Below are 57671 nucleotides of genomic sequence, written 5' to 3' on the forward strand. Positions count from 1 at the left end.
TTATTTAGATAGGTAAGTAGGTCAATATTGGAATTTTCAATTTTCTGGTCGAAGATGCGTAGGATCTGCATCTGTTTTTCTGCAAATGAGCTATCTGGCTGGATCGAGGAAAACAGTGAGCGATTGACGGGTGTTGGTGTTACTTCACTGTCTGTTTCGAGCAAATTGGTTAATGCATTAAAGTTAATCACGCATTTTGGGCAACAAACCATGCCCTGTGCAACACTGAGTTGTGAAAGGGTCACTTTGTACACAGTTGAACATTTAGGGCAGCGGGTTTGTTTTTCACTCATAATTTATAAAATTCTCAGCTTGTTTTTCGTTTTCCTGAAATGCGGCACCAGTTTTCTTCACGCTTTTCAATTTCTAATATATCAAAAAACTCGGCGTAAACGCTAGAAACATCAGCAACTTGCTCTTCAATTACACCTGCTAGTGCGAACTCTCCCTCATTTTTTAATAAAGTTGAGAATTCAGGCGCAAGTGCCATCAGTGGGGCTGCAAGAATATTGGCAACCAGAATATCAGCCTGTTGAGGTTTGAATTCCTGATCAAACTCTTCAGGCAAGCCGACATAAAGGCGGTCAAGCACGCCATTTAACTCGGCATTCTGTTTGGTTGCGAGTACAGCTTGCGGGTCGATATCGGTTGCATAAACTTTTTTAGCACCTAATAAAAGGGCCGCAACGCCTAAAATACCTGAACCACAACCATAGTCGATGACAACTTTATCTTTAACATCGGTTTTGCCTAACCATTGTAAGCATAAGAAAGTGCTGGCATGGTTACCTGTACCAAAAGCCAGACCTGGATCAAGCTTGATGTTGGTCGCATCGGCTTCAGGTGGTTCTAACCATTCAGGAACAATCCAGAATTTTTCACTGATTTGAATCGGTTCGTAATAATCCATCCAGGCACGTTCCCACACCTGATTTTCAAGGTATTCATGGCGCATCGGCACATCTGGAAGTTGAGCTTTAAGGAAAGTTTCCAAAGCATCTACATCAATCGGGTCATCTTCTTCTTGTTGGTAAATACCTGTAACGATGACTTTATTCCACAAAGGTGTTTCACCTGGTAATGGCTCAAGCAGGGCCTGATCTTCTGCATCATCTAAAGTAACACTCACCGCACCCAATGAAAGAAGCAATGTTTCGGTCAGTTCAACTTGATTTTGATCAACAGTAATATGAATTTGTAGCCAGTTCACAGGAAAACCTAAATAAATGTATTTGTGGGTATTGTAATAGATTAAAACTTATTAAAGGGATTATAAAATAGACAGATTACAATTTTAACAGCAAATATTTGGCGGCATGAGCGCTATTACATTGTTTTTAGATTTTATAGACAAAAAAGAAGGTCATGAAGACCTTCTTTATTCTTGCTGCAATTATGGCGCAGTCTGTTCAACATCAGGAGCAACTGGCGGAGCAGGTGTCGCTGCCGGTGCACTCATCGCAGGCGCAGCTTCCATAGGAGCACTGCTCACTGGACGTGGAGCGGACTGGGTTTCAGAGAGACGACTTTGTGTGTCTACAGCAGCGTTAGAAGCTGGCATAGGTGGCTGGAATGCGAGTTTACCTGCTTCATTAGGTTCACACGAACCGTTGAAAACAACGCCTTTATACGCAAATGAAACTGGGTCACCTTGTTTTTTGCCTTTACAAACCTGTTGATACTTTTTGGCTTGTGGGTCTTGGGTAGCTTTGGTATTCGCCGCATGTGCAGCTACGCTAAAACATAGGCTACAAATAAGAGATGAAAATAAAAGCTTTGTGTTCATATCATTTTCCTAAAGTATTTGTTATGCACTTTTTAGGATAAGAAATTCATCAAATAAAACAGTGGTGTTCGAGTTAATAGTTTAAGTAGCTCTGTTAAGTATAAGATGAAAATGCAACAGAACGTTTCTTTTTGTATGTTTTGTCAGCATAACTGAGGCCTAGAATCAATCAGAATGTTGACGGTTTTTGCCAATTTGCTGCAAAACTCCTATATAATACTCTGTCATTTTTTGAATACATATTTACCACTATGCACTATCCTAAAGTTTACGACGTTATCGTAATTGGTGGCGGTCACGCTGGTACGGAAGCGGCACTTGCTGCGGCACGTATGGGAAGACAAACATTATTGTTGACGCATAATATTGAAACTTTGGGTCAGATGAGCTGTAACCCGGCAATTGGTGGTATTGGTAAATCACATCTGGTCCGTGAGATTGATGCCCTTGGTGGCGCCATGGCGCTTGCGGCGGATAAAGGTGGTATTCAATTCCGTATTCTCAATTCACGTAAGGGCGCTGCCGTTCGCGCAACACGTGCACAGGCAGATCGCGTACGTTATAAAGCTGCAATTCGCGATACGCTGGAAAATCAGGCCAATCTGGACATTTTCCAGCAAGCGGCAGATGACTTAATTGTTGAAGGCGATGCAGTGAAGGGCGTTGTGACCCAGATGGGTATCCGTTTTGATGCCAAAACTGTGGTACTGACAACCGGTACCTTCCTCGGTGGTGTGATCCATGTCGGTTTACAAAACTCGAGTGGCGGCCGTGCAGGAGATCCACCATCAATTGCACTGGCTCATCGTTTACGTGAACTTAAACTTCCTGTGGGACGTTTAAAAACAGGTACACCACCACGTATTGATGCACGCTCAGTTGATTTCTCTGTGATGACGCCACAACCGGGTGATTTTCCATCTCCTGTCATGTCATTTATGGGTGATGCCTCAATGCACCCTGAGCAAGTCAATTGCTATATCACCCATACCAGTGAAAAAACCCACGAAATTATCCGTGGCGGTTTAGACCGTTCACCAATGTATACCGGTGTGATTGAAGGTGTTGGTCCACGTTATTGCCCATCGATTGAAGATAAAATTCATCGTTTTGCTGATAAGGATTCACATCAGGTATTCCTAGAGCCAGAAGGCTTAGATACCCATGAGCTTTATCCAAATGGTATTTCGACTTCATTGCCGTTTGATGTGCAGTTCAATCTGGTACGTTCGATCCGTGGTATGGAAAATGCACATATCCTGCGTCCGGGTTATGCGATTGAATACGATTATTTCAATCCACAAGCCTTGAAATTCACACTTGAAACCAAAGCGATCCAAAACCTGTATTTTGCTGGTCAAATTAACGGTACCACAGGCTATGAAGAGGCGGGAGCACAAGGGTTACTTGCAGGCTTAAATGCTGCGCGCCGTGCTTGGGAACAAGAAGAGTGGACACCAAAACGTGATCAGGCTTACATGGGCGTGTTGGTTGATGACCTGATTACATTAGGCACCAAAGAGCCGTACCGTATGTTTACCTCACGTGCGGAATATCGTTTGATGTTGCGTGAAGACAATGCAGATCAACGTTTAACTACGATTGGTCGTGAGCTGGGTCTGGTGGATGATGAGCGTTGGGCGGCTTATAGCGAAAAAATGGAAGCTGTTGAACGCGAAACCTCTCGTTTACAACATTTGTGGGCTGCACCAAACAACCCAATGGGTAAAAAATTCGTTGAAATGACGGGTGCCGATCTCAGCAAAGAATGTAGTGCGGTTGATTTGTTGAAACGTCCAAATATCAATTTCAGTCAAATTGCGGAATTAACCGGTTCGGAAGTTTCACAGCAAGTCGGTGAGCAAATTGAAATTGCGGTGAAATATGAAGGCTATATCAATCGCCAGCATGAAGATGTGGCGCAATTGAAGCGTCTTGAAGAAACCAAGATTCCTGCTGATTTTGAATATGATGGTATTTCAGGTTTATCACGTGAAATTACCTTGAAGTTGAAGACAGTTCGTCCAGAAACCTTGGCGCAGGCAAGCCGTATTCCAGGTGTAACACCAGCCGCTGTACAATTACTGATGATTACCATCCGTAAAAACAATATGGCCAAGAAGTCAGCCTAAGCTTTCAATTCGACTTGTTCAATTAGACACTAAAAACACCCTTTAACAGAAGGGTGTTTTTTTCTCTGAGTATTTTTACTCTTATCATCATAAATATAGACCTGCTGAGGTGCGGTGAAATGAAAAACTGGATTATTTTATTTATCGCAATTATCGCGGAAGTGATTGCTACATCAGCATTGAAAAGCAGTGAAGGTTTTACCAAGCCGCTCGCTTCAATTGTTGTTGTGCTGGGGTATGTGATTGCATTTTACGGTCTCTCTTTGACGCTTAAAACCATTCCAGTCGGGATTGCCTATGCGATCTGGTCAGGCGTCGGGATTGTTTTAATTACCATAGTAGCCTGGTTCGTGTTTGATCAAAAACTGGATATATGGGGGATTATTGGAATTGCGCTGATTATGAGTGGTGTATTGATCTTGAACCTATTGTCAAAATCCAGTTCGCATTAATTTTTTAACAATAAAAAAACCGAACTGGTTGAGTTCGGTTTAAAATCCTTTGGCTATTTTTATAACATCACTGCAATATTTTACTTTTCATTGTGCTGCTCAATATTTTTTGGGTTGAATCTGGTTATAAGCTTCTATTAGCAGAAAACGTGCTGCTTAATCAACGCCTTGTTCCTTGAATTTGTCATCACCATGACCCATGCATTTCTCATGACTCATTTTTTAAGTAGATTCACTTAAAATTAAGGCCTTAATTTTGGTAGCTTTCTCAAAGTGATTAAGCTGATGCTTCATGATCCACCAGTGAGCAGCTTCCATTAAACGTTCAGGATCATCATTTTTATTGGCAAAGAAAGCATAAAAAGAAAGCCCGACATCACTGCCTTTTTTGGCAATTTTTCATCACAAACTTGAATGATTTTAGCTTGAAGTTCTTTTCTCATTTTTTGTAAAAACAATTGATGCTAGATGGGCTGATTCTAGCACTTTCGAGCTAAGTCTTTATTGAATATTTGGGCAATTTCTCCTGTAGCTATAGTCAGATGGTTCATGTCTTTTTAAGTGTAGAGTAGAGGGATTTTCGTCTGATTTAGGTTGATTAGAGCCTTGGTAATTGTCTAGGTTGTTTAAGAAAACATCTAAAAAATCGAATTGGTAGAAAATATAGTGAAAATGAGAATGATTTTTATTAAAATTGTAATGTTTTATATTTTTTAATTTGTTTTTAATTTTTCGTCTGAATTTTTTGAGAGTTTTATGAGTAATTTTCACTTGGGTGGAAACAGCAAATCTGCTTTTAAGCTGAGTTTGTTAACCGTGATGATGTTGCAAGCGCACTATACATTTGCAGATGAAACAACAACGCCAACGGCAGTGATGCCTACCATTAAAATTGAAGCGATGAGTGAACTTGATCCGATCAAGAGCTATATCGATTATGAGCAGGCAAGTGTAACGCGTAATGGTTTGAAGAAAAAAGATATTCCACAGACCATCGATACGATTGATGTGCAAAAGTACAAAATCTATGGGGCCAATGATCTGAGTGTCATGTTGCAAGGTACGCCAGGTGTAACCACAACTTATGATACACGCGGTGATGGTATTATGATTCGTGGTTTTAGTGCTGACACGAGTGATATTTATCGCAATGGCGTACGAGAGGGCGGGCAGGTACGCCGTAGTACTGCAAACGTTGAACGAATTGAGATCCTAAAAGGTCCTGCTTCTGTACTATATGGACGTGGTGCAGGCGGTGGAGTTGTGAATATGGTGACTAAGTTTGCCAATTTTGACTCTAAAAGTTCTGTGGGCATCTTTGGTGGTTCTTATGACAACATTGGCGGAAACTTAGATATTAATCAGGTTGTGAATGATAATTGGGCGATACGTTTGGTTGGTGAGAAATCTGATACCAATAGTTTCCGTTCAGGTATTGGCACAAAACAATCGATGTTCTCCCCAAGTGTGACCTATCGTAGTGATGATGAAAAGTTGTTATGGACAACGGAATATACCTACGACAAATTAGATCGTACACCTGATCGTGGTCCATCATTTTCAGTATTAAAGCGTTTTCCTGAAAATATTTTAAGAGAGACGGGCTTTGCAACTCCATCGGATTTCATTGTGGATGAATTGCAAACGGTACGTACCGATCTGAAATATGAATTTGCGCCGGACTGGAAATTTCATTGGGCGTTGAGCTATCGCCAAGCCAATCAAGATTTCGATAATTTCTTTGGTGGAAGTTATTGTACTGATGATACGAAAGGATGCAAATCTGGCTATATCAAGCAATCTTATGCCTGGCAAGAAACCATGAATAAGACCACGACAAATACATTTGATATTACGGGCAAATTTAATACGGGTAAATTAGAACACCAGCTCATGGTTGGCGCCGATTGGTCACATGAAGATCGTGAACCTAAACTAGGTAATTATTCAAGTGGAGATAAGGCTGGATTATATTATCAATTAATTAATCCATATAATGTAAAAGATTATCAGACTTCTTTTGATCGTAATCATGGTCGGCCAAAAGCAACCTCTTATACCCATCAAAATAATGACAGCTTGGCATTTTTTGTACAGGATCTAGTCTCTTTAACACCGAAATTAAAAATGATGTTGGGTGCCCGTTATGATCAATATGAAGTAAAAACTCGTGATACTTTAATTGATTCAAAAACCTATGGGCAGTCAGTGACAATGAATGCTGAAACTTTTAGTCCAAATGTGGGCTTTGTCTGGCAGCCAGTTGATAACCAGAGTTTTTATACATCTTATAGTAAAAGCTTTGCGCCATTTGGTGGTAGTGCGGGCGTTTCGCCATTTACCAATGGTACAGTTGATTTGAGAACCGTAAATGCAGAGCCACAATATAATGAGCAGTATGAGATTGGTGTAAAAAGTGATTGGTTTGATGACCGTTTGAATACTCAATTTTCTGTGTTTGATATCCGTAAGAAAAATATTCGTTATCGTCCTGATCCAGATAATCGCCCTTTTGATTATGTCATAGGTGGTGAACATCAGTCTAAAGGAGCTGAATTCAGCTTTATCGGGCGAGTGCTTGATAATGTATTTGTTCGTGGTGGATATGGATATACAGATGCAAAAGTAAAAGATGATAAAGATCCCAAATCTGCCAGTGCTGGTCATTATTTAGCAAATGTTGCGAAAAATACAGGAAACTTGTTTGTTCGCTATCTACCAGTAGAAAATATCTATACTGAGGTTGGTGCGACCTATAATGGGTCTTTCTATACCAATTTATCCAATGCTCCAGATACGAAACTCGATGGCTGGACACGTCTAGACGCTGCGTTGGGTTATAAAGGGGAGCACTGGGGAGCGACCTTCGCGGTAAGTAATCTTACCGATAAAGTTTATTGGAGATCAAATACCATGCCTGGTACGCCACGCAACTTCTTGGTGCGTTTAAATTACCAGTTCTAAATAAGTGGGTTGATTTTCTTTTAAGCATCTCTGTACTAGCAGAGGTGCTTTTTTATTGTCAGTCAATAAAATAGCCATGCAAATAAAGATGTAATCTATATCTATCTTATTGAATTATATAAAATGCTATTGCTTAAATTACGGTAATATTCTAATATCTAACTGTATGAAAAATAAGCAATAAAACTTGAAAATAACTGTATAATTGTGATGTGGTTCTCATTTTTGGTTTTATTATGCTTGTTTGTACCTGGTTTAATACTTTTTTGCTAGTATTAAAGAAAACATTAAAATAGAGATAATAATAATGAAGATTACACTTAGTTTGCTTGTGAGCTTTGCCATTGTCATTTTAGGCTATGTTGCCTATGTCGATGCACAAACCAAAAAGCGCCAAGAGCTCATGAAAATTGTACAGGATGCAGAGCATAGCCTGGATACGATTCAACACGATCCCCGCAACCAACTGTCTTCATATAGGCCAAGTAATTAGTAGGCGTTGATCAGGTATGGGGCTGGTAATGCAGTGGATTACTTGGGATCGTCGATTAAATGGTCTTTTTTTGCTTGGTGATGCGCAAGTTTTAAATAGAATCTGTTAAAATATTTACCACTAAATAAAAAGCTGCATCAAGATATGCGGCTTTTTACGTTTTGATAGCGAAATTAAATTTATACATGTTGTCTATGTAACAAGTACCAAGCTGGCATATAGATTGCTTTCTAGCTTCGAGTACTCTTTTGTGCAAATTCAAAAAAGATTGCCGCACAAGAGTATAGATTTCACGTCCTACGATCTTAGATTTTAACAGGTGCTATGTTATGACAACGCCTAATGCTTCAGCTGGTTTGTTAGAACGCTTATTTAAATTAAGCGATAACAAAACTAACTTTAGAACAGAAGTTTTGGCAGGTGTAACCACATTCTTAACCATGTGCTACATCATTATTGTAAATCCGCTCATTCTTTCTGAAACAGGAATGGATCACGGAGCGGTGTTTGTTGCGACCTGTCTGGCTGCTGCAATCGGCTGTTTGGTCATGGGGATTATTGCGAATTATCCAATCGCACTGGCACCTGGTATGGGCTTGAATGCTTACTTTACCTATTCTGTCTGCTTAGGCATGGGTGTGCCTTGGCAAACAGCACTCGCTGCGGTTTTTGTTTCAGGGATTATTTTCCTTGCGATCAGCTTCTTTAAAATCCGGGAAGCAATTGTCAATGCGATACCTATGTCACTTAAATTTGCCATTGGTGGCGGTATTGGCTTGTTCCTGGCTTTGGTTGCATTAAAGAACTCAGGCATTATTGTTGCCAATCAGGCAACTTTGGTTGGACTGGGTGATATTAAACAGCCAACCGTCTTGCTTGCCTTATTCGGCTTCCTGCTCATTGTGGTGTTGCATCAGTTTAAGGTACGTGGCGCTATCATTATCAGTATCTTGGCGGTGACTGCGATTGCAACCTTAATGGGCTTAAATGAATTTAAGGGCGTGGTTGGCGAGATTCCGTCGATTGCACCGACATTTATGCAAATGGACTTTGAAGGTCTGTTTACAGCCAGTATGGTCGGCGTGATCTTTGTTTTCTTTATTGTCGATTTATTTGATAGTACAGGGACACTGGTAGGGGTTTCACATCGTGCAGGTTTATTGCAAGATGGTAAATTGCCACGTTTGAAAAAAGCTTTATTTGCCGATTCAACTGCGATTGTTGCGGGTGCTGCTTTAGGTACCTCATCAACGACACCTTATATTGAATCTGCGTCAGGTGTAGCTGCAGGTGGTCGTACAGGTTTGACGGCTGTTGTGGTCGCATTCTTGTTTGTAAGCTGTTTATTCCTTGCGCCATTGGCTCAATCTGTACCAGGTTTTGCAACTGCACCTGCTTTATTGTTCATTGGTGTGTTGATGATTCAAGGAATCACCAATATTGACTGGGATGATATTACTGAAGCCGTTCCTGCATTTTTAACCATTGTATTTATGCCATTTGCCTACTCAATTGCTGATGGTATTGCTATGGGCTTTATTAGCTACGCATTGGTGAAATTATTTACAGGTAAAGCGAAAACCGTACCGTATATGGTTTGGATCATCGCAGCACTTTGGGTATTTAAATTTGCTGCTTTTGGCGGCTAATCCAAGATTTATCATTTTTTACATTATTCTTTGCTGCTATTGTTATTCCAGCAAAGAACCCGAAAAGGGTGTCCGTTTGGTAACACCCTTTTTTCTTTAGACGTGGAGTTTATATGAATCAAATCGAGCTGATTCGTGCCTTACCCAAAGCCGAATTGCATGTGCATATTGAAGGGACTTTTGAGCCGGAACTGATGTTTGCAATTGCACAGCGTAATCAGATTCAGATTCCTTATCAATCTGTTGAAGAAGTGAAGCAGGCGTATAACTTTCACAATCTTCAATCTTTTCTAGATATCTACTATGCCGGCGCGAATGTGCTGGTGCATGAGCAGGATTTTTATGATCTTGCCTGGGCATATTTTGAAAAATGTGCTGAAGATCGTGTCGTACATACTGAAATGTTCTTCGATCCGCAAACGCATACCGAGCGTGGCGTGGCGTTTGCAACGGTAATTGCGGGTCTGAAACGAGCTTGTGAAGATGCCAAAGCGAAATTTGGCATTAGCTCTCAATTGATCATGTGCTTCCTACGCCATTTAAGTGAAGAGAAAGCATTTGAAACCCTTGAACAGGCCTTACCTTTCAAAGATGACATTATTGCCATTGGCTTAGATTCAAGTGAGGTGGGACATCCGCCTTCGAAATTTGAGCGTGTTTTTGCCAAAGCACGTGAAGCAGGTTTCTTAATCGTTGCGCATGCAGGTGAAGAAGGTCCACCAGAATATATCTGGGAAGCGCTGGATTTACTTAAAGTCAATCGTATTGACCATGGTGTACGTTCGGAAGAAGATGAACAACTAATGGCGCGTCTGATTGCAGAAAAGATGCCTTTAACCGTTTGCCCCTTAAGTAATTTAAAGCTTTGTGTTGTGAATGATATGGCTGATCACAACATTCGCCGTTTATTGCAGAAAGGCGTTCATGTGACAGTGAACTCAGATGATCCTTCGTACTTCGGTGGCTATATGAATGATAACTTCATTGCCATTCAGCAGGCGCTGGAGCTGAGCAATGAAGAATTAAAGCAGCTTGCGATTAACTCTTTTGAAGCTTCATTTATCTCGGATCAAGAAAAGCAAAAGTGGATTGCTGAAGTCAACATGCTCTAATTGTTTTCGTATAATAAAAAACCGCTTTAAGCGGTTTTTTTATTATCTGGACATTTTATTTTTTAGGCTGGCGTAACATGCTGAGTAGCACATTATCTTTATCCACTACATGATGTTTGATGGCCGCTAAGGCATGACCAGCAACCAATAAGCCTGCAAACCATGAAAGATAAATATGGATGGGTTTAACAATAGCCATCAGATCAGGGTTGTCCTGTACTAAGCGTGGAATTTCGAATAAATACAGAACTGGTGCAGGGTGTCCGGCACTCCAGCTAAATAAACAGCCGGTAATCGGTAAAGCTAATAACATTAAATACAGCAAGAAATGTCCGACATGGGCCAAGCTTTTCATCATGGGTGACATGGTGTCTGGCAGTTGCGGAACGGGGTGGGTGTAGCGCCAGAAAATCCGGATCACCACCAAGAAAATAATAGTCGTGGCAATATTCTTATGTAGGGTGATGACGTCGCCTTTAAAGCTGCCATCGACCTCATAGCTCAGAAAATTACCACTGTAAAAACCAATCAGCCAAGCAGTGATAAAAATTGCAGCCATGAGCCAATGAATAACTTGTGCCGTACGTGTGTAATATTGTGATGAGGTTGACATTGCAACATCCTGGCATTTTTATAAATGGATATTTTAATTCTAATAACTCCTTGTTATTTCTCATACAATGGAAATGTAACGGAGCGTTTTATGCTTAGAACGTTCATACAGAATTTTGCTTAGTTATAATTGTTATATTATGTAAAGTTTGCGCTGAGTCATATCATAAAGCCACTCATTTAGGCACAATACGCCTGCCAAAAATTTAGATACAGGTAAGAAATCATGAAAAAGTTGGTACTTATTGTTGCCCCTGTTGTTTTAGCCCTAACAGGATGTGTAACACCAGATGGCAGCAACTCGGCTGGCGCGACTTCTCAGCAATTGGGTATGGCGGCATTAAAAGTTGCAGTAAATGCGAAATGTATTAATGAGATTAATACCTTACCAGCTTGGAAAACAGCAACACGTGTAATGACTGCTGAACAACGTGAAAATATCCAGACTGAAGTCTGTGGTTGTGTTAGCGAAAAAGCACCAAACAGCGTAACAGCGGTTGAATTAGCGACAGCTGCCATTGATCCTACTGCTCGTGCAACCATTGTGACTCAAGTGGTTTCACAAACTGTAAATGCATGTGTGGCGGAAACCTTTAAAAAAGCAGGTTAATAAGATCAGGCTGAGTCATCAGCCTATTTTTGAGAGAAGTAGTATGACAATTGCGGGTGTAGATGAAGCGGGACGTGGGCCTTTAGTGGGTTCTGTGGTTGCCGCTGCTGTCATTTTAGATCCAAGTAATCCGATTCAAGGTTTAAATGATTCTAAAAAGCTAACAGAGAAGAAGCGCGAAAAATTATTCTTGGAAATTCAGGAAAAGGCATTGGCATGGTCAATTGCTGAAGCAACCCATGCTGAAATTGATGAGTTTAATATTTTACAGGCAACTTTTCTGGCAATGCGTCGTGCGGTAGAAGGCTTGCATACCCAGCCATTAAAAGTGATTGTGGATGGTAATCAGATTCCAAAAGGAATAACGATTGCGTGTGAAGCAATTGTCGGGGGAGATGCAAGTCATGCCGAAATCAGTGCCGCCAGTATTCTGGCCAAGGTCACACGTGATCGCCAGATGCAGGTGCTTGACCAGCAATATCCGGACTATGGCTTTGCCAAACATAAAGGATATCCAACCAAGGCTCATTTTGAAGCGATCGCGGCCCATGGTGTAATTGATCAACACCGCCGCAGTTATGGACCTGTGAAAAAAGCACTAGGTCTATAAACAATTAAAGCGACTATAAATAGTCGCTTTAATTGTTCAGAAAAGAATTCTGCACATTAACGGTTGAAGTTATTATGACGAGGGAACTCGTTATTATCTTCTTCATAAGAATGTTGATAATCTTGATCAAGATGTTGCAGATGCTCATGCATGGCACGTTCATGTTGGATACGTTGGTAAATTTCCTCACGATGCACAGAAACTTCTTTTGGAGCATTTACACCAATACGCACCTGATTGCCTTTTACGCCAAGCACAGTAACACTGACTTGATCCCCAATCATTAATGTTTCTCCGACACGACGGGTCAGAATCAGCATGTTTATCTCCTTGCTAAACGCTTAAACTTGCGACAGGGAATTCATTGTTCGAAAGCACAGCCTAATATACAGAAAATTCTAACAGAAATATGTAAAAAACATTCTTTTTCGTAAGTTCTGTGAGAATCTTCTTAAAAACCTCAGGGCTAATATAACAGAGCCACTATAAAAAAAACTATAGTGGCTCTGTTTTTTTTCTTATTTACTCACAAGTAAATATGTTTAAGCAGCTATTAATTAAGCACGAGCGCTGCTTTCGCCGTGTTCACGGTCTAGGCCGAAAGCTGTATGTAAACAACGAACTGCCAACTCAAGGTAGTTTTCTTCGATGATCACAGAAACCTTAATTTCTGATGTAGAAATCATGAGAATATTAATGCTTTCTTCAGCCAGTGCAGTGAACATTTTGCTCGCTACGCCTGCATGAGAGCGCATACCGACACCCACGATTGAGACTTTTACGATGTCATCACGGGTTACAACTTCACAACCTTCAATGCTATTAGCAGTTTGGTCTAAAATCGCTTTTGCTTTCGCCAAGTCGTTGCGGTTGACCGTGAAAGTGAAATCAGTCGTACCATCTTCTTCAACATTTTGGATGATCATATCCACTTCAATGTTGGCATTACTGATAGGTGACAAGATTTTAGAAGCAATACCTGGCTCGTCAGGAACACCCAAAATGGTTAATTTTGCTTCGTCACGATTAAATGCAATACCTGCAATGATTGGTTGTTCCATGTCGTCTTCTGCCTCAGTCGTAATTAGTGTGCCTACGTTTTGTTTGAAATCTTCATCAAATGCGCCATCATCTTCATTATCAAAGCTTGATAATACGCGTAATGGCACTTGATATTTGCCTGCGAATTCAACAGAGCGAATTTGTAAAACTTTTGAACCTAAAGATGCCATTTCAAGCATTTCTTCAAAAGAGATACGGTCGACTTTTTTCGCTTTTGGCGCTACACGTGGGTCAGTGGTATAAACACCGTCCACATCGGTATAGATCTGGCATTCATCTGCTTTTAATGCGGCTGCAAGTGCCACACCAGAAGTATCAGAACCACCACGGCCCAGCGTTGTGATATTGCCATTGGCATCATAACCCTGAAAGCCAGCAACAACGATTACACGGCCTGCATCTAAGTCGGCCGTCATCACATCAGTATCAATCGATTCAATACGTGCTTTGGTAAACGCGCTATCAGTTTTGATCCCAACCTGACGACCTGTATATGATTTAGCTTCTACACCAATTGAATTCAGTGCCATAGCTAACATGGAAATCGTTACTTGTTCACCCGTTGACACCATTTGATCTAATTCACGTGGGTCAGGGGTGCTGGTAATGGCTTTGGCAAGCGCAAGTAAGCGGTTGGTTTCACCACTCATTGCAGATACGACCACGACCACCTTGTGACCATGATCATGCCAGCGCTTGACACGACGAGCAACATTTAAAATGCGCTCAGGAGTACCCATAGAGGTACCGCCATATTTTTGAACGATTAATGCCATAGTTGTTCCATATAAGCCATGACCCTGAGAGGCATCAGGGTCAGTTACACAAAAGTGAAGTTCTGTTTATTGCTCAAGCCAGGCAGGTAATGCTGCCATCACTTGATCAAACTTCTCGTTAAGTGGCGCGCCACCTTGTGCTAAGTCAGGTTTACCACCACCTTTACCACCCAGCTCTTGAGCCAAGTGTTTGATGATGTCACCTGCTTTTAGAGTTGCAGCATATTGTTTAGCGACAGAGGCGATTAAACTCACTTTATCACCATCAACACCAGCTAAAATAATGACTGCATCTTCCAATTTTGATTTTACGCTGTCATGTAGATTGCGTAATGATTTGGCATCCAAACCTTGTACAGTGGTAATCAAAGTTTGACGACCCGCAATTTCCTTTACTTGATCCAACAGATCAGCCGCCTGGAAGCTGGCTAATTTTTGGTTTAGCTGCTCGATTTGCTTTTGCAGGTTAGACGCGGTTTCGACAATCGCTTCAACTTTTTCAACTGTTTGATCTTTTTGTGCTTTTAACAAGCCATTGATGGTTTGGATATCAGTTTCAGCTTTTTGAACCACTTCAACTGCTTTGGTACCCGTCACGGCTTCAATACGACGAACGCCCGCAGCTACGCCACCTTCAGAAGTGATTTTGAACAAGCCAATATCGCCCGTACGCTTCACGTGAATACCGCCACAAAGTTCGATCGAGAAGTTTTTCTCTTCAATCACTGAACCCATCGACAGTACTCGAACTTCTTCGCCATATTTTTCACCGAACAGCATCATTGCACCTTTGGCTTTTGCTGTGTCGATATCAAGCAGTTCAGTGGTTACCGCAGTATTTGCAATCACTTCTGCATTGACTAAGCGCTCGATCTGTTGCAACTGTTCAAATGAAACAGGTTGATCGTTGGCAAAGTCAAAACGTAAAACATCACTTGCAACCAAAGAACCTTTTTGTTGAACATGCTCACCAAGAATCTGGCGTAAAGCGGCATGAAGAAGGTGAGTCGCTGAGTGGTTACGCGCTGTTGCAGCACGGATGTCGGCTTTCACTGTTGCTTCAACATTTTGAGCTGCTTTTAGGCTACCCATAGTGACGATACCTTGATGGACAAAAGCGCCACCCGATTTTTTGGTATCTTGTACTTCGAAGATACCGGTATCGTTCTTGAAGATACCTGTGTCACCGATCTGACCGCCGCTTTCCGCATAGAAAGGTGTTTGATTTAGAACGATAAGTGCTTCATCACCTTCGTTGATTTCATCAACCTGAACGCCATCTTTGTAGATCGCAACAATTTGACCTTGGCCTTGAGTTGCATCGTAGCCATCAAACTGAGTTTCGCCTTCAACTTTGACAATGCTGTTGTAGTCGACTGCAAATTTACCCGCATCACGTGCGCGTTGACGTTGTGCAGCCATTTCAACTTCGAAGCCAGCTTCATCAATGGTCAGATCACGTTCACGTGCAATATCAGCCGTTAAATCCGTTGGGAAACCGTAAGTGTCATATAGTTTAAATACGGTTTCACCAGCAATCACATTGCCTTTTAGTTGTGCTAATTCACCTTCTAACAACTTTAAGCCTTGCTCAAGTGTCTTCGCGAATTGCTCTTCTTCTTTAAGAAGCTGTGCTTCGATGCGTGCTTGCTGTGCAGCAAGTTCTGGATAAGCATCGCCCATCACTTCAATTAGCGGCTGTAACATCTTGTAGAAGAATGAACCTGTTGCACCTAACTTGTTACCATGACGGACGGCACGACGAATAATACGACGCAACACATAACCACGACCTTCATTTGAAGGGTTAACACCGTCAGCAATCAAGAATGAGCATGAACGTGCATGGTCTGCAATCACTTTTAAAGAAGCAGGGTATTCAACCGGTTTATTTTGAGCTTTCGCTTCTGCTTCAATGGCAGTGGTATCCAAACCAATGATTTCAGCCGCTGCTTTTAATAAGTGCTGGAACAAATCAATTTCATAGTTTGAATTAACGTGTTGCAATACTGCAGAAATACGCTCCAAGCCCATACCTGTATCCACAGAAGGTGCTGGAAGAGGGTGCATCACACCATCCGCAGTACGGTTGAACTGCATGAAAACGTTGTTCCAGATTTCGATGAAACGGTCACCATCTTCTTCTGGTGAGCCCGGTAAGCCACCCCAGATATGATCGCCATGGTCATAGAAAATTTCAGAACATGGCCCACATGGCCCTGTATCACCCATTGCCCAGAAGTTGTCTGATGCGTACTGTCCGCCTTTATTGTCACCAATACGGATAATACGATCTGCGTCTAGACCGATTTCTTTATTCCAGATATCAAAGGCTTCATCATCAGTATGATAAACCGTGACATATAAACGATCTTTCGGTAAACCTAACCATTGTTCGCTGGTCAAGAATTCCCAGGCAAATTTAAGCGCATTTTGTTTGAAGTAATCACCGAAAGAGAAGTTACCTAACATTTCAAAGAAGGTATGGTGACGTGCGGTGTAACCTACGTTATCGAGGTCATTATGCTTACCGCCTGCGCGGACACATTTTTGTGATGAAACGGCACGGACATAATCGCGCTTTTCCAGACCTAAGAAACAGTCTTTAAACTGGTTCATACCAGCATTGGTAAATAGCAACGTTGGGTCGTTGGCGGGAACGAGAGAACTCGACGCGACGCGTGTATGCCCTTGCGATTCGAAATAACGCAAAAATGCTTCACGGATTTCAGCTGATGTCATAAAGCGAGTACTCACAACCAAGACACTCCATAATTTTGAATTTGGCTATATGCAACAAGGTACGTTGTTTTTAAAGTTTTACAATCGAACCCGGTGCGTGGCATAGATTTTAAAAGTGCTAAATTATAACGGAAAATACCCGCCTCACCAACGATTTTACAAGCAATATCATATAAAACTGTGTTTAAGCTAAAAATCTATATTCAATAGGGCAACTGATGTTTTACCATATAGCACAGAAAAGATGATGTTTTGATGAATAAGGACGCTACATGCAACGTATCGCTATCAATGGATTTGGTCGAATTGGTCGGAATGTATTACGTGCATGGTTTGAAAGTCCAAAACAGTTTCAGTTTGAAATCGTTGCGATTAATGATGTAGCAGATGTGCAAACGCTGGTACATTTATTTAAGTACGATACCACGCATGGTCGCTTTGCTGGACAAGTTGAAATTCTGATTGAAAATGAATGTATTTTTCTGAACATTCAGTCCAATCAACGCCAATTAAAACTACAAGTTTTAAAGCAAGAGCAACCTGAATTATTGCCTTGGACAGATTTAAATATTGATGTAGTACTGGAATGTACCGGTCTATTCCGTTCACGTGTCGATGCAACCCGTCATGTCGAGGCAGGTGCGAAGCGTGTGATTATCGGTGCAGCCCCATTTGATTCGGTCGATGCTGCGATTGTGTATGGTGTCAATCACAATGACGTAAAGGTCACAGATCAAATCATTTCCAGTGTCTCATGTACCACACAGGCCTTAGTGCCATTGGTTAAAATTATTGATGATGCCTTTGGTATTGATACCGCATTAATGACAGAAATCCATGCAGTTACAGCCGACCAGTCAGTGCTGGATCATGCGCACAGGGATTTGCGTCGCGCACGTGCGTCTGGGCAAAATATTATTCCAACAACGTCGAGTGCATTAGGTGCGCTAAAACAGGTCATGCCAAAAATGGAAGACCGGATTGATGGTTATTCTATTCGTGTACCGACCATTAATGTGGCAGCGATTGATCTTACTTTTGTTTCGCATTCACCGATTACCGTGCATAAAGTCAATGAAGTCCTCAGCAAAGCTGCTCAGTTTGATTATGCGCAGATTATGCAAGTGACAGATGAGGATCTGGTGTCGAGTGACTTTAATCATTCACCGTATTCTTTAATTGTGGATTTAACCCAAACCATGGTGGTGGGTCACCAAGCAAAAGTTTTTGCGTGGTATGATAATGAGTGGGGCTACGCAAATCGTTTACTGGACTTGTGTGAATCTTTTTGTACTTAATACTTTAAATAAGATATAAAAAATAATGTGGGGTATTCAATGACACTGATATTGATGTGGGGATTTATTGTTATTTTATTGGTGGCGGTGGCTTTTTTATTCTGGTTGCAGTTTAAAAATGTAGACGTACAAAACCAAGACCTTCAAGTTTTGCATCTTGAAGAAAAAGTTGTGCATTTAGAGTTGCATCTTAAAAAGAGTCTGGAAATTATGCAGGACCTTGCCAAAAAAATGCATGTGCAACAGGAAGTGCTAGATCGGACCGTGGCAAATATAGCGGCATTGGAAAAGCAAAATGTTGAAATGGTCAATGTATTAGAAATAATGGTTAAAGGTAGTAATAAGAACCATTAAAATACATTTTGTATGATGTGGTTGATTTATATAATATGATTTTTATAAAAAATAAGATGAAGTGATTTTATGAAGCCAAATTTTAATAACAAGGGTATCTGTATTCTCGCAACCAGTCTGCTGTTATCGGCATGTGGTGGTGGGGGCTCTGGTCATAATGACGGAGCTAAAGTTGAAGAAAAACCTACTCAGGAAGATGTGCTTTACCAAGTTTATTATCAGGAACCCAAACCTACTGACAATATTGTTGAAGACTATTTTGAGATAACAAACTATTCTATTAAGAATAATCAGATTAATTTTAATAAGTCACATAACGAGCCGTTAGATCAAAAGATATTGACTGAAACAAAAGTGATAGAAAAAGGTACGCCACAATCGAATGTCGTGAAACGGCTATCTTCTACGCAATGGCTTTATGAACGCACACCTGAACTTAAGCAGAATTTAAATTTTGAATGGGTAAAATTAGAAGGTCAAAATATTTTTGATCGGATAATGCCAGGTTATAGAGAGCATTTTGATTTAACAGCCAACCCAGAGCGACTTGACCAGAATTTAATTAAATTTTATTCGACCTATAAAGATGCTGTATTTCCTCAGGGGAGTTACTGTTATCGGCTAAAACAGAGCCAGTGGAACCAAGCTTATCTGGAGTCTTTTTTTTCCTTCTCTGATTCTTCAACTTTTAATGAGCAGAAGCGGCAAATTGTAGACCGATATAATAATCTGGGCGAGGATAAGAAGTATTTCAGACTTTTAGATACACAGTGGCATGGTTATAAACTGATTGGATTGGAAAACTTAGAGACGGCTGAAACAGACAGTAGATTAGGAAATAGTGAAAATCAAAGTACCAATAGCCAATTTTTTTCTAGTCATATATGGGATGCAGACAAGCATTTAGCCTATGAAAAAAGTCATCCTTATCAAGGTGGAGATAGCTCAATTGATTTATGGATGAAGCAAAATCAACGATTGAATAATGCCAAATTAGAGAACGGCTGTTTTGCATTCAATACTCAGGCAGCCAACACAATCAAAAATCTGAATCTGATCAACTGGAAGCAAGGCGATAGTTCAGATGTTGGGCAGTTCTTAGGGATAAGAACAACGACGAGACTTTCAAATGTAAACACTCAATCTGTTGAATCTAATCATTAATTTTATATTCGAGTTGAGATAGACGGATTATAAAACTATAAAGATTTATGCAAATTCGAAGGTGCATCACATAAATCTTCGTGCTACACTACGCTGAATCGGGCATTCACCCGATTTTTTTATGTGGTTGCTTTTTGTGTGGATGCCTCCACATTGAACAGATTTTAGGTTTGGAACATGACCATTTCAGAGACGTGGTTGCTCCCTGACGGGGTAGCAGATGTATTGCCCGAACAAGCGCAAGTTGTTGAAACATTGCGTAGAGAAGCGCTAGATTTCCTCGCAGTTCGAGGTTATCAATTGGTGTATACACCATTTATCGAATACATTGAATCGTTGTCTTTACTTTCAGAATCGAATCAAGATTTAGATTTAGTTACGTTCAAGGTCATTGACCAGCTGTCAGGACGTTTGCTTGGCGTTCGTGCGGATATGACACCGCAAGTTGCACGTATTGATGCCCATGTACGTCCAGTCGAAGGCGTGGCACGTTATTGCTATGCAGGTTCAGTCTTGCATACCAAACCACAGAATTTTAATGCAACGCGTGCGCCTTTACAGTTAGGTGCGGAGTTGTATGGTCATGACAGCATCGAAGCTGATGTTGAAATGGTCAATGTGATGCTCGCTTTAATTGAGCACACACATACGCTTGAAGGAGCGCATCTAGATCTGGGCCACGTCGGTTTATTCCGTAGTCTGGTGAAGCATGCTGGCCTGAATAAACATACCGAAAGTGAACTTTCTGACTTATATCAGCGTAAAGCCTTGCCGGAGCTAGAAGAATTTACCCAGAGTTTGGCGATGGGTGCAGATTTTTATGCTTTAGGTCGTTATGCAAGTGATTTGGATGCATTGCAGGCACATTTAAGCCAGGAAATTTTAAACGATGTTGATTTCAAGATTGCCTTTGATGCATTGAAAACAACATTAGCGCAAATTCAGTCAAGCTGGCCGAATCTGAATGTAGGTGTCGATGTGGTTGAACTACGTAGTTACCACTATCACACGGGCTTGATGTATGCCATTTATGCACCAAATCGTGCTGCGCCACTGGCTCAAGGTGGGCGATATGACGGTATTGGTGAACACTTTGGCCGTGCGCGTCCAGCAACCGGTTTTAGCTGTGACTTATATGCACTAGGTGCAACACAGTTTGTCGACATCGAAACTGTTGTCGCGCCAAAAGGTAATCAACAAGATTTATTCAATGCAATTGTAGATGCGCGTAGCCAAGGTTTACGTGTGGTGCAACTGTTAGGTAATGATGATTTAAGCTCAGTGCCCTATGCGACCCATCAGATGGTGTCTCAAAATGGTCAGTGGGTGATTGAAAAGATTTAATTGCCGGGTTTTAAGACTTGGTTTCCAATTTTAACAGCATGATGTAATGAGGCTATTATGGGCAAAAATGTTGTGGTACTTGGTACCCAATGGGGCGACGAAGGAAAAGGTAAAATCGTCGACCTGCTCACAGATCAAGCGGCTGCGGTAGTACGCTATCAAGGCGGTCACAACGCAGGACATACTCTTGTCGTAGGTGGTAAGAAGACTGTATTACACCTCATTCCATCAGGTATTTTACGTGAAAACGTATTGTGCTTAATCGGGAATGGTGTGGTTCTTTCTCCTGAAGCATTAATCAAGGAAATGGCCATTCTGGAACAAGAAGGCGTACCTGTTAAAGAACGTTTACGTATTTCTCCAAACTGTCCATTAATCTTGCCGAACCATATCGCGCTAGACCAGGCACGTGAGAAAAAACGTGGTAATGCCAAGATTGGTACTACAGGTCGTGGTATTGGTCCAGCTTATGAAGATAAAGTTGCACGTCGTGCAGTACGCGTCGCTGACTTGATCCGCGGTGGTGCGTTGCTTGAAGAAAAACTTCAGGAAATGCTTGAGTTGCATAACTTCCAGCTTTCTCAATTCTATGGCGTTGAAGAAGTTAAGTTTGAAGACGTACTTGCGCTTTGCAATGAATGGCGTGAAGTGCTTGAACCATTAGTGATTGACGTGACTAAAGTGTTACATGATTACCGTAAAGAAGGTAAGGCAATCATGTTCGAAGGCGCGCAAGGTTCATTACTTGATATCGATCACGGTACCTATCCATACGTAACCAGCTCGAATACTACTGCAGGTGGCGTAAGTTCTGGTTCAGGTATGGGACCACTGCATTTAGACTATGTCCTGGGTATTACCAAAGCTTATACAACACGTGTAGGTGCTGGTCCATTCCCAACTGAATTACACTACAATGCAGCAACCGATACCGGTGATGCGATTGGTCGTCATTTAGGTACAGTCGGTCATGAGTTTGGCGCGTCTACTGGCCGTCAACGTCGTTGTGGCTGGTTCGATGCAGAAATTCTACGTCGTTCAGTTGAAGTGAACTCATTGTCTGGTATTTGCTTGACTAAACTTGATGTATTAGATGGTTTAGAAGAAGTAAAAATCTGTGTCGGTTATGAAGATGTAGATTCAGGCTGTGCCGGTTCTTCTGATGCGATTTCATTCGAAAGTTTGAAGCCGATCTATGAAACCATGCCGGGTTGGAGCGAGTCGACTGTTGGTTTAACTCAAATCGATCAACTTCCTGCCAATGCATTGGCTTATGTACGCCGTATCGAAACGTTAATTGGTTGCCCAATTGATATTGTTTCAACAGGTCCTGACCGTGCAGAAACAATTGTATTACGTCATCCATTTTCAGCATAAGCTGAATAGATGACAAAAAAGCTCTCATGAATTTGAGAGCTTTTTTTATGCAAAAATTTCAGAAAAATAAGAGCCAATATGACCTTGAAGCTGATTGCAGAAGACTTTATTCAACCCGAACACATTGAGATGGTTTTACCGCTGTATCAGGAACTGATTGAAAAGACCAGATCTGAGGCAGGCTGTATTGCTTACGACCTTTATCATGATCATAAGCACAAAGGGCATTTTGTTTTCATCGAAGAATGGATCAATCGGGCTGCGCTGGATTTACATGTACAGTCTGAGCACTTTCAGCGCTTGGTGCCGCAAATTGATCAATATCAAACACAAGCTGGACGTTTTACGCATCTGCATCATTTTGAGACCTTGTTTGAGAATCAAAATGATCAGTAATATGGCTTTGATTTAGCAAATGGTGATAGCAAAAAAACAGCTTTGGATTCCAATCTTTGTTATTTCACAGCCTTAAAAATCCTCGTTATATTAGCTTTACGTTCAAACAAAGAGGGTTTTAACTATGACGAAAAAGAGAATCCGTTACAATGGCTATGAATTGGCGTGCCGATGTTGATTTGCATCACAGCGCTAAAAAAGGTGCAAACCAATTTTGATCAAGGCGGGGAGAGAGGTTGGTTTGACATTTATAACAAGAAGAATAATATTGAGTGATTAATAATAAAACCTATAAAAAGTCAAAGAGAACCGAAAAGGTTCTCTTTTTTTATTGCTCATTTTCTTCAATTTCTTTAACTGCATTATAAACAGCAGCAGGTTCGATATTCAGAATCTTTTTACCAAAACTTCTAAGCCACCACACCAGTTGTGAAGTAAAGGGAACAGTTGCAGAAACTTCAACAATATTCTCTTCCAGAGTTTGGATAACCTGATCTTTGCTAAGCTGACTTTCGTAGAAGCTTTTAGCGGTACTCTCGCTCATGGTCAGTTTTAACTGAATCTGTTCAGTTGGCTTGTTATAGTCGACCCGGAAGCCAAGAGCACCTGATTCAATATAATTATCAATATCAAAATTCACAGGATGCAATGCACGATTGTCCAGCACGGTTGCTGATTTAAAACGATGCAAGGCGAAGGTCTGGACTTCGGTTTTATCATTACGGGTACAGATCAGGTAAATCACGGCACCTTTTTGCACCAATGCCAATGGATTCAGAATATAGGTCTTATCTTCGCCCTGATGGGTTCTGGCACGGTAAATACATTCAATCTGTTTATCTTGCAATAAACCTTCGTAAATCGCCTGTTGGGCATGTTTGTCCACCACAGGTGGGATTAAAGGCTGTGTCGCAGGTACAATACGGACACGGTTAATCCATTGTCTTACGTTATTCTGGGTCGAAAGGCTGCGCTTGGCAAGATCAAACCAGGGCATCATCTCTTCTAGCAAGCTGGGTGGGAGAAGGTGACGTAAATGCTCTTCTACCATCATGAAGGTCACCGCTTGTGAACTGGTCATGTGGGGCAAGCTTTGAATAGGCGCGTCAGAACGCCAGCGCCAGCCTTGAGGGACGGTTTTATTACTCTCGATAGGGAAGCGTTGCGCAATCTGATTTAGATCGCGCTGAATCGTTCTCAGGCTAATATCAATGCCTTCACGTTCTAAAATTTCTTGTAATTCTCGGGTCCCCATCCATTTTCCGGTCGAAAGGCGGGATAAAATCTGCCACTGGCGATAAAGGCTATTTGAGGTTTCTTTTTCTTGTACGGATGACATAAGCGTAATACGTAATTCAATGGTCTGAAGCACACACAATAAAAAAACTATACCTATTTAGCAAGTCCATCCGATCCAGATTACGTATTTACGACTGAAATGAACATGCTTTTGCTTAAATATTTTAAATAAGGACAAAAAATATTCATTTATAAGGTGTCTACGCTTCAGGTTTGGGCTTGTTAAATGTAGAGAGAAAAAGATGACCTATTGTTGTGCTTTAAGACTGGAACAAGGCTTGGTACTAATCAGTGATACCCGCACCAATGCCGGGGTGGATCATATTTCTGTTTTTCGAAAGCTTCACACCTTTGGGGTAGATGGAGAGCGGTTTATTGCTTTGCAAACCTCCGGTAATCTGGCGACGACTCAGGCGGTGATTGGACATTTGCAAAATGCGCTGACCTTACGGCAGGAACCGAATTTGAATACCGTCAATACCATGTTTGAAGTGGCTGAATTGATTGGTAAAACGTTACGTAAGGTGCTGGCAGATATTACTTCAGATCCACATGAGCAGATGAATTACTCTTGCAGTATTCTGGTAGCCGGGCAAATTCAGGGCGATAAAATGCAGTTGTATAATGTCTATCCGCAGGGTAATTTTATTTGTGCGACCACAGATACGCCTTATTTCCAGATTGGTGAAAGTAAATACGGGAAACCGATTCTGGATCGAGCCTTGTATTATAAAATGCCTTTGGATGATGCATTGCGTTGTGCACTGATTTCATTTGATTCGACCTTGCGTTCCAATGTCTCGGTCGGCTTGCCACTTGATGCACTGGTTTATCATAAAGATAGCTTTAAGATTCCAACCGGTAAACGGATCAGTGAAAATGATCTTTATTTTACCCAGATCAGTAAGCAGTGGTCGGAAACCTTAAGACGTGGTTTACAAGAATTGCCGAAGCCGACGGCAGATTATGATTTATAAATTTAGGAAAATAAAAAATCCAGACATTGGCCTGGATTTTCGGTGTACTTAAATGACTTTACGCAGTGGCCGATTGCTTAAACGACACAATAACTCATAGCCAATGGTGCCGTTTGCAGTAGCAACATCATCCACGAGACGATGGGCGCCCCAAAGCTCTACTTTGGTACCAATCTCGGCTGTAATATTCGTTACATCAATCGCCATCATATCCATACTGACGCGTCCAACAACCGGGACTAATTGTTGGTCAATGGCCACAAAATTCTGCTGGGTATAGGCACGTGGATAGCCATCTCCATAGCCAATCGAAACAATGGCAATTTTTGAAGGGCAGGTTGCGGCATAAGTGGAACCATAGCCGACACATTCACCTTGTTGAATCTGGTTCAAAGCCATGATTTCTGCGCTAAAAGTCATCACCGGTTTCAGATTGAGCTCATGCACATTCTTGTCAGCAAAGGGAGAGGCACCATATAGCATGATTCCCGGACGGACAAAATCAAAATGCAGTTCTGGATATTTATAAATCGCTGCTGAATTACAACATGAGGCTAAAATTGGTGCGCATGCCTGTTTAACCTGTAAGAATTGTTCTATTTGTTGTTCATTCAATGGGTGATCGACATCGGCATTGGCAAAATGCATGGCAAGGACACAGGTGAAACCTTCTGCTTTTAAACGCTGGATGACCTCGATAATTTCGGTCACTTTAAAGCCTAAACGGTTCATTCCGCTATTCAGTTTGATCCAGACCTTTAATCCTAAAGCATTGTAAGCTTGCTTGTGCTGGATTAGCCATTCGACTTGCTGGCTATGGTGAACGATACATTCAAGTTTCTGTTCAATCACCTGTGCCATTTCATCTTCAGAAAATATGCCTTCAATCAGCGTGATCGGCTGATGATAACCAAGTTGCCTGATCTCTAAGGCTTCTTCTAGGCAGGCGACACCAAAGGCGTCTGTGGCGTCCAAGGCGGCTAAGCAATCTTTAACTCCGTGTCCGTAAGCATTGGCCTTGACCATACTGACAATTTTTGAATGTGGAGCAAGTTGTTTAACGCGGTTGAAATTATATTGTAGTGCATCACTATCAATATAAACTGTTGCTTGGCGCACCCTGATTTCTCCTTTGGGACGACTTGGAAAGTAGATAAAGCAGCTAAATAGGGGAAGAATTATTCCTCATCATCATACTGGGCATAGAACTCAGGTGAGAGGTTACTAAAACGGGTATATTGACCTTCGAAGGCAAGGCGCACACTACCAATTGGGCCGTTACGCTGTTTACCAATAATGATCTCGGCGGTGCCTGCTTCTTTGGATTCCTTGTTATAGACTTCATCACGATAAATAAACATGATCAAGTCGGCATCCTGCTCGATCGCACCGGATTCACGTAAGTCGGACATTACTGGACGTTTGTTTGGACGGTTCTCCAAACTACGGTTTAGCTGTGATAGTGCGATAACAGGACATTGCATTTCTTTGGCAAGCGCTTTCAGGCTTCGGGAAATTTCCGAAATCTCGCCGACACGGTTATCGCCCATACCGGGTACTTTCATCAACTGCAAGTAATCGACCATGATACAACCGATTTTACCATCATGCATTTTGGCTACACGACGCGCACGGGCACGAAGTTCGGTTGGCGGTAGGGCCGATGAATCATCGATATAGAGATGCATTTCCTGTAATTGCAGAATGGTCCCAGTGACTTTGGTCCATTCATCCGCATCCAGATTCCCCGAACGTAAATGTCCTTGATGGACTTTACCCATGGCAGAAATCAAACGCATGGCAATCGAGTCGGCTGGCATTTCCATAGAGAATACCAGCGCTGGTAAGCGGTTATATTGCAATACACTTTCAACCAGATTCATCGCGAATGTGGTTTTACCCATCGATGGACGTGCCGCCACAATAATCAAGTCACCCGGTTGCATGCCTGAGGTTTTATTATCCAGTTCTAGGAAGCCCGTGGTTAAACCAGTAATGTTGCCATCTAGTTTAGACAGTTCATCTAATTTGGTGATAACGTCCGCAGTCACAGAACTGATTGATTTTGGCCCAGAGTCTTTTTTATTGTTGTTGTGCTGTTCCGCCAAAGAGAAAATACTGGTTTCTGCTAAATCAAGAATTTCACTGACTGGACGTCCTTTGGTGTCATAGGCATTTTGTAAAATATCACTGCTGATCTTGATCATGTTACGTAACGTTGAAAATTCCTTGATTTTATTGGCATAAATTTCAAGGTTATAAAAGCTTGATGGGGAGTCTGCCATCAATTGCATCAAATATTCTTCACCACCAATGGCATCAAGCAGATTTTGTTTGAGCAACCAGTCATTAACCAAAACTGCGTCATAAGGCGAGTTTTCTTGGGCCAGTTTTTCAATGGCACGATAGATATATTTGTGACGTGTTGCATAGAAATCATTTTCTTTGAGTAAGTCACTGACTTGTTCAAAAGATTCAGCCACCGTCATTAAGGCTGCTAAGACCGCCTGCTCGATAGCGAGATTGTGTGGCGGGGGACGGAATTCTTTTAGCTGACCTGAGTCACTCACTTTACTCTCTGTGTTTGGAGAATTTTTTGTAAAATTGGCATTCGCCTGTGACATAACAAGACCTAATAAAAAAGATGAAACAATACCGAGTGACTATCTTAATCCAAATGAAGCTGATCTGGACAATTTAATTCAGGGAAAATTGTGTAAGTGGTGCAATAGCATAATAGATAGTCATTTTTGCTATTGCAGCTTGATGGGCCAGATCGATGTAAGAAAAAAGGGCCGTTTTACTTTAAGGTTGTGCAAACCAGTCCTGTACGAACTTTCCATTTTTTAAGCGATAAGCTGAAAGACCATAGCGAAGATCATTCTTTTGCGCATCTTTAACAAAGCCAGTGTCTTTGCCCAAAGAATAGAGGAAGGCATCCAGTAACAGCAGGGTAGCATCAATAAACCACCACACGCCCAAGCCACCAAAGGTAATTAATTTTAAAACGCCACTGGTCTTTTTTCCGAGATAGAAACGATCTATTCCAAAAAAACCTAAAAACATGGCAAGTACCAAAGCAATGATACTATTCTTTTTTTGCATATCTGTGGCCCTATAGCGTGAGAATTATAAAATTTAAAACTTAATTTGAAGTCTTTTTGTATTTTTTAGACATAAAAAAAGAGCATGTAAAACATGCTCTTTTTCTTTGCAGAAATTACTCAGATACGATAGTAACGAGAACTTCAGCAACAACATCATGGTGCAATTGGATTGCGATGTTGAATTCACCAGTGTGACGAAGCGCACCGTTTGGTAAACGAACTTCTGCACGGTCTACAGTAAGACCAGCATTCGTTAAAGCATCAGCGATGTCACGAGTACCGATAGAACCGAAGAGTTTACCTTCATCACCAGCTTTCGCAGTGATAACGATGTTTACTTCGTTCAATTGTTCAGCACGTGCATTCGCAGCAGCTAATACTTCAGCTTCTTGCTTCTCAAGTTCAGCACGACGAGCTTCAAAAGCAGCAGTGTTTGCTTCAGTTGCAGCTACAGCTTTACCTTGAGGGATCAAGAAGTTACGACCGTAACCAGCTTTAACTGATACTTTGTCGCCTAATTTACCAAGGTTTTTAATGCGTTGTAATAAGATAACGTCCACAGCTCACCTCACTTACTTATGGTTGTCAGTGTACGGAATCAAAGACAAATAGCGAGCTTGTTTGATAGCTAACGCTAATTGACGTTGATAACGAGCTTTAGTACCTGTAATACGGCTAGGAACAATCTTGCCGTTTTCAGTGATGTACTGTTTTAAAGTGTCGATATCTTTGTAGTCGATGTACGCAACATTCTCAGCTGTAAAGCGGCAGAACTTGCGACGACGGTAAAAACGTGCCATTGATGTTCTCCTTATTCAGCTTCTTGAACTGCTTGTTGTGCTTCTTCACGTTGAGCTTTACGCGCACGTTTTTCTTCAGCACTCTTAGCAAGTAAAGATTCTTCAGTAATTGCGTGTTCACGACGGATGATGATGTTACGAATGATCGCGTCGTTATAACGGAACAATTCTTCTAATTCATCAAGAGTCGTTTGACCACATTCAACATTCATAAGAATGTAGTGTGCTTTGTGAATTTTGTTAATCGGGTAAGCCAATTGGCGGCGGCCCCAATCTTCTAAACGGTGAATTTGACCTTCAGCTTCTTTGATCTGAGAGATATAGCGTTCAACCATACCTACAACTTGATCGCTTTGGTCTGGATGTACCAATAGTACGATTTCGTAGTGACGCATTGTCAGCTCCTTACGGTTTAAGCAGCCCCTGATTATAAAAATCAGAAGCAAGGAGTCATAACTTAAAAAGTTATGTCGCAAATTGCGAAGCGGGGATTATAGTCAAATCAGCGTGATAAAGCAAATTTAGTGGGGTTGCGTTTTATAATTTTTTGTATGGTCAGCAAAAAAGTAACAGCAATTTGTTTTGGTGATGAAAAACAGTTTATAGAATTACAGCACAGTGAGAGTAGGATGAGAATCTTGGCCTAAATCAAGTGCAGAACAACTGAGGAGGGAGAATAAAAGAGAATTCATTTAGGCAATAAAGAAGCGAATGTTTTTATTGCACGAAATGATTACAGCAAGGGAGAATAAAAAGATAGAGCGTTCTCTATCTTTTTAAAAAATAGGGAAGAATGGTGCAGGGCTTTTGAAGCTAAAGCTAAAGCTTAAACTGATGACAGTAATCAGAATTACTGAAAAAAGGAAAAAGCGTTTTGCCCAAAGCTGATCGTCTTTAGCCTTAAATCCTAAAATACCAATGTAGAACCAGTAAATACAAAGTGCATTACAGATCACCAGGAAAATCATGTTGGTGTATCCATAAACATACAGTGCATTCATTGCAACAGTAAATAAAACCACATAAATCAGTGATTCAATCTTGGTTCTTAAAATCGAACGCGCTACAGGTAAAATCGGAACGCCTGCATTTTTGTAATCGTCAAAACGATAAATTGCAATCGCCCATGAATGTGGCATTTGCCATAAAGCATATGCAACAAAAATCAATAAGGCCGCCATATCGAACTGATGACTTACAGCCGTATAACCAATAACAGGAGGACTCGCTCCGGAAATACTACCAATGACGGTTTGATGGATTGTGGTGCGTTTGGTCCACAAACTATAAAAACCGACATAGACCACAAAACCAATCACAGCGAATAAAAATGCATAAGCATTGACATAGAACCAGAGAATGCTAAAACCAATAATACCTAAGACCAAGGCATAGCACATGGCAACAGTAGGGGAAATGGTTTTAGTCACAAGCGCGCGGTTCATGGTGCGTTGCATTTTTTGATCGATGTCTTGATCAATTACATTATTGACGACACAACCCGAAGCAACCACAAAAGTTGTTCCAAGCAAGGTCAGTAATAATAAGAGGAAGTCTATAGAGCCTTGGGCGGCTAAGAAGAAGCCGCCCAAGGTGGTAATAAAATTACCGAAGAGAATTCCTGGTTTAGTCAGGAATAAATACTTTTTCCACATGACAATCAGTTTAGATCATCATGTTGTAGTGTAGGTAATTCATAATCCACACAGAGCCGACTAACAGTACAGCGATACATAAGATTGTGTAGATAAATGCAATAAGGTTCCAACGTTGGTCAGATGATGTATTCATGTGTAAGAAGTACACAAGTTGTACAAGCACCTGAGCAACGGCAGTGATTGCGATTACTGTAACTAAGACGCCACGACTGAAACCACCCGCCATCACCATCCCGAACGGGATGATGGTGAGGATAACAGAGAGGATAAATCCAACAGTGTATTGTTTAAAGTTACCGTGTGACGCACCTGCAGCATTATGCTCATGACTACTCATTAGAGAACTCCCAGTAAGTAAACGACGCTGAATACACAGATCCAAACGATGTCAAGGAAGTGCCAGAACAAGCTTAAGCAAGCAAGACGACGTGTATTCGGTAAAGTCAAACCATTCTTTTTGATCTGATACATCAATACCAGCATCCACACTAAACCAGAAGTTACGTGGATACCGTGTGTACCAACCAAGGTAAAGAACGATGATAAGAATGCACTGTGAGTTGGACCATGGCCTTCATGTACAAGGTGACGGAATTCGTAGATTTCCATCCCGATGAACGATGCACCAAAAAGGAATGTAATCAATAACCAGGTGATCACCTGATTTACATTCTTTTTATAAGATGCCAGTACAGCAAAACCAAATGTTACCGATGAAATCAATAAGGCAAATGTTTCAGTTAACACGAAGCCTAATGAATCATGGAACAGGTCATATGCGCTTGGGGTTCCTGGTGGGATATGACTGCTTAATACAGCGAACGCGATGAAGAGTGATCCGAAAAGAATCAAGTCACTCATCAAGTATGTCCAGAAACCAAAGACCGTCAAGTCTGTATCATCATGCTCATGATGACCATCGTGGTCGTGGTTGTCGTGATGAAGTACTTCAGCCATTTCCTTAGTCCTTCTTCAAGTGTTTTTCAAGTAAAGCATAGCGTTCGTTTTCAATACGCTCAACTTCAGCAGCAGGAACATAGTAATCCACATTCTTGGTGAATGAGCTTACGATCAAGCTAACAACAGCTGAAACAAATGAAACAACAACGAGCCACCAAATATGCCAGATCAATGCAAAACCAAGAATGGTAATGAACATGGCAATGACGAAGCCAGCAGCACGATCAGTCGGCATGTGGATGTCTTCATATTTAGTGTTACGTGCGTATGCTACACCATTTTCTTTGTCAGTCCAGAAACGGTCAATGCCGCTTGCATCTGGTTCATGAGCAAAGTTATAGAACGGAGCAGGGGAAGAAGTCGCCCATTCAAGGGTACGGCCATCCCATGGATCGCCAGTGTGGTCCATGTTGTCCTTACGTTGTAAGAAACCAACAATGATTTGCATCAAGAAGCATGCAATACCGATTGCAACAAGAACAGCACCGAATAACGCGATAGCCAAGTATGGATCCCATTCAGGGTTGTCATATGTATTCAAACGACGTGTCATACCCATGAAACCAAGGATATAAAGTGGCATGAATGCAAAATAGAAACCGAAGAACCAGAACCAGAACGCAGCTTTACCCCATGCTTCATTGAGCTTCCAACCAAACATTTTTGGCCAGTAGAAGATGATGCCGGCAAACATACCAAACACCACACCACCGATAATTACGTTATGGAAGTGAGCGATCAAGAATAATGAGTTGTGTACCAGGAAGTCCGCAGGTGGAACAGCCATAAGTACACCAGTTAAACCACCGATACCGAATGTTACGAGGAAGCCAAGCGTCCATAACATAGGCGTAGTAAAGGTGATGCGACCTTTATACATGGTGAATAACCAAGAGAAGATTTTCACACCAGTCGGAATCGCAATAACCATGGTCATGATACCGAAGAACGCATTCACGTTCGCACCAGCACCCATGGTGAAGAAGTGGTGAAGCCATACAACGAACGCAAGAACAGTAATCGCGATGGTTGCATACACCATAGACTTATAACCGAACAACGCTTTACGAGAGAAGGTTGCCACGATTTCTGAGTATAGACCAAATGCTGGTAATACCAAGATATATACTTCAGGGTGACCCCAGGTCCAGATCAAGTTCACATAAAGCATTGGGCTACCGCCAAGCTCATTGGTGAAGAAATGGAAACCGAAGTAACGGTCAAGCGTCAACATTGCAAGGGTACCTGTTAATACAGGGAATGATGCAATGATGAGTACAGCCGTACACAGTGAAGTCCACGTGAAAATAGGCATGTCCATGAGTTTCATGCCAGGTGCACGCATTTTGATGATGGTAACAAAGAAGTTAACACCAGATAACAGCGTACCTAGACCAGAAACCTGAAGCGCCCAGATATAGTAGTCAACACCCACACCAGGAGAATATTGAATGCCAGATAGAGGAGGATAAGCCATCCAACCAGTCGCAGCAAACTCACCCAATACCAGTGAAAGCATCATCAAACCAGCAGCACCGGCGAATAACCAGAAGCTTAAAGAGTTCAATAATGGGAACGCAACGTCACGAGCACCGATCTGTAAAGGTACAGAGATGTTCATCATACCAACAACGAGACCCATGGCTACGAAGAAGATCATGATCACACCATGTGCGGTGAAGATCTGGTCGTAGTGGTCAGGATGCAGGTAACCTTCACCGCCGCCTTTCGCGAGGAAAAGTTGTAGACGCATCATGATCGCATCGGCGAAACCACGCAACAGCATGACGACAGATACGATGATATACATGATACCAATCTTTTTATGGTCTACCGTAATAAACCACTCATTCCACAAATATCCCCATTTTTTGAAATAGGTGATACCGCCTAAAACAGCAATTGCACCAAGTGCCATAAAGACCATGGTGACAAGTACAAGGGGTTCTGTCGGGATCGAATCCCACCCAAGTTTACCAAAAATCATATCCATGTCTTATTCCCCTTGAGCAGCGTGTTCTGCTGCAGCATGAGTTTCTGCTGTTGCATGTCCAGCAGAATGGTCAGCACCGTGATAGTTACTCATATAATGGTTGATAATTGTTTCAAACAATTTTGGTTCAACTGATGAGTAATAAGTCACTGGGTGTGGCTTAGTCGGGAACGGTTTCATCGCTTCAGCTTTAGCAAGCGCTTCTTCATCACCAGCAGCTTTAGCACGGTTGACTAAATGCTCGATCTGATGCTTAGAACGATCGCCATCTTTCAAAGTTGCTAATTCAGCTTGGTCAAGTGTACCTTTTTGAATTGCTTCAGGGTTAATACTTGTACCATTACCAGCTTTAACTGCTTCTACCCATTGCGCAAATTCCGGCTCAGTCACGCTGTGTGCTTTAAAGCGCATTTGTGAGAAACCATAACCTGAATAGTTTGCTGAGAAACCACGGAAAACACCTGGTTCATCTGCTAACAGGTGCAGGTGAGTTTGCATACCAGCCATTGCATAGATCTGGCCGCCTAACTGTGGGATGAAGAACGAGTTCATCGTAAAGTTAGAAGTGATCTTAAAGCTTACTGGTGTTTGCTCTGGGAAGCGTACTTCGTTTACCGTTGCAATGTTTTGCTCAGGATAGATAAAAATCCACTTGAACTGTTCAGCGACAGCTTGAATAGTTAATGGTGCTTTATCAGATTCTAACGGACGGTAAGGGTCGTACTTGTGGGAACCCCACCAAGTTAACCAAGCTAAAATACCAATAATAATGACAGGAACACCCCAAACAACGATCTCAATTGTCGTAGAGTGTGCCCAAGTAGGTTTATAGTCTGCATCTTTATTCGACGCGCGATATTTCCAACCAAACCACAATGCCATAATAATTGATGGAATTACCACCAATAGCATTAAATAGATCGCAGTCATCATCAAGTTACTTTGACCTTGACCAACTGGACCTTTATTGTTTAGAAGTACCATATCACCGCCACACCCAGTTAAGAGCGCGGCCATCGCAGATAAAGACAATACAGCTAAAATCGTTTGTCTCATTTTACAACCTCGGTGAAGAGTCCCATTCCCTAATTAAATTATGGGATAGCGATTAAAGTGTCGCGTGATTGATAAGAATTGTTTAAAAAATGCTTAGCAATCACGCGACACCGCTACGTTGTTGGGCATTATGCCTCATATTGAAGAACTAAGCTACTGATAAAGTGGCCTGAAATGCTTGTTTTAAAACCCGATTTATCTTGTAGGAATTAAGGTTGAGTTAAGTTCTTTTTGTATAGATATCAATTTAATATAAAAGAAAAGAGGATTAAATCCTCTTTTCTTTATCGAATTGTGACTACTGTTTAATTACCTTAGTTTTAGCCAATTTATCGTGCAGGGTTTGACGATTTTTGTTCAATGCGAAGAAAGCATAATCAACAATTGTAATAAATGGCATAAACAGTAAATTGAGAATAATAAAGAGAATGCTGCGCAACCAGAAAGCCCGAATTGAGCTGACCTGGGTCAATGTTTCAGCATCGACAATTTTAATTTTTGCAATTTTCTTACCAATACTCTGGCCTGATTTTGCAATAAAAAAAGCCTGAATCATCAGCATGATAATCAAGTAGGCAAAAATACTCATCCAGGCTTCATTCGGGATAAGCTGCATCAGCTGTTGTTGTAATTCAACCGCTTTACTCGACGCAACTTGCGCTGTCTGTAATTGCTTTTGAATTTCAAATAATTCTTTATATTGAGCTTCATTAAAAAAGAATGAAGGAATGGCTGCCATTGGCAACCAAAGCATCAAGTCCAAGACTTTTGCCAGCGCACGAGAGTGAAAAGGCGCCAATTCAGCTTTGGCTTTTTGCTCCACCTTGATTTTAAAAGAAGACTCATTGCTTTCGGTTGCAACGGGGGCAGCAAAAGCTGAGTAACCTACAGGTTCGTATACAAGTTTACCTTGAGTAAGTTCACCAAGTGTTTTCCATTCAGCCATACCTTCGTGCCAAGCCAGATCCGTCAATAAAACTTGTTGACTGGCAAGCATTTGGTTCACTTGTTCTAAACTATAGGGACCAGCTTGTTGATTGTTACGAGCCAAGTAAATTTGCATAAATAAAAATTCTCTATTCTAAAGATGAAAAAAGACCCTGCCAGAGAGGGTCTTTTTCTAAAAAAGATTAGGCTTTCTTGATTTGCTCTTCAGCAAGGAAGAACCAGGTGTCAAGGACTGAGTCAGGATTCAATGATACAGATTCAATTCCTTGTTCCATGAGCCATTTTGCAAGATCAGGATGATCCGAAGGACCTTGACCACAAATACCGACATATTTGCCTGCTTTACGGCACGCATGAATTGCCATAGAAAGAAGCGCTTTCACTGCTGGATCACGTTCGTCGAACAGGTGCGACACGATACCGGAGTCACGATCCAGACCAAGCGTTAACTGGGTCAAGTCATTTGAACCGATCGAGAAACCATCGAAGTGTTCAAGGAACTGCTCAGCCAATAATGCATTGGTAGGAAGTTCACACATCATGATCACTTTGAGACCGTTCTCACCACGTTTTAGGCCGTTTTGAGCAAGTAATTCGATCACACGTTTAGCTTCAGAAACCGTACGTACGAATGGGATCATGATTTGAATATTGGTTAGACCCATTTCATCACGAACTTTTTTCAAGGCACGGCATTCAAGTTCAAAGCAGTCACGGAAGTTATCTGAAACATAACGACTTGCACCACGGAAGCCCAACATCGGGTTTTCTTCTTCTGGCTCGTACAGTTTACCGCCGATCAGGTTGGCATATTCGTTTGACTTGAAGTCAGACATACGCACGATCACAGGCTTATCTGCAAATGCCGCTGCAAGGGTAGAAATACCTTCAACCAGTTTCTCGACATAGAATTCGATTGGAGAAGAGTAGCCCGCAGTACGCGCCATCACTGCTGCACGGGTTTCACGTGGCAAGCTGTCAATGTTCAACAATGCTTTCGGATGCACGCCGATCATACGGTTAATGATGAACTCAAGACGTGCAAGGCCGATCCCTTCATTCGGGATTTGGGCAAAGTCAAATGCACGGTCAGGGTTACCGACGTTCATCATGATTTTGAACGGTAATTGTGGCATAGAGTGAATTGAGTTACGTTGCACTTCAAAGTCAAGCGCACCTTCATAAATGAAGCCAGTATCACCTTCAGCACATGAAACAGTCACTTCCTGACCATCAGCAAGTACTTCTGTTGCATTACCACAACCGACAATTGCAGGCACACCTAATTCACGAGCAATAATCGCTGCGTGACAAGTACGACCACCACGGTTGGTCACAATAGCCGCAGCACGCTTCATCACTGGTTCCCAGTCTGGGTCAGTCATGTCAGATACCAGTACGTCACCGTCCTGAACCTTATCCATTTCTTTAATCGAAGTCACAACACGAACTTTACCTGAACCAATGCGTTGACCGATTGAACGGCCTTCACAAATTACAGTACCACGTTGTTTTAACAGGTAGCGTTCCATTGTGCCGACATTCTGGCGGCTTTTTACTGTTTCTGGGCGTGCTTGAACGATATAGATTTGGCCGTCATCGCCATCTTTCGCCCATTCGATGTCCATTGGAGAACCATAATGCTGTTCAATGATCAAAGCTTGCTTCGCTAATTCGTGAAGCTCATGATCATTTAAGGCAAACTGTTGGCGTTCCTGTTTCTCAACATCAACAATCCCCACTGATTTCCCCGCCGCACCTTCTTCACCATAAATCATTTTCTGGTGTTTAGAACCGAGGTTACGACGTAACACAGAATGTTTACCGGCATTTAGCAGCGGTTTTGATAAATAGAATTCGTCAGGGTTAACCGCACCTTGTACGACCATTTCGCCCAAGCCATAAGATGCAGTAATGAACACCACATCACGGAAACCAGATTCGGTATCAAGCGTAAACATAACACCGGCAGCACCAGTTTCAGAACGAACCATACGTTGTACGCCAGCAGAAAGGGCAACGACACTATGTTCAAAACCTTGGTGTACACGGTAAGCAATGGCACGGTCATTATAAAGCGATGCAAATACTTCTTTAATTGCGATAAGAATGTTATCAATACCGCGGATATTTAAGAAAGTTTCTTGTTGCCCTGCAAATGAAGCGTCAGGTAAGTCTTCAGCAGTTGCCGAAGAACGTACAGCAACGGCAATGTCTGGGTTACCGTTTGAAAGTGCTGCAAAGGCATCACGAATTTCTTGTTCTAATGTCGCAGTAAGCGGAGTGTCAACAATCCATTTACGGATTTTTGCACCAGTCTCAGCAAGTGCAATGACATCATCAACATTGAGTTGGGTAAGTTCAGCCTGAATTCGAGCATTTAAGCCGCTTTGATCCAAGAACTCACGATAGGCAGCAGCAGTTGTTGCAAAACCACCTGGTACCGATACACCAGCATTGGATAAATGGCTGATCATTTCACCCAGAGATGAGTTTTTCCCACCTACGAGTTCGACATCGTGTTTTCCTAATTTTTCCAGACCGATTACGCGCGCTTCCAAAGTATTTACTCCACTTTTTTTGCAGTATGAATGACCATCATTGGTATGAAATTATACAAAAGTGCCTAGATTTAGTATTTTACTAAGCGACAGTCATGTTAGATGAGTTTACTATAAAGATTATAGAGCACTAAGACAAATGTTTAAGGAGAATTTTGATGCCCGTAAGTAAAGAAATTAAACGGAGCGTTTTTTTTATTTCGGATGGCACCGCAATTACTGCAGAAACCCTTGGACATTCACTACTTGCGCAATTTCCGAACGTGGATTTTGACATCCATATCATGCCTTATATCGCGACCGAAGAGGCCGCAATGGTGGCTGTGGCAGAGATCAATGCCTGCCAGTCTCGGGATGGCTCTTTGCCGCTGGTTTTTGATACCTTGGTTGATCCGAACGTCCGTGAAATCATTAATACGGCCAAAGCGGTTAATCTGGATGTATTTGAAGGCCTGATCAGTAAATTAGAACAAGAAATCGGGGTGCCGCCTACCACTTTGGTCGGGCAAACGCATGCGGTTACCGATTCTGAATATTATAAAGCCCGTATTGATGCAGTGCATTTTGCGCTGGACAATGATGATGGTGCCAGAACACGTCATTATGATAAAGCTGATATCATTTTGATTGGGGTATCGCGCTCTGGTAAAACCCCAACCTCGATTTATTTGTCATTACAATTCGGGATTCGTGTAGCAAACTACCCTTTAACCGAGGAAGATCTGGATGACAACCGTTTGCCAAAAGTGCTGCGCGAACATAAGAATAAACTGTTTGGCCTGATGATTGATGCCGAGCGTCTGGTCGCGATTCGTAATGAACGTAAGGCCAATAGCCGTTATTCAAGTTTTAGTCAGTGCCAGATGGAGCTCCGTGCAGTTGAAGGCATCTATATCTCGGAAGGAATTAAATACCTCAATGTCACAGAAATGTCGATTGAAGAAATCTCAACCCGTGTTTTGCAAATGACCGGTTTAAAACGTCGTATTGGTTAAAAATGCGATTTAATAGAAAAAGCGTGGTCGATGTGCTGCGCTTTTTTCTATTTTGGCAAGAATAAAAACAGGACAATAGAATGAAAAGACTGGTACTTCTTCTACCGCTTCTTGTGATTTCGCAAACGCATGCGGAAACCTTGGCACAATTTGAAAAAAAGCTCATTCAGAAATATGCAAATAAAGATTTTTATCAGGTCAATCAGGCAATCGAGTCGGAAATCGTCGAGAAAATCGAGCATGATCCAGCCAGCTTTAAATATTCCTTTCCTGCTTTGCAAGACCATTACCATATGCATATCCAGTTTTCGCCGGATCAGCAGTTGAGGTTTTATACTTTTGATGTCGGTGGTGGTGGAACCATGGGTGAATATTCTTCTTATGTACAGACTCAAAATGAGGGGAAGACGCGCTTAACACCGGTCGAGACAGGTTTTATTTTTGATGTAAAGCAAACGATATTGGCGAAACAACCGGTTTATCTGGTTGAGAGCTATTATAAAGGTAGCAGCTGTGTCGGTGCTTATGCGATTGCTGCATTTCAGCCGAATAAAGCGGGAGCGGTGCGGCCAATAAAGCTCTTCCAGACCAAAACAAAGCTGCTGGATCATATTCAGGTTGATTTTGACTGTAACAATCATGAAAGCCCGACTGATGTGCCTGACTATATTCGCAGTGATAAAAAATTAGAAACCATTGATATTATGCTGCTGGATCAAAATTCAAAACCACAGGCCAAGTATTTGCGTTATCGCAAAAACAATACGATTTATCAGTATATAGGCGTTGTGAAGTAAGCATCATTTATGAAAAATAATGCTTACTTTCAGATAGCCATTTAGCTGTTTTTAAGGTCCATCAACAGGCTAAAGTTTTCTAACCGTTTCTGGGTGTCGTAAATATCACAGGTGAAAATAAACTCATCTACTTCATATTGACTGGCAATTTTATTTAAACCCGCTTTCACTGTTTCTGCTGAACCGATTTGCGCCATGGCATAGAAATTCTGAATGGCAAGTTGCTCAGAACTGTTTGCCAGACCTTGAGTCGATGCAATGGGTGGTTTGAGTTTCAGGCTGTGGCCCCGGATCAGGTTCAAGATCCGTTGATAAGAACTGGTTGCCAGATGTTGAGCTTCTTCATCGGTTTCGGCAACCACGGTCGGGACACCCATCGATACATAAGGTTGATCCAGATATTCAGAAGGCTGGAAATTATCCCGATAGATATCGATGGCCTGACCTAACATTCTTGGGGCAAAGTGCGAAGCAAATGAGTAGGGCAGTCCCAGCTTGGCTGCCAGTTGCGCACTAAATAAACTTGAACCGAGTAACCAGACTGGTACATGGGTATTTTGCCCAGGCGTTGCAATAATTCGTTGACCCGGTTGCGGTGCTTTAAAATATTGTAAAATTTCCTGCACATCTTGCGGAAATTGATCCTCTGTTTCCTGACGTCCTCGACGTAATGCGCGCATGGTCATCTGGTCGGTGCCCGGTGCACGGCCCAGACCCAGTTCAAAACGATCTGGATAAAGTGTTGCCAAGGTGCCGAATTGTTCTGCCACCACCAATGGTGCATGATTGGGCAGCATGATCCCGCCTGAACCCAAACGGATGTTTTGAGTGTTTGCCGCAATAAAACCTAATAAAACCGCTGTGGCAGAACTGGCAATCCCATCCATATTGTGATGTTCTGCCAACCAGAAACGTTCATAGCCTAACTTTTCAGCATGCTGTGCAAGCTCTAAAGCATGGCGTAGTGAAAATTCAATACTCTTATCATCTCTAACAGGAGCTAATTCCAGAATAGAGAACTTTATATCTTGTAGTGTTTTCATCATTACATCTCAAAACTATATATCGAAATACTACGATATAAGTTTGAGTTTGTATATCGAATTTGTTCGATATATTGTTTCAGCCCATAAAAAAAGCACCCGAAGGTGCTATAAAAGGTAAAGCGAATAAGAAACCAATTGGATTAACGATTTTTGTACCAGCCGCGATGGCGTCCATTATCATGACGATAGTTATGACGTGAATTATAGTAACGACGATCATCATAAGAACGACGATTGTCATAACGGCGGTCATAGCGACTGTCTTCATCACGATCTTGGCCAACTTTTTGACCGAGCGCTGCGCCACCAGCCGCACCTAAGGCTGCACCAATATAACCGCCGTTGGAACCACCCATGTTACGACCTACGGTATATCCGCCGACGCCACCTAAACCACCACCAATGGCAGCTTCGGTACGGTTACGTTTATTACTGGATGCAGCTGCACCACCAGCACCACCAATAGCCGAGCCAATCATGGCACCGGTATCACCACCAAATTGTTTACCTAATGCGGTACCGACCACACTGCCTAACGCTGAAGTTGCCGCAACGCGGGTTGCATTGTCTGCATGTGCCACAGTCACCATTGACGAGGTTGCCAAGATAACGCTACATAACCACATATTTGCTTTCATGATGAAACTCCTTATCCATTCTTTTGGACAGTATTCTTTTTGCTTGGGACAAATGTAACAAGAGTTTTTAGTGAAATTATGGAGTGCAATATCTGGATTGAGAGTATTTCACGAGGGTTTTGTATGGGTTCTATTACAAGTGAAGAAATTGTGAATAAATTATAAAAATAAAGAATGAGTAAGCAATGAACAACGGGCTTTGTGCTAATCAGGTACAATAGCAAAAGTTTGGTTTAGGATGTAGATATGCTGCTGGAAAAAATTTTGCAATCTCAAGGCTTTGGTTCACGTAAGTATTGCCAGCAGTTAATTAAAAATGGTTCTGTCCAGATCGATCAACAGATTTGTGATAATCCCAAACAGAATATCAATACCGATCAGTTGCTGTTTCAGGTGTTTGGTGAAGAATATCAATATCGTGAGCACGTTTATCTGGTTTTGAATAAACCGCAGGGCTATGAATGCTCACATCAGACTACACATCATAAAAGTGTATTCAGTTTATTTCCTGAAATTTTACTGCATCGAGGTATTCAGTGTGTGGGGCGGCTGGATCAGGACACGACAGGTCTGTTACTTTTGACTGATGATGGGCAATATTTACAAGCCTTGACTCATCCGCGCAAACATGTGCCTAAGGTGTATCATGTCACTACCACAGATCCGATCACACCTGAGCAAATTCAGGGCTTGCAGCAGGGTGTGGAGCTTCGAAATGAAAAAGGAATCTTTGCTGCAACGGATGTTAAATTATTTTCGGAACATCAGTTGAGCATGACCATTCATCAAGGCGTTTATCATCAAGTCAAACGAATGCTGGCTGCCGTAGGGAATAAGGTTGAAGCATTACACCGACATCAAGTGGGTTTACTTGAACTGCCTGAGCTGCCAGAAGGGGAATGGATGTATTTAAGTGCTGAGCAAAAACAGTTGAGTCAAAATATTGTGGTAGAAGATTAATTACTTCAAGAAGCAGTGATAAGTCTTAAATTCATTGTCCTGAATAAATCCCATGTGTTCATAGAGACGATGGGATTGGTAATTATTTTTTTGAGTTTCCAGACTAATCCGTAGCGCATTTTCATGGCGTGCAAAAAGGATGGCAGTATCAATCAGTTGTTTGGCTGAACCCTGTTTACGATAGCTTGGGGTGACATAAACATCATCTAAAATATAATAGGTTTCACAGGCCACCGAAGAAAAAGCAAGGTAGAGTAGAACAAAACCTGTAATAACATCGTCTTTTACATGAATGAAAATGACACTTTCTTTATTGTCAAAACGTTGCTTGAGAAATTGATAAGATTGTTCAAGATTTGATGAGGCACCGTAGAATTGACGGTATTCGTCAAACAAGACAGCAAGTTGATGAAGATCTTCCTTTGTGGCTCCCTTAACAATCATTCCAGCACATCCTTACGGTTATAATTTTATTTGGACTGTCAGAATAGCGAAAAAAATTCAGCTTAAAAAATAAAAACTTGTTTATAAATGCAACATTGTTAAGTTTTGTCACTTTCACCCAATAGTGCATTTAGCTCTTCGAATAGATCTTCATGATCATCCTCAATCTCGATTGCAGACGGATTTTCGGCAGATGCAGCAGCTTTGGATTTACGTAGCTTAAGCAATTGTTCCATATTAATGTTCTGGTTTTCAATTGCGAAAGGAATCGACTTGGTCAGGACAACCTGTTTAAAGAAAAGACGAACGGCCTGAGCAGGGGAGATACCCAACTGCTTAAAAACGGCAAAAGCCTGTTTCTTTTCCTGAGAATCGAGGCGAACCTGATAAACTTCTGTTTTACGCATAAAAAATGTAACCACATATTTTTAGTTATCGTCATGTATTTTAAACCATTGCAATGTAATTTCAATATTTTTGAGGTGAAAAAATAGAATTTTTGTCATTACGGTGTATCTACAATGTCAGTTCGAAATTGGATTTGAAGTGCATTTGCTGTTGTAACACCGGATCAACAAAATGAATCTCCTTGGCCAACAACTGTAATGGATGGCTGAAATCATCATCTGTTTTATGTGCAACCACTGGATAAAACGGATCATTTAAGATGGGAATGCCCAGAGAGTTGAGATGGACGCGTAATTGGTGCTGCTTTCCTGTTGTCGGTTTGAGCAGATATTTTGCAAGGTGCTGGTTATGTTCCAGCAACTCGATCAGTGTTTCCGTATTCGGAGTTTTATCGGGATTAATTTGCATGGTGTAAAAGGGCGTTCCCTTTTCCAGATGCAATTGCAAGCTCTGCGGAAAGTTGAGTTCTGCTCGATAATCCGCAATCGCGTGATAGGTCTTTTGAACTTGGCGTTCGGCAAAAAGCTGCTGATAAATGCCGCGGGTTGCAGGTGTTTTGAAAAAAAAAACCCCCCCCGCCGTTTCGCGATCCAGTCGGTGAATGGGCGTGAGCTCAGCATAACCTGTCTGCTTTTTTAATCTTACCAAAAGTGTTTCCTGAACATATTGTCCAGTTGGCGTCATGGTGAGGAAGTGCGGTTTATCGACCACCAGCAACTCTTCATTTTCAAATAAGATTTCATGCTGAAAGGGCACATGAATTTCGTGTACGAGAAACCGATAATAAAAAATGTGGGTATTGGGCGTGTAAATACTATCGATACCGAGTTTTGTGCCATCTGCTGCATAGATTAGCCCATCGGCAAAGCGTTGTTGCCATTCTTCTGGCTGGATATGAGGAAAATGCTGGCAGAGATAGTCAAAAATGGTATTTGCACAACCATCATGAGGTAAAAAAACTTTACTGGCACTCACGCCGTCGATCAGTGGCGGAGTAAAATCTGTATTTGAGAATTTATTCATTGAGTTAAATTATGCCCTTAAAAATCAAGATGCGCATTTTAAGGGCAAATCAGAGTAAGTATACCGTTGATGTTATTGCTTAGATTGACATAATCAGAATTGATGAATTGCCTGTGTCCATCAATTCCTCTATGAATGATTGCATGAGTGGTCGGGTGAAGCTCTTTGTCGCTAGCAACTTGAATAAGATGCTCTACGAAATCTTTAGCTTGTTGAGGGGGATATTTAAATTCTGCAGTCAAAATAAAAATGGCGAGTTTATGAATCTCTAAAGCGGGTAGTTGATTTAAAAAACATTGGGCATGAATGGCACCGAAACTAAAACTCGCAAGAATTTGCCTTTCTAGCTCAGTTGTTTTTTCAAAAGGTTTCCCAATGGATAAAAAAAGCTGATGCGTAAATTTCGAAATGAGTATCCGATGTTCTTCCACAACAGTTTCCTCAGAAAATAATTTAGAAGTTGTTTTAAAAAGTAGCAACTTCTTTCTATGGATTAGGCTTTGAAGCAGGGCAATGTTATCATAGCCAGCATCCCAATTTTGTTCTATTTGCCATGTCATATTCAGTGAAATTTAACTTAAATCATGAACAAGACACTCAACAGTTTGCACGCATCCTGTCTCAGCATGTGCATTCAGGCATTATTTACTTGATTGGCGATCTGGGTGCTGGCAAGACGACCTTTACCCGTTATTTTTTACAAAATCTTGGTCATCAGGGTTCGGTAAAAAGTCCGACCTATACGCTGGTTGAACCTTATACCATTCAGGGTAAAGAAATTTTCCATTTCGATCTTTATCGTCTGGATGATCCTTATGAATTGGAATTGATGGGGATTCGTGATTATCTGGAAACGCCCGATGCTTTATTTCTGTTTGAATGGCCATCCAAAGGTGGCGATGAGATTCCAAAGCCGGATATCGTGATTGATATTCAAAAATCAGAGGATGAATTGACCCGGTCTGTCACCTTAACTACAGAATCAGAATCTTTAATTCAAATTTTGCAGGAACAATTGAATGGCGCATGATTCAACCCGTCGTATTCATACCCTTGATGCTGCATTAGCCAACCAGATTGCAGCGGGTGAGGTTATTGAACGTCCTTCATCAGTGGTCAAAGAATTATTAGAAAACTCGATTGATGCGGGCGCAACTGAACTGATTATCCGGATTGCCCAGGGTGGTTCAACCCTGATTGAAATCATTGATAATGGTAACGGGATTCATCCGGAAGATTTACCTTTAGCCGTGATGCGACACGCCACCAGCAAAATTCAGACTGCAGATGATTTACATGCGATTGTGAGTCTGGGCTTTCGGGGTGAGGCCTTGGCTTCGATTGCAGCCGTATCGCGTTTGACCTTGACCAGCAGTCAGGATGAGCAGGGTGTTGGCTATCAGGTTGAAGTGAATGGGACAGCGTTTGATCATCAGCAGATTCAGGCGGTGGCGGCCCAGAAAGGGACGCATATTCGGGTGCAGGATTTATTTTTTAATGTGCCTGCACGCCGTAAATTCTTAAAAAAACCAACCACAGAATATAATCATATTGAAGAAATTGTGCGTCGTCTGGCTTTAACCCATTTCGATATCCGATTTGTACTGGAACATAACGATAATATCCGTTTAAACCTGCCGATCGCGGATAGTGGCGAATTACGTTATCAGCGGGTGCAGCAATTATTGGGACAGCAATTTATCCAGAATGCCTACTGGATTGATTCGGATAGTATTAATATGCGTTTGTCTGGCTGGCTAGGACATCCATCCGATGCGCGGGCACAGGCCGATTTGCAATATGTCTATGTGAATGGTCGTATTGTGAAGGACAAGACCATTTCGCATGCCTTACGTATGGCCTATGACGGTATTTTGCATGGTCATCAACATTCATCCTATCTGTTATTTTTGGAAGTTGATCCCGAAAATATTGATGTCAATGTGCATCCGACCAAGCATGAAATCCGTTTTCTGAACCAGCGTGAAGTGCATGAGTTTGTCCGACATTATGCCAAAGCAACTTTGTCGCAATTCCAGACGGCAACCGCTGATCTGGCACAGGCCATGAAAACAGATGGGGCAGAGAATAACTTCAGTGCTCCACCACAGCCAAAATATCAGGAACAATTTAATCTGCATCGTGCCGCTGTAGAAGCTGCACCACAGGCCGCTCAGCCTGCCGAGGTGTCGACCGATTTGTTGACCGACTTTCATCAGAGTCGCCCCCAGGCGGTACAGTACAATTCAGCCCAAACTCAGCAACCCAAATATAACGGTTCGGCACAATTGAATAATGCCTTGAAAACCTATTTGGCACCGCTGCGTGATGATGAGCAAATTCCCCCAGCTTCCTTTGATAAAGGGGGAGTAACAGATGATCAAGCAATGTCATCTCGAGTGGATGAGTTTCCGTTAGGTATTGCAATCGCACAGCTACATGGCATCTATATTCTGGCCCAAAATACTGAAGGCTTGATTATTGTAGACATGCATGCCGCACATGAACGAATTCTGTTGCAACAGATGAAATCGGCATGGGATAAACCCGAATTCTGGACCTCACAGCAATTGTTGATTCCGAAGGTGGTCTCAATCACCCGGATGCAGGCGACGCGGATCGAGGATCTACAGCCGCAATTGCAACGTTTAGGGCTGGAAATAGATCAATATGGTGATGAGCAGGTGATTGTACGTGGTGTTCCTGCGATTTTGCACAAGGCTGACTTTGCTAATCTGATTCCAGAATTATTAAATGATCTGGACCCCAATGATGAGGCGAGAGGTTTATTGCAAAAACGTGATGAGCTTTTGGCAGGCATGGCCTGTCATGGGGCAGTACGTGCCCATCGGCAATTGAGCCTGTCAGAAATGAATGCCTTATTACGTCAAATGGAACAGACCGAATTCGCCAGTCAATGTAATCATGGTCGTCCAACCTGGCGCGCGTTTCCATTGCATCAATTAGATAAATTATTTGCTCGAGGAGAGTAGTTTTACATGTCAAATCAATTGCCCGTGATCAATTTAATGGGGCCTACCGCAAGTGGTAAAACCGCATTGGCATGTGAACTTTACGAGCGTGGTAATTATGAGCTGATTTCGGTGGACTCGGCTCTAGTTTATAAAGATATGGACATTGGTACTGCCAAGCCGACCAAACAAGAGCAGGAGCAGTATCCGCATCATTTAATCGATATTATTACGCCATTAGAAGTATATTCCGCAGCACAATTTGTGGAAGATGTTTGTCCATTGATTGATGATATGCATGCGCGTGGCAAGACCCCGATTCTGGTGGGTGGAACCATGCTGTACTTTAAGTCTTTGCTGGAAGGGCTGGCTGATAATTTACCGAATGCAGATCAAAGTATACGCGATGCAATCACTTCTAAAGCAGAGCAGGAAGGCTGGCAGGCGGTTTATGATGAGCTGGTTGCAGTCGATCCTGTGGCGGGACAAAAGTTTAAAGTATCAGATAAACAGCGGATTATTCGGGCACTGGAAGTGTATCGAATTACTGGTCAACCCATAACAAAATTACAAGCTGAACAACCTAAAAATCAACCATATCGTTACACATTTCATAACTACGCATTGATGCCAGATCGGTTAGAATTACATCAACGCATTGAGCAAAGATTGCGCAAGATGTGGGATATGGGTTTTTTGAATGAAGTAGAGGGGTTGATTGAAAAATACGATTTAAATGAGGATTTACCATCGATGCGGTCTGTCGGTTATCGTCAAGCTTTAGAATTTTTATTAAAAAGTGACTTGAGTCTCGAAAATAAAGTACAAATGGAGAACAAAGCGCTATTTGCTACAAGGCAATTAGCAAAACGTCAATACACTTGGTTACGTTCTTTGCAAGAAATACACGATTTTAAAACTTACGTGACGATAAAGCAGGCGAAAGAAGACTTGCGAAACTTCTTTGGATAAAGCAAAATTCGCAAGCTGTCTTTTTAATAATTTTTAGTTGAAAAATAAAGATAGTTTTTTTGCGCTGATTTAAAAATTTTTTGGAGTTAAAAATGTCTAAAGGTCAAACTTTACAAGATCCGTTCTTAAATTCTCTCCGTAAAGAACGTATTCCAGTTTCTATTTTCCTTGTAAACGGTATCAAATTGCAGGGACACATTGAGTCATTTGACCAATATGTCGTTTTATTGAAGAACACTGTAAGCCAAATGGTTTATAAACACGCGATTTCTACAGTTGTTCCTGCGCGTAACCCACGTCCAGCTGGTGCTCAAGGCGCTGCAGGTGGCTTCCCGGCTCAAGGCGCTACTGGTGGCTTCGGTGGTCAAGGTTCTACTGGCGGCTTCGGCGGTCAAGGTGGCTTCGGTGGTCAAGGTGGCTTCGGTGGTCAAGGCGGCTTCGGCGGTCAAGGTGGCTTCGGTGGTCAAGGTGGCTTCGGTGGCGGTCAAAGCGGCTTCGGTGGTCAAGGCGGCTTCGGTGGTCAAGGCGGCTTCGGCGGTGGTCATCAAGGTGGCTTCGATGGCGAAACTAAATTTGAAGATGGTCAAGAAGACGAAAATAATCGTTAATTGATCGATGATCTTTAAGAAAATGCCAGTCTTTTAATCGACTGGCATTTTTTTGTGTTTTAAAAAGCTAGAATAAATATTATGGAAATGATTGTTGCTGCGGCATGTTGTAGTGTTCTCGTCTCGATTGTATTGAAATACCTGAAAGCCAAGGGATTCGATGTCTTTCAAATGATTGCATGGAATTATTTAAGTGCAAGCATTTTATGTTATTACTGGTTTAAAACCGATCTTACCCATATTTCTTTCAATCACACACCCTGGTGGCTGATTTTAGTGCTTGCTGTGCTATTGCCGAGTATTTTTCTATGTCTGGCAAAATCATTGCAATTCGCAGGGATTCTTAAAACAGAAATTGCGCAGCGACTTGCGGTGATTTTGTCATTACTCGCCGCTTATTTTATTTTTGGGGAGCAGTTTAGTCAGATCAAATTGATTGGTGTGGTTCTAGGAATCATTGCAATTTTAGCCATTATTATTGGTCAGGCTACGGAGCAGGCCAGTAAAGGCATCAATTTAAAATCTGCGTTGTTTTTATTCAGTGTCTGGGCGGGTTATGCTGCAATTGATGTGCTGCTTAAATATAGCAGTAGTCTGGGGCTTCAATCGGCTGTTACGCTGAATCTTGCCTTTATTGGTGCTTTTATCCTTTCAATTGCATATATCGCGATTACACAGCCAAATTGGCAGCCTAAAAATATTTTCACGGGTTTAGTGCTCGGTGTACTGAATTTTGCCAATATCGCTTTATATGTCAAGGCACATATGCTGTTCAAGGAAACACCTGCCATTGTTTTTGCGGGTATGAATATTCTGGTGGTGATATTAGGTGTATTGAGTGGTGTGATCTTCTTTAGAGAACGTTTACAGGCTTATACATGGATTGGTTTGGTCAGTGGTATTGTTGCGGTACTTTGTCTGGCAAAAGCCATGATGTAAAAAGGGAGTAAAGATACTCCCTTTTTTGAATGCTTATAAACGCGTGAAAATCACGTCATCAGGGAGACGTGATTTAGGCAGTTTGGCATTAAAATCACTGTCACTGCGATAACCCAACGCCACGATGACCGAGGCTTTTAGACCCTTTTCGGTTAATCCAAATTCTTGATTGATAGTATCACGGTCAAAACCTTCCATTGGGGTGGCGTCGATGCCTTCCAGACCTGCAGCAAAAAGTAATTGTCCTAATGCCAGATAGGTCTGATTTTCCATCCAGGCAGGCAGATTTTTCAGTTCATTACGATAAAACTCGACATAGCCTTCACGTGTCGTGCGTTGACCTTGTTTGGCTGTTTCATCTTTAAAACGGCCACTGAGATCATCCTGTTGTAATAACTGTTCTAAATACTCAGCCGAGATATCAGTGCGTGTACAAAAGATTAAAGTATGTGAAGAATGAAGCACTTTGGCCGCGTTATATACATAGTTGCCCGTCAATCCTGATGCAATACGTTGTTTGGCTTCATCTGTCTCAGCAATCAGAAAATGCCACGGCTGGATATTCACAGAAGAAGGGCTGAAACGTAAAATTTCTAAAAGCTTTTCAAATTGCTGTTTTGGAATTTTTTTCTCTGCATCATAAGCTTTGGTTGCATAACGTGTTTTTGCTGTAGCTAAGGTATCCATCCGTCATTCACTCAATTAAAAGTTTCATTTATTTTACTTGATCTCACTGTCGCTGAAAGTAGCTAAATGTGATTTTGATATCGATTTAAGTCGTATATGCGCTTGATCAGAATGACTAAAACGCTGATCAAGCGTAAGAAGATTAAGACCAAATATCGCGCGAGGATTGAAATGAATTTAAACATTAAAAAGTACAGAAATAAGAAATAGATATATTAGTAAGCAAGCTAGTTAAATACTTAATAATTCCACTGTTTAAAATCTAATTGATAATTTTCTTGTGGATTGAGCTCTAAGATCCAAGCTGTATCTTCACGCCAGTCGCCTAATACAATACGCTGCTTATTTTGCAGTTGATGGATTTCAGGACGATGAGTATGACCATGAATTAAATAATCAACCTGTTCAATCACAGATTCTACGGCTTGAGCATTCACATCCATGATGTTGTAACTTTTGAGCTGTTTGGTTGCACTACTTTTTTTGCGGAAACCGTTGGCAAGTTTTTGCCTGAAACTGAGCGGCGTTCGTTTTATGAGTCCTAATAACACTGGATTACGAATCACTTTGCGGAAACGCTGGTAAGCCACATCATCGGTACATAAGGCATCGCCATGTTCAAGTCGAAATTTAATGTGATTAATTTCAAGGGCATAAACATCGGGCAGTAAAATAGCGTTGAATTGGTCCAAGAATTTTTGGCCTAAGGCAAAATCACGATTACCGACTTGGAAGTAAATCTGATTACCAGCAGCAGAAAAGGATTGTAGGGCAGTGACAATTTCATCCAGCCACGGAGCAGTGTAATCATCGCCAATCCAGGCATTAAACCAGTCACCTAAAATATAGAGCTGGGTATTTTTATTCTTGTATTCGTCCAGTAAAGCCAAAAACCCTCGAACGAGTCGAGGGTGATCAGGTGACAAGTGTAAATCTGAGATAAACAGATAGGTCACATTTTTATCCTTTTTAATCTCCCTAAATCCCTCTTTAACAAAGAGGGACCTGCGTAGCGAAGCTACTCAGGAGAGATTATTATTCAGAAATAATTTTAGCAGATTCAATCACAACGTTTTCTAAAGGAACGTCAGCGTGGTAACCACGGTTACCTGTACGAACGCCTTTAATTGCTTCAACAACGTCCATGCCTTCAACGACTTTACCGAATACAGCGTAACCCCAGCCTTGAGCTGTTTTACCCGTGTGGTTCAAGAACGAGTTGTTTTTAACGTTAATGAAGAATTGAGCAGAAGCAGAGTGCGGAGCTTGAGTACGCGCCATTGCAATTGTGCCTTCATCGTTGCTTAAGCCGTTGTCAGCTTCGTTTTCGATTGAATCACGTGTTGCTTTCTCTTTGAAGTTTTCGTCCATGCCACCGCCCTGGATCATAAAACCATCAATCACACGGTGGAAAATTACGCCGTCATAGAAACCGTCACGTACATATTCTAAGAAATTTGCAACCGTTTTTGGTGCTTTTTCAGCGTTAAGCTCAAGAACAATACGACCTTTGTTGGTGTTTAATTCGACTTGAGGAAAACTCATTACATTAATCTCCTAAACATGGGCAAATTGACCATGGGTTTTTGGTTGAGAGAAGCATAAGCAAACTGTAAACTACAAGGCAAGTAAAAAACGTTAAAATCTTTCATAAATAGTAAAGATTGCGTTTTTATTTCCCATTTTTAACTGTAAGAAGTGATTTACACCCTATGAAGCCAAATGATGTTGTTTCAGAACTGCCAAAGCCCCCGACGCCGAATACTCAAGCCTCTGTCGATGCTGCGCAGCAAGAACAACAGGCAGGCTTAGATTTTGTTCGTCAAGTCATTACTGATGATTTAAAAGAAGGTCGTACCCAAAAAGTTGTAACTCGTTTCCCGCCTGAGCCAAATGGTTACTTGCATATTGGTCATGTGAAAGCGATTTGTCTGAACTTTGGGATTGCCGAAGAATTCGATGGCTTATGTAATTTGCGTTTTGACGATACCAACCCGGATGCTGAAGAACAAGAATATGTTGATGGTATTGCCAACGACGTAAAATGGTTAGGCTTTAACTGGGATGGCGAGCCACGTTATGCCTCTGGTTATTTTGATCAGTTATATGCATGGGCCGTTCAGTTAATTGAACAAGGTGATGCCTATGTGGATTTGCAAACTCCAGAGGAAATCAAGCTAAACCGCGGTAATTTCGTTGAACCTGGTAAAAACTCACCTTACCGTGATGCATCGGTTGCCGAGAACCTGGCACATTTTGAACAAATGCGTAATGGTGAAATTCAAGAGGGCGGTGCTGTACTCCGTGCCAAAATTGATATGGCCAGCCCGAATGTGCATATGCGTGATCCGATTCTTTATCGTGTATTGCATTCAGAGCATCACCAAACCGGTGATAAATGGAAAATGTATCCAATGTATGACTATGCTCACCCATTGTCAGACGCAATTGAGGGCATTACCCATTCACTCTGTACCCTAGAGTTCCAGGACCACCGTCCATTCTATGACTGGATTGTCGAGAAAGTTCATTCGCAAGCAGTACCGCGTCAGTACGAGTCTTCTCGTTTAAATGTTGACTATACCATTACCTCAAAACGTAAATTGCGTAAACTGGTTGAAGGCAACTATGTACACGGCTGGGATGACCCACGTATGCCAACCGTGGTGGGGATGCGTCGCCGTGGTTTTACCCCTGAAGGCTTGCGTGATTTCTGTAAGCGTGTTGGCGTTTCAAAAACCGATGGTATCGTCGATGTGGCGATGCTTGAGTTCTGTATCCGTCAGTCATTGGAAAATGCTGCAGCACGCGGTATGGCAGTATTGAATCCACTTAAAGTTACGCTTACCAATTTACCTGAGGAATTGGAACTCACTCATGCACGTCATCCGAACGTGGATATGGGCGAACGCATTATTCCGTTAACGCGTGAACTTTATATTGATCGTAAAGATTTTGAAGAAATCCCGCCTAAAGGCTTTAAACGTCTGATTCCTGAGGGTGAGGTGCGTTTACGCCATGCCTACGTGATCAAATGTGATGAAGTGATCAAAGATGCCAATGGTGAAGTGGTTGAGCTTAAATGCTCGATTGATCCGGAGACTTTAGGTAAAAATCCTGAAGGTCGTAAGGTGAAGGGCGTGGTTCATTGGGTTTCTGCGACCAAAGGTGTACCGGCTGAAGTCCGTATTTATGATCGTTTATTTAATGAAGCGGCACCAGATGCAGATGATGACTTCTTGGCTCATCTGAATCCAGAATCATTAAAAGTAGTTCAGGCCGTGATTGAACCTGCTTTGGCACAAGCAAAACCTGAAGATCGTTTCCAGTTTGAACGTGAAGGTTACTTTGTGGCGGATCAGCATGATCATCAAGCAGAAAAACCAGTGTTTAACCGTATCCTTGACTTGAAAGACAGCTTTAAAGCCGACAAGAAGTAACAGTATAAGGGCCTAATAGATTAGGCCCTTTTTAATTGGAAATGATTAAAGCGGATTGACTTGGTAAAAATAAACCAGCAGCACAATAAATAAAATGGAAGCCAAGACCAAATACGTATTTAGCGTATGAAAACTTTTGATGAATTTTAAAAGAGCCATTTTTCTCCAACACAAAAATATTACTTATCGTTTGGCAATGACTGCCTAATTCATTCAACACTAGAATGAATTGCTCTTTCTTGCAATATTTCAGCCTTCAAATGATGATATTTGTCCTAAAGCGTATTTATTTTCTGTCTAAGATGTATTTATTTCTTTATTTTCATTCAAGTGGGCATTTGGAGGTGAGGGGGAGAAGTGCTTTAAAAATTAAAGCACTTGAAATGAGTGTGATTAGGCAGATTTTGAAAATTATGTGTTTGCTAAGTTATTCAAAAAGTGTTGCACGACTTTTGCAGTCTGTTGTTCCAGTTGCATGGCATATGCCAAATTATCTGCTCTGAGCTGAGGGATAGACAGACCTGCATGACGGATTTCACAGGTATGCCCAATCAGCCATTTTTCAAAGTTCTGTCCGACCACTTCAAGATGGAACTGTAAGGCCAGAATATTATTGCCGACAGAAAAGGCCTGATTCGGATAGATTGCCGAACTTGCCAGTAAGGTTGCATGTTCTGGTAAATCAAAAGTATCGCCATGCCAGTGCAATACTTCTACATGCTCAAGTGATGCTAATGGATTATTTTCAACCGCTTTGATCTCTAGCTGACTCCAGCCAATTTCCTTTTGCTGCCCTGCATAAACTTTTGCACCTAACGCATGTGCAATCAATTGTGCGCCTAAGCAAATACCGAGGGTGGGCTTATTGGCTTTCAGGCGTTGTTTCAATCCGGCAATTTCTTCGAGCAGAAAAGGATAATCTTCTGTTTCATATACCCCAATTGGTCCACCCAAGATTACAGTGAGGCCTTCATAATTCAGGGCCGGACTGAGATCATCGACACCTGCTTCAAAATACCGTACGCGAAAACCGAGCTGATAAAAGACATCTTCTAAAGTACCCAGATCTTCAAAGGCAAGATGTTGAATCACATTGACGGTTTTCATAAAAGTGGACTTTGTCATTATCGCGTACCAAGGATGGATAGAGGAGATTTAGGCATCTTAAAGCATTTATACAACAGATGTCCTCATCCTGTCTCAAGTTGTAGCAAGAAGCGCATATTTTAAAGATATGCCCGTAGAATGGCCTGATTGTTTGGAGTTATTGACTGCAAAGCAGATGCTCAGACGCTATCGTGACTGCTGAGCATCGCAAGATCATGGTGATTATTTGAGTTTTTCTGCCAGCCAGTCGAACAGCGCCTGATAGACTTTTTCCCGTACCGGTGGGGCTGAAAGCACAAGGTCATGTAAACCATTGTGAATTGCTAGAGTTTGTACATCACCTTTCATTTTCTTAGCATTCTGTGTCATATCTTTGACATCCAAAATGACATCACTCTGCTGTGCATCAATACCCCATTTTCTCGGATTGTTGGATTGATGTGAGTGCATGATCAAGGTGGGAACACTTAAGCTCACGCCTTGATGAATTTCTTTTTGTGCTTCATGAATCGCCGTCACAAAACTTAAATTCACAAAGGGCATGGTTTTCGGTTTCCAGTCTAAATTGAAATCCCATTCCCCATAGAAATCTTGATGTAAGCTTGGGGTGTACCATGGATTGAGACCACTTGGGAACTTCGCCTTTGGTAGTCGTTTACCAACTTCACTGAGTAAGGGAATGCCGAGTTTTTTCTCGATGGTACTTTTGTAGAAATCATAAAAAGGACTATTGGCCCAAACTGCTTTAATTAAACGGTGATCTGGATAATGTGCAGCATACAGTGTTGCAATCAAACCGCCAGTCGAATGCCCAGCCAATACCACCTGTTGATGATTTTCTTGTCCAATGATTTCTAGGGCTTTGCTGATTTCGGCATCGTATTCGCGTAAATCAACTACATAATAGAACTTCTGATGGGGTAGTCTGGAACGACCATATTTTCTCAGATCCAGTGCATAAAAATCATAACCATGCTGGTTAAACTGTTCTGCCATTTCTTTCTGGAAGAAATAATCAGCAAATCCATGAATATATAAAACTGCTTTTTTTGTGGTTTGAGCAGCTTTCTTGCGTACCAGAGTGGCTACAACTTTCCCATCATAATCATCAGCGAAATTTAAGGTCAGTTGCTGATAATCTTCACCTAGTATATCTGGCTGATAAGTATAAAGATTTGAAGTCGTCATTTTTATAGATCAAGTCTGAATTCATTAATAAATACCTTAAATGAAAACATCTGGATGTCAACGTAAATATACGAGCTCAGCAGTTGAGTCACTGATCGTCATTTCATGTTAGAGCGCAGATTGGGACTGGATTAGATTTTTATTTTTGCCAAAAAATCGTTAAGCTATGTGCTGTTGTTTTTGACTGAAGAAATTATGAAACAAGAGACTGCACTGAAGTTACTTAAAGCTGGGGAAAATGTTTTTTTGACGGGTTCAGCTGGTGCAGGAAAAACCTATACGCTTAATCAGTACATTCATTATTTAAAAGCACGCAAAGTTCCGGTTGCGATTACCGCATCGACCGGTATTGCGGCAACGCATATGAACGGGATGACGATTCATACCTGGGCGGGTATCGGGATTAAAGACAGCTTGAGTGATGATGACCTCAAGCGGATGAAAGAGCGTAAATATTTAAAAGAGCATTTGGAAAATGCCCAGGTCCTGATTATTGACGAGATTTCCATGTTGCATGCCAAGCAACTGAATCTGGTGAATCAGGTCTTAAAATACTTTAAAGAAAGTGATGAAGCCTTTGGTGGCATTCAGGTGATTGTGGCTGGGGATTTCTTCCAGTTACCGCCTGTGGGCAGAAAAGATGAAAACAATCGTGATAAATTCTGTTTTATGTCCGATGCCTGGGTCGAGGCCAAATTCCGGGTCTGTTATTTAACTGAACAGCATCGTCAGGATGACGAGATTCTTAACCAGATTCTGAATGCGATTCGGGCGCAAAATATTCAGGACAATCATATCTCGGCCTTACATCAGTCACGCCAGCATGATATTGGGGAAACCTTTACCCGGTTGTACACCCATAATATGGATGTGGATAATATTAACTATCAGCATCTCAATGAAATCGACAACGAAAGTCATCAATTTAATGCAGTGCTGGACGGTAATGAAAAGTTAATTGAAACCCTGAAATCCTCAGTGCGCGCGCCAGAAGAATTGACCCTTAAAAAACATGCCAAAGTGATGTTTGTTAAAAATAACTTTGATATGGGTTATATCAATGGCAGCTTGGGCGAAGTCATTGGCTTTGAAGAAGATGATAAGCAAGGTATTTTGCCGAAAGTCAAATTGACCGATGGCACCACTTTTCTGGTT

The 57671-nt window shown here is 41.7% G+C and carries 57 protein-coding genes and 1 pseudogene (2 of these 58 cut by a window edge); 25 read left to right on the forward strand and 33 right to left on the reverse strand.

Features of this window, described 5'->3' with window-relative positions; translation table 11 throughout:
- From J699_RS10465 to J699_RS10455, 3 genes are all read right to left on the reverse strand, one after another.
- Window positions 1–293: the 5' end (the start) of a DUF3426 domain-containing protein gene (locus tag J699_RS10465; RefSeq protein ID WP_032867379.1), read on the reverse strand. 568 nt of this gene lie to the left of the window's left edge; only the first 293 of its 861 coding nucleotides appear in the window; the start codon lies at window positions 291–293; its stop codon lies off the left edge, out of view.
- Between the two features lie 14 nt (window positions 294–307).
- Complete coding sequence (prmA, locus tag J699_RS10460) at window positions 308–1210, reverse strand: 50S ribosomal protein L11 methyltransferase (RefSeq protein ID WP_005229571.1); 903 nt, start codon at window positions 1208–1210, stop codon at window positions 308–310.
- Between the two features lie 183 nt (window positions 1211–1393).
- Entirely contained in the window at window positions 1394–1786 is a 393-nt protein-coding gene (locus J699_RS10455; protein ID WP_032867378.1) for a hypothetical protein, read from the reverse strand.
- 251 nt (window positions 1787–2037) lie between these two features.
- Between J699_RS10455 and mnmG the strand changes: the two genes are divergently transcribed.
- Window positions 2038–3918, forward strand: a complete 1881-nt coding sequence (gene mnmG, locus J699_RS10450; protein WP_009514640.1) for a tRNA uridine-5-carboxymethylaminomethyl(34) synthesis enzyme MnmG — start codon at window positions 2038–2040, stop codon at window positions 3916–3918.
- A gap of 119 nt (window positions 3919–4037) precedes the next feature.
- A complete protein-coding gene (locus J699_RS10445; protein ID WP_005229577.1) occupies window positions 4038–4370 on the forward strand; it encodes a DMT family transporter in 333 nt (110 codons plus the stop codon).
- A 222-nt stretch (window positions 4371–4592) separates the two neighbouring features.
- On the opposite strand, the pseudogene J699_RS19790 reads toward J699_RS10445, so the two are convergent.
- A pseudogene (locus tag J699_RS19790) lies at window positions 4593–4813 on the reverse strand (DUF6500 family protein).
- Between the two features lie 313 nt (window positions 4814–5126).
- Here J699_RS19790 and J699_RS10440 point away from each other — a divergent pair.
- The 4 genes from J699_RS10440 to J699_RS10425 all read left to right on the forward strand — a co-directional run bounded on the left by J699_RS10440 (window position 5127) and on the right by J699_RS10425 (window position 10588).
- Complete coding sequence (locus J699_RS10440; RefSeq protein WP_032867377.1) at window positions 5127–7334, forward strand: TonB-dependent receptor; 2208 nt, start codon at window positions 5127–5129, stop codon at window positions 7332–7334.
- Between the two features lie 307 nt (window positions 7335–7641).
- On the forward strand, window positions 7642–7827 hold the full coding sequence (locus tag J699_RS10435) for a hypothetical protein (protein WP_032867376.1): 186 nt from the start codon (window positions 7642–7644) through the stop codon (window positions 7825–7827).
- A 329-nt stretch (window positions 7828–8156) separates the two neighbouring features.
- On the forward strand, window positions 8157–9476 hold the full coding sequence (locus tag J699_RS10430) for an NCS2 family permease (RefSeq protein WP_005229589.1): 1320 nt from the start codon (window positions 8157–8159) through the stop codon (window positions 9474–9476).
- A 113-nt stretch (window positions 9477–9589) separates the two neighbouring features.
- Window positions 9590–10588, forward strand: a complete 999-nt coding sequence (locus J699_RS10425; protein WP_032867375.1) for an adenosine deaminase — start codon at window positions 9590–9592, stop codon at window positions 10586–10588.
- A gap of 55 nt (window positions 10589–10643) precedes the next feature.
- On the opposite strand, the gene J699_RS10420 is transcribed toward J699_RS10425, so the two are convergent.
- The gene (locus tag J699_RS10420; protein WP_032867373.1) at window positions 10644–11201 is read right to left on the reverse strand and encodes a cytochrome b; all 558 of its coding nucleotides are present in this window, start codon (window positions 11199–11201) and stop codon (window positions 10644–10646) included.
- A gap of 225 nt (window positions 11202–11426) precedes the next feature.
- Here J699_RS10420 and J699_RS10415 point away from each other — a divergent pair, with 225 nt between their 5' ends.
- Entirely contained in the window at window positions 11427–11810 is a 384-nt protein-coding gene (locus J699_RS10415; protein WP_004771561.1) for a hypothetical protein, read from the forward strand.
- Window positions 11811–11853: 43 nt separating this feature from the next.
- Window positions 11854–12420: a ribonuclease HII gene (gene rnhB / locus J699_RS10410; protein WP_032867372.1), complete on the forward strand. Its 567-nt coding sequence runs from the start codon at window positions 11854–11856 to the stop codon at window positions 12418–12420.
- 56 nt (window positions 12421–12476) lie between these two features.
- Here rnhB and csrA read toward each other — a convergent pair whose 3' ends face one another.
- The 3 genes from csrA to alaS all read right to left on the reverse strand — a co-directional run bounded on the left by csrA (window position 12477) and on the right by alaS (window position 17015).
- Window positions 12477–12740, reverse strand: coding sequence for a carbon storage regulator CsrA (gene csrA / locus J699_RS10405; RefSeq protein ID WP_004771563.1), 264 nt, complete (start codon window positions 12738–12740; stop codon window positions 12477–12479).
- Between the two features lie 237 nt (window positions 12741–12977).
- Window positions 12978–14258 (reverse strand): aspartate kinase, encoded by a 1281-nt coding sequence (locus J699_RS10400; protein WP_005229607.1) that lies wholly within the window; start codon window positions 14256–14258, stop codon window positions 12978–12980.
- A 66-nt stretch (window positions 14259–14324) separates the two neighbouring features.
- Window positions 14325–17015, reverse strand: coding sequence for an alanine--tRNA ligase (gene alaS, locus J699_RS10395; protein WP_171070832.1), 2691 nt, complete (start codon window positions 17013–17015; stop codon window positions 14325–14327).
- A gap of 257 nt (window positions 17016–17272) precedes the next feature.
- Here alaS and J699_RS10390 point away from each other — a divergent pair, with 257 nt between their 5' ends.
- The 6 genes from J699_RS10390 to J699_RS10365 all read left to right on the forward strand — a co-directional run bounded on the left by J699_RS10390 (window position 17273) and on the right by J699_RS10365 (window position 22933).
- Window positions 17273–18298, forward strand: a complete 1026-nt coding sequence (locus J699_RS10390) for a type I glyceraldehyde-3-phosphate dehydrogenase (RefSeq protein WP_032867368.1) — start codon at window positions 17273–17275, stop codon at window positions 18296–18298.
- 39 nt (window positions 18299–18337) lie between these two features.
- The gene (locus J699_RS10385; RefSeq protein ID WP_032867367.1) at window positions 18338–18652 is read left to right on the forward strand and encodes a hypothetical protein; all 315 of its coding nucleotides are present in this window, start codon (window positions 18338–18340) and stop codon (window positions 18650–18652) included.
- Window positions 18653–18721: 69 nt separating this feature from the next.
- Window positions 18722–19816 (forward strand): hypothetical protein, encoded by a 1095-nt coding sequence (locus tag J699_RS10380; protein ID WP_032867365.1) that lies wholly within the window; start codon window positions 18722–18724, stop codon window positions 19814–19816.
- A 177-nt stretch (window positions 19817–19993) separates the two neighbouring features.
- Window positions 19994–21160 (forward strand): ATP phosphoribosyltransferase regulatory subunit, encoded by a 1167-nt coding sequence (locus tag J699_RS10375; protein WP_032867364.1) that lies wholly within the window; start codon window positions 19994–19996, stop codon window positions 21158–21160.
- Between the two features lie 57 nt (window positions 21161–21217).
- On the forward strand, window positions 21218–22537 hold the full coding sequence (locus J699_RS10370; RefSeq protein WP_005229615.1) for an adenylosuccinate synthase: 1320 nt from the start codon (window positions 21218–21220) through the stop codon (window positions 22535–22537).
- Between the two features lie 78 nt (window positions 22538–22615).
- Window positions 22616–22933, forward strand: coding sequence for a putative quinol monooxygenase (locus J699_RS10365; protein ID WP_032867363.1), 318 nt, complete (start codon window positions 22616–22618; stop codon window positions 22931–22933).
- A 328-nt stretch (window positions 22934–23261) separates the two neighbouring features.
- On the opposite strand, the gene J699_RS19695 is transcribed toward J699_RS10365, so the two are convergent.
- Entirely contained in the window at window positions 23262–24272 is a 1011-nt protein-coding gene (locus J699_RS19695; protein WP_009514728.1) for a helix-turn-helix transcriptional regulator, read from the reverse strand.
- 202 nt (window positions 24273–24474) lie between these two features.
- On the opposite strand from J699_RS19695, the gene J699_RS10355 reads away from it, so the two are divergent.
- Window positions 24475–25209 carry a proteasome-type protease gene (locus J699_RS10355; protein ID WP_005229623.1) on the forward strand — a complete coding sequence of 245 codons (735 nt, stop codon included), beginning with the start codon at window positions 24475–24477 and terminating at the stop codon, window positions 25207–25209.
- A gap of 48 nt (window positions 25210–25257) precedes the next feature.
- Here the strand turns inward: J699_RS10355 and alr are convergent, their stop codons facing one another.
- The 13 genes from alr to ppsA all read right to left on the reverse strand — a co-directional run bounded on the left by alr (window position 25258) and on the right by ppsA (window position 38292).
- Window positions 25258–26328: an alanine racemase gene (alr, locus tag J699_RS10350; protein ID WP_032867362.1), complete on the reverse strand. Its 1071-nt coding sequence runs from the start codon at window positions 26326–26328 to the stop codon at window positions 25258–25260.
- A 59-nt stretch (window positions 26329–26387) separates the two neighbouring features.
- Window positions 26388–27833, reverse strand: a complete 1446-nt coding sequence (gene dnaB, locus J699_RS10345; protein WP_032871994.1) for a replicative DNA helicase — start codon at window positions 27831–27833, stop codon at window positions 26388–26390.
- 181 nt (window positions 27834–28014) lie between these two features.
- Window positions 28015–28314, reverse strand: coding sequence for a TM2 domain-containing protein (locus J699_RS10340; protein ID WP_032867355.1), 300 nt, complete (start codon window positions 28312–28314; stop codon window positions 28015–28017).
- A 115-nt stretch (window positions 28315–28429) separates the two neighbouring features.
- A complete protein-coding gene (gene rplI, locus J699_RS10335; protein WP_005229629.1) occupies window positions 28430–28876 on the reverse strand; it encodes a 50S ribosomal protein L9 in 447 nt (148 codons plus the stop codon).
- A 12-nt stretch (window positions 28877–28888) separates the two neighbouring features.
- A complete protein-coding gene (rpsR, locus tag J699_RS10330) occupies window positions 28889–29116 on the reverse strand; it encodes a 30S ribosomal protein S18 (RefSeq protein ID WP_000090661.1) in 228 nt (75 codons plus the stop codon).
- An 11-nt stretch (window positions 29117–29127) separates the two neighbouring features.
- Window positions 29128–29511 (reverse strand): 30S ribosomal protein S6, encoded by a 384-nt coding sequence (gene rpsF, locus J699_RS10325; RefSeq protein WP_004638540.1) that lies wholly within the window; start codon window positions 29509–29511, stop codon window positions 29128–29130.
- Between the two features lie 381 nt (window positions 29512–29892).
- A complete protein-coding gene (gene cyoE, locus J699_RS10320) occupies window positions 29893–30771 on the reverse strand; it encodes a heme o synthase (RefSeq protein WP_009514438.1) in 879 nt (292 codons plus the stop codon).
- A gap of 10 nt (window positions 30772–30781) precedes the next feature.
- Window positions 30782–31111: a cytochrome o ubiquinol oxidase subunit IV gene (locus tag J699_RS0218645; protein WP_005229635.1), complete on the reverse strand. Its 330-nt coding sequence runs from the start codon at window positions 31109–31111 to the stop codon at window positions 30782–30784.
- Window positions 31111–31731, reverse strand: a complete 621-nt coding sequence (gene cyoC, locus J699_RS10315) for a cytochrome o ubiquinol oxidase subunit III (RefSeq protein ID WP_032867352.1) — start codon at window positions 31729–31731, stop codon at window positions 31111–31113. Before cyoC ends, J699_RS0218645 begins: the two co-directional genes overlap by 1 nt.
- Window positions 31732–31735: 4 nt before the next feature.
- Window positions 31736–33727 (reverse strand): cytochrome o ubiquinol oxidase subunit I, encoded by a 1992-nt coding sequence (gene cyoB / locus J699_RS10310; RefSeq protein WP_005229638.1) that lies wholly within the window; start codon window positions 33725–33727, stop codon window positions 31736–31738.
- Between the two features lie 3 nt (window positions 33728–33730).
- Window positions 33731–34783: a ubiquinol oxidase subunit II gene (gene cyoA / locus J699_RS10305; RefSeq protein WP_005229642.1), complete on the reverse strand. Its 1053-nt coding sequence runs from the start codon at window positions 34781–34783 to the stop codon at window positions 33731–33733.
- Window positions 34784–35081: 298 nt separating this feature from the next.
- A complete protein-coding gene (locus J699_RS10300; RefSeq protein WP_032867350.1) occupies window positions 35082–35846 on the reverse strand; it encodes an RDD family protein in 765 nt (254 codons plus the stop codon).
- A gap of 67 nt (window positions 35847–35913) precedes the next feature.
- Entirely contained in the window at window positions 35914–38292 is a 2379-nt protein-coding gene (gene ppsA, locus J699_RS10295; RefSeq protein WP_032867348.1) for a phosphoenolpyruvate synthase, read from the reverse strand.
- Between the two features lie 158 nt (window positions 38293–38450).
- Between ppsA and J699_RS10290 the strand changes: the two genes are divergently transcribed.
- A complete protein-coding gene (locus J699_RS10290; protein ID WP_005229647.1) occupies window positions 38451–39287 on the forward strand; it encodes a pyruvate, water dikinase regulatory protein in 837 nt (278 codons plus the stop codon).
- 80 nt (window positions 39288–39367) lie between these two features.
- Complete coding sequence (locus J699_RS10285) at window positions 39368–40084, forward strand: hypothetical protein (RefSeq protein WP_032867346.1); 717 nt, start codon at window positions 39368–39370, stop codon at window positions 40082–40084.
- A gap of 41 nt (window positions 40085–40125) precedes the next feature.
- Here J699_RS10285 and J699_RS10280 read toward each other — a convergent pair whose 3' ends face one another.
- Window positions 40126–41127: an LLM class flavin-dependent oxidoreductase gene (locus J699_RS10280; protein ID WP_162137919.1), complete on the reverse strand. Its 1002-nt coding sequence runs from the start codon at window positions 41125–41127 to the stop codon at window positions 40126–40128.
- A 143-nt stretch (window positions 41128–41270) separates the two neighbouring features.
- Window positions 41271–41768 (reverse strand): glycine zipper 2TM domain-containing protein, encoded by a 498-nt coding sequence (locus tag J699_RS10275; RefSeq protein WP_005229653.1) that lies wholly within the window; start codon window positions 41766–41768, stop codon window positions 41271–41273.
- 246 nt (window positions 41769–42014) lie between these two features.
- On the opposite strand from J699_RS10275, the gene J699_RS10270 reads away from it, so the two are divergent.
- Entirely contained in the window at window positions 42015–42728 is a 714-nt protein-coding gene (locus J699_RS10270) for a pseudouridine synthase (protein WP_032867343.1), read from the forward strand.
- On the opposite strand, the gene J699_RS10265 is transcribed toward J699_RS10270, so the two are convergent.
- The 4 genes from J699_RS10265 to imm48 all read right to left on the reverse strand — a co-directional run bounded on the left by J699_RS10265 (window position 42729) and on the right by imm48 (window position 45163).
- Entirely contained in the window at window positions 42729–43172 is a 444-nt protein-coding gene (locus J699_RS10265) for a GNAT family N-acetyltransferase (RefSeq protein WP_032882803.1), read from the reverse strand.
- A 98-nt stretch (window positions 43173–43270) separates the two neighbouring features.
- Window positions 43271–43579 (reverse strand): type II toxin-antitoxin system RelB/DinJ family antitoxin, encoded by a 309-nt coding sequence (locus tag J699_RS10260; protein ID WP_005229661.1) that lies wholly within the window; start codon window positions 43577–43579, stop codon window positions 43271–43273.
- A 109-nt stretch (window positions 43580–43688) separates the two neighbouring features.
- A complete protein-coding gene (locus tag J699_RS10255) occupies window positions 43689–44603 on the reverse strand; it encodes a pseudouridine synthase (RefSeq protein WP_032882804.1) in 915 nt (304 codons plus the stop codon).
- Between the two features lie 38 nt (window positions 44604–44641).
- Window positions 44642–45163, reverse strand: coding sequence for an Imm48 family immunity protein (gene imm48 / locus J699_RS10250; RefSeq protein ID WP_228131907.1), 522 nt, complete (start codon window positions 45161–45163; stop codon window positions 44642–44644).
- Here imm48 and tsaE point away from each other — a divergent pair.
- The 5 genes from tsaE (at window position 45157) to J699_RS10225 (ending at window position 50094) form a co-directional block, all read left to right on the forward strand.
- On the forward strand, window positions 45157–45633 hold the full coding sequence (gene tsaE, locus J699_RS10245) for a tRNA (adenosine(37)-N6)-threonylcarbamoyltransferase complex ATPase subunit type 1 TsaE (RefSeq protein WP_032867332.1): 477 nt from the start codon (window positions 45157–45159) through the stop codon (window positions 45631–45633). The genes imm48 and tsaE overlap by 7 nt on opposite strands.
- The gene (gene mutL / locus J699_RS10240; protein WP_032882805.1) at window positions 45623–47596 is read left to right on the forward strand and encodes a DNA mismatch repair endonuclease MutL; all 1974 of its coding nucleotides are present in this window, start codon (window positions 45623–45625) and stop codon (window positions 47594–47596) included. Before tsaE ends, mutL begins: the two co-directional genes overlap by 11 nt.
- Before the next feature lie 6 nt (window positions 47597–47602).
- A complete protein-coding gene (miaA, locus tag J699_RS10235; protein WP_032867327.1) occupies window positions 47603–48547 on the forward strand; it encodes a tRNA (adenosine(37)-N6)-dimethylallyltransferase MiaA in 945 nt (314 codons plus the stop codon).
- Window positions 48548–48639: 92 nt separating this feature from the next.
- Entirely contained in the window at window positions 48640–49155 is a 516-nt protein-coding gene (hfq, locus tag J699_RS10230; RefSeq protein ID WP_005229674.1) for an RNA chaperone Hfq, read from the forward strand.
- A gap of 81 nt (window positions 49156–49236) precedes the next feature.
- Window positions 49237–50094 (forward strand): DMT family transporter, encoded by an 858-nt coding sequence (locus J699_RS10225; protein WP_032867323.1) that lies wholly within the window; start codon window positions 49237–49239, stop codon window positions 50092–50094.
- A gap of 33 nt (window positions 50095–50127) precedes the next feature.
- On the opposite strand, the gene nfsB is transcribed toward J699_RS10225, so the two are convergent.
- The 3 genes from nfsB to J699_RS10210 all read right to left on the reverse strand — a co-directional run bounded on the left by nfsB (window position 50128) and on the right by J699_RS10210 (window position 52326).
- Window positions 50128–50781: an oxygen-insensitive NAD(P)H nitroreductase gene (gene nfsB / locus J699_RS10220; RefSeq protein ID WP_032867321.1), complete on the reverse strand. Its 654-nt coding sequence runs from the start codon at window positions 50779–50781 to the stop codon at window positions 50128–50130.
- A gap of 239 nt (window positions 50782–51020) precedes the next feature.
- On the reverse strand, window positions 51021–51737 hold the full coding sequence (locus J699_RS10215; protein ID WP_032867317.1) for a UDP-2,3-diacylglucosamine diphosphatase: 717 nt from the start codon (window positions 51735–51737) through the stop codon (window positions 51021–51023).
- Between the two features lie 79 nt (window positions 51738–51816).
- On the reverse strand, window positions 51817–52326 hold the full coding sequence (locus J699_RS10210) for a peptidylprolyl isomerase (protein WP_005229682.1): 510 nt from the start codon (window positions 52324–52326) through the stop codon (window positions 51817–51819).
- A 167-nt stretch (window positions 52327–52493) separates the two neighbouring features.
- On the opposite strand from J699_RS10210, the gene J699_RS10205 reads away from it, so the two are divergent.
- Window positions 52494–54221 carry a glutamine--tRNA ligase/YqeY domain fusion protein gene (locus tag J699_RS10205; RefSeq protein ID WP_032882806.1) on the forward strand — a complete coding sequence of 576 codons (1728 nt, stop codon included), beginning with the start codon at window positions 52494–52496 and terminating at the stop codon, window positions 54219–54221.
- Between the two features lie 411 nt (window positions 54222–54632).
- On the opposite strand, the gene J699_RS10200 is transcribed toward J699_RS10205, so the two are convergent.
- Both J699_RS10200 and J699_RS10195 read right to left on the reverse strand, forming a co-directional pair.
- On the reverse strand, window positions 54633–55346 hold the full coding sequence (locus J699_RS10200) for a glutamine amidotransferase (RefSeq protein WP_032867315.1): 714 nt from the start codon (window positions 55344–55346) through the stop codon (window positions 54633–54635).
- 204 nt (window positions 55347–55550) lie between these two features.
- Window positions 55551–56516, reverse strand: a complete 966-nt coding sequence (locus J699_RS10195) for an alpha/beta hydrolase (protein WP_032867314.1) — start codon at window positions 56514–56516, stop codon at window positions 55551–55553.
- 195 nt (window positions 56517–56711) lie between these two features.
- Between J699_RS10195 and J699_RS10190 the strand changes: the two genes are divergently transcribed.
- On the forward strand, window positions 56712–57671 hold the 5' portion of the coding sequence (locus J699_RS10190) for an AAA family ATPase (RefSeq protein WP_032867312.1). The gene runs 753 nt beyond the window's last position; the window shows 960 of its 1713 coding nt (coding positions 1–960); it begins with the start codon at window positions 56712–56714; the stop codon falls past the right edge of the window.

Origin of the sequence: Acinetobacter sp. 1000160, assembly GCF_000588715.1 — a bacterium.
GTDB classification, from domain to species: Bacteria; Pseudomonadota; Gammaproteobacteria; order Pseudomonadales; family Moraxellaceae; genus Acinetobacter; species Acinetobacter courvalinii.

Coding starts and splice junctions, on each gene's coding strand:
- J699_RS10455 (WP_032867378.1), bottom strand. CDS start 1,786: ATGAACACAAAGCTTTTATTTTCATCTCTTATTTGTAGCCTATGTTTT.
- mnmG (WP_009514640.1), top strand. CDS start 2,038: ATGCACTATCCTAAAGTTTACGACGTTATCGTAATTGGTGGCGGTCAC.
- J699_RS10445 (WP_005229577.1), top strand. CDS start 4,038: ATGAAAAACTGGATTATTTTATTTATCGCAATTATCGCGGAAGTGATT.
- J699_RS10440 (WP_032867377.1), top strand. CDS start 5,127: ATGAGTAATTTTCACTTGGGTGGAAACAGCAAATCTGCTTTTAAGCTG.
- J699_RS10435 (WP_032867376.1), top strand. CDS start 7,642: ATGAAGATTACACTTAGTTTGCTTGTGAGCTTTGCCATTGTCATTTTA.
- J699_RS10430 (WP_005229589.1), top strand. CDS start 8,157: ATGACAACGCCTAATGCTTCAGCTGGTTTGTTAGAACGCTTATTTAAA.
- J699_RS10425 (WP_032867375.1), top strand. CDS start 9,590: ATGAATCAAATCGAGCTGATTCGTGCCTTACCCAAAGCCGAATTGCAT.
- J699_RS10420 (WP_032867373.1), bottom strand. CDS start 11,201: ATGTCAACCTCATCACAATATTACACACGTACGGCACAAGTTATTCAT.
- J699_RS10415 (WP_004771561.1), top strand. CDS start 11,427: ATGAAAAAGTTGGTACTTATTGTTGCCCCTGTTGTTTTAGCCCTAACA.
- rnhB (WP_032867372.1), top strand. CDS start 11,854: ATGACAATTGCGGGTGTAGATGAAGCGGGACGTGGGCCTTTAGTGGGT.
- csrA (WP_004771563.1), bottom strand. CDS start 12,740: ATGCTGATTCTGACCCGTCGTGTCGGAGAAACATTAATGATTGGGGAT.
- J699_RS10400 (WP_005229607.1), bottom strand. CDS start 14,258: ATGGCATTAATCGTTCAAAAATATGGCGGTACCTCTATGGGTACTCCT.
- J699_RS10390 (WP_032867368.1), top strand. CDS start 17,273: ATGCAACGTATCGCTATCAATGGATTTGGTCGAATTGGTCGGAATGTA.
- J699_RS10385 (WP_032867367.1), top strand. CDS start 18,338: ATGACACTGATATTGATGTGGGGATTTATTGTTATTTTATTGGTGGCG.
- J699_RS10380 (WP_032867365.1), top strand. CDS start 18,722: ATGAAGCCAAATTTTAATAACAAGGGTATCTGTATTCTCGCAACCAGT.
- J699_RS10375 (WP_032867364.1), top strand. CDS start 19,994: ATGACCATTTCAGAGACGTGGTTGCTCCCTGACGGGGTAGCAGATGTA.
- J699_RS10370 (WP_005229615.1), top strand. CDS start 21,218: ATGGGCAAAAATGTTGTGGTACTTGGTACCCAATGGGGCGACGAAGGA.
- J699_RS10365 (WP_032867363.1), top strand. CDS start 22,616: ATGACCTTGAAGCTGATTGCAGAAGACTTTATTCAACCCGAACACATT.
- J699_RS19695 (WP_009514728.1), bottom strand. CDS start 24,272: ATGTCATCCGTACAAGAAAAAGAAACCTCAAATAGCCTTTATCGCCAG.
- J699_RS10355 (WP_005229623.1), top strand. CDS start 24,475: ATGACCTATTGTTGTGCTTTAAGACTGGAACAAGGCTTGGTACTAATC.
- dnaB (WP_032871994.1), bottom strand. CDS start 27,833: ATGTCACAGGCGAATGCCAATTTTACAAAAAATTCTCCAAACACAGAG.
- J699_RS10340 (WP_032867355.1), bottom strand. CDS start 28,314: ATGCAAAAAAAGAATAGTATCATTGCTTTGGTACTTGCCATGTTTTTA.
- rpsR (WP_000090661.1), bottom strand. CDS start 29,116: ATGGCACGTTTTTACCGTCGTCGCAAGTTCTGCCGCTTTACAGCTGAG.
- rpsF (WP_004638540.1), bottom strand. CDS start 29,511: ATGCGTCACTACGAAATCGTACTATTGGTACATCCAGACCAAAGCGAT.
- cyoE (WP_009514438.1), bottom strand. CDS start 30,771: ATGTGGAAAAAGTATTTATTCCTGACTAAACCAGGAATTCTCTTCGGT.
- J699_RS0218645 (WP_005229635.1), bottom strand. CDS start 31,111: ATGAGTAGTCATGAGCATAATGCTGCAGGTGCGTCACACGGTAACTTT.
- cyoC (WP_032867352.1), bottom strand. CDS start 31,731: ATGGCTGAAGTACTTCATCACGACAACCACGACCACGATGGTCATCAT.
- cyoB (WP_005229638.1), bottom strand. CDS start 33,727: ATGGATATGATTTTTGGTAAACTTGGGTGGGATTCGATCCCGACAGAA.
- cyoA (WP_005229642.1), bottom strand. CDS start 34,783: ATGAGACAAACGATTTTAGCTGTATTGTCTTTATCTGCGATGGCCGCG.
- J699_RS10300 (WP_032867350.1), bottom strand. CDS start 35,846: ATGCAAATTTACTTGGCTCGTAACAATCAACAAGCTGGTCCCTATAGT.
- J699_RS10290 (WP_005229647.1), top strand. CDS start 38,451: ATGCCCGTAAGTAAAGAAATTAAACGGAGCGTTTTTTTTATTTCGGAT.
- J699_RS10285 (WP_032867346.1), top strand. CDS start 39,368: ATGAAAAGACTGGTACTTCTTCTACCGCTTCTTGTGATTTCGCAAACG.
- J699_RS10280 (WP_162137919.1), bottom strand. CDS start 41,127: ATGAAAACACTACAAGATATAAAGTTCTCTATTCTGGAATTAGCTCCT.
- J699_RS10275 (WP_005229653.1), bottom strand. CDS start 41,768: ATGAAAGCAAATATGTGGTTATGTAGCGTTATCTTGGCAACCTCGTCA.
- J699_RS10270 (WP_032867343.1), top strand. CDS start 42,015: ATGCTGCTGGAAAAAATTTTGCAATCTCAAGGCTTTGGTTCACGTAAG.
- J699_RS10265 (WP_032882803.1), bottom strand. CDS start 43,172: ATGATTGTTAAGGGAGCCACAAAGGAAGATCTTCATCAACTTGCTGTC.
- J699_RS10260 (WP_005229661.1), bottom strand. CDS start 43,579: ATGCGTAAAACAGAAGTTTATCAGGTTCGCCTCGATTCTCAGGAAAAG.
- J699_RS10255 (WP_032882804.1), bottom strand. CDS start 44,603: ATGAATAAATTCTCAAATACAGATTTTACTCCGCCACTGATCGACGGC.
- tsaE (WP_032867332.1), top strand. CDS start 45,157: ATGTCATATTCAGTGAAATTTAACTTAAATCATGAACAAGACACTCAA.
- imm48 (WP_228131907.1), bottom strand. CDS start 45,163: ATGACATGGCAAATAGAACAAAATTGGGATGCTGGCTATGATAACATT.
- mutL (WP_032882805.1), top strand. CDS start 45,623: ATGGCGCATGATTCAACCCGTCGTATTCATACCCTTGATGCTGCATTA.
- miaA (WP_032867327.1), top strand. CDS start 47,603: ATGTCAAATCAATTGCCCGTGATCAATTTAATGGGGCCTACCGCAAGT.
- hfq (WP_005229674.1), top strand. CDS start 48,640: ATGTCTAAAGGTCAAACTTTACAAGATCCGTTCTTAAATTCTCTCCGT.
- J699_RS10225 (WP_032867323.1), top strand. CDS start 49,237: ATGGAAATGATTGTTGCTGCGGCATGTTGTAGTGTTCTCGTCTCGATT.
- nfsB (WP_032867321.1), bottom strand. CDS start 50,781: ATGGATACCTTAGCTACAGCAAAAACACGTTATGCAACCAAAGCTTAT.
- J699_RS10210 (WP_005229682.1), bottom strand. CDS start 52,326: ATGAGTTTTCCTCAAGTCGAATTAAACACCAACAAAGGTCGTATTGTT.
- J699_RS10205 (WP_032882806.1), top strand. CDS start 52,494: ATGAAGCCAAATGATGTTGTTTCAGAACTGCCAAAGCCCCCGACGCCG.
- J699_RS10200 (WP_032867315.1), bottom strand. CDS start 55,346: ATGACAAAGTCCACTTTTATGAAAACCGTCAATGTGATTCAACATCTT.
- J699_RS10195 (WP_032867314.1), bottom strand. CDS start 56,516: ATGACGACTTCAAATCTTTATACTTATCAGCCAGATATACTAGGTGAA.